The organism is Thauera terpenica 58Eu, assembly GCF_000443165.1.
In the GTDB taxonomy this organism is placed as follows: Bacteria; Pseudomonadota; Gammaproteobacteria; order Burkholderiales; family Rhodocyclaceae; genus Thauera; species Thauera terpenica.
The window spans coordinates 1-57318 of record NZ_ATJV01000047.1; the positions used below are offsets into that span (position 1 = coordinate 1).

A 57318-nucleotide genomic window follows, 5' to 3' on the forward strand; every position below is an offset into this window, starting at 1 on the left:
CCCCTACGAATTCATCTGCAAAGCATGGCAAAACACGCCGGACAGATTCAAAATCAATCCAGTCCAGCACACCGTGGGACTAAACACCTAAAGCACTCTTCCGCCGCGACGAGAATCTGCCGTCGTCGTGCCTCCGGGCCGCTATCCGGAAGCCCGCCCCGGGTAACGTCGCGCCGCACAGCATGCTGTTCCCGCTTCACGTTTCCAGCGCCTTCACATGGGTGATCACTTCGGCGATAGCCTGCTGCGCGCTGCCGTACAGCATGCGGCAGTTGTCCTTGTAGAACAGCGCGTTCTCGATGCCCGAGTAGCCCGCGCCCTTGCCGCGCTTCACGACGATGACGTTCTGCGCCATGTCCACGTTGAGGATGGGCATGCCGTAGATCGGGCTGCTCTTGTCGGTGCGCGCCACCGGGTTCACCACGTCGTTGGCGCCGATCACCAGCGCCACGTCGGCCTGGGCGAAGTCGGCGTTGATCTCCTCGAGGTCGAAGATCTTGTCGTAGGGCACCCCGGCCTCGGCGAGCAGCACGTTCATGTGCCCCGGCATGCGCCCGGCCACCGGATGGATGGCGAAGGCCACTTCCACCCCGCCCTCTTCCAGCAACTGCGCCATCTCCCACACCTTGTGCTGGGCACCGGCCACCGCCATGCCGTAGCCCGGCACGATGACGACCTTGCTCGCATAGCGCATCACCGAGGCGGCATCGAGCGCGGAGAATTCCTTCATCGTGCCCTCGATCTCCTGTCCCTCGCCACCGGCGGCGGCACCGGTGAGCGGCGTGAAGATGACGTTGGAGATCGGCCGGTTCATGGCCTTGGCCATCAGCTGGGTGAGCAGCGTACCCGAGGCACCGACCACGATGCCGGCGACGATCAGCGCCGGATTGCCCAGCACATAGCCTTCGAAGCCCACCGCCAGGCCGGTGAAGGCGTTCAAGAGCGAGATCACCACCGGCATGTCGGCGCCGCCGATCGGGCTGGTGAGGATCACCCCGAGCACCAGCGCGAGCACGAAGAACAGCACGATCAGCGTACCCGACGGGGTGTCGGAGGCGATGATCGCCAGGCCGAGCAGCGCGGTGACCGCGGCCAGGGCGATGTTCACCTTGTTCTGCTGCGGCAGACGGTAGGCCTTCTTCATGATGCCCTGCAGCTTGGCGAAAGCGACGCAGGAACCGGAAAACGCCACCGAGCCGATCAGCGCGCCCAGCACCGCGAGCGTGGCCACTACCGTGCCGTGCACCTCGCCGCGGGCGAACTCCAGGGCGGCGATCGCCGCCGCCCCACCTCCGCCCATGCCGTTGTAGATGGCGACCATCTGCGGCATGTCGGTCATCTTGACCGCCTTGCCCGACCACCAGGCCAGCGCCCCGCCGAGCACGATGGCGAGGATCATCAGGCCGTAGTTCTGCATGCCCGGGGTCTGCAGCGTGACCAGGGTGGCCGCGACCATCGCCCAGCCGGCCCAGACGATGCCCTTGCGGGCGGTCACCGGCGAGCTCATCGCCTTGAGGCCGAGGATGAACACCACCGCCACGACGAAGTACGAGAATTGAATGAATCCGTTCAACATTTAGGCGCCCTCCTTCTTCTTGTCACCCTTGTTGAACATCGCCAGCATGCGCTCGGTGACCACGTAGCCACCGGCCGCGTTGGCCGCCCCGAGGAAGACCGCGACGAAGCCGATCGCCAGCTGCAGCGGATCCTCGGGATCGGCGTGGCCGAGCACGACCATGGCGCCGACCAGCACGACGCCGTGCACGAAGTTGGAGCCGCTCATCAGCGGCGTGTGCAGGATCACCGGCACGCGCGAGATCACCTCGTAACCGGTGAACGCGGCCAGCATGAAAATATACAAAGCGGTAATGCCGTCCATGTGTGCCTCCCCGGTCAAAGTCCCAGAACCTGCTTCACGCCGGCATGGCGCAGCTCACCCGCATGGGTGAGGCAGCAGCCGGCCATCACCTCGTCCTCCCAGTCGAGCGCAAGCGCCCCGTCCTTGATGAAGGGTGAGATGAAGTTGAAGAGGTTCTTGGCGTACATCTCGGAGGCATGCACCGGCATGCGGCTGGCGATGTGGGTGGGGCCGATCACCAGCACGTCGTCGATCCAGGTCTTCTCGCCGGGCACGGTGCCCTCGACGTTGCCGCCAGTCTCGGCGGCCATATCCACCACCACCACGCCGGGCTTCATGCGACGGATCATGTCCGCGCTGATGATCTTGGGCGCGCGCTTGCCGGGGATCGCCGCGGTGGTGATCAGCGCGTCGCACTGCCCCACCGCCTTGGCGAGGCGCTCGGTCTGCTGGGCGCGCTCCTCGTCGGTGAGCTCACGCGCGTAGCCGCCGCTGCCCGCGGCCGACACGCCGGTGTCGACGAACTTGGCGCCGAGCGATTCGACCTGCTCGCGGGTTTCGGGGCGCACGTCGTAGGCTTCGACCATGGCGCCGATGCGGCGCGCGGTGGCGATGGCCTGTAGACCCGCGACGCCGGCGCCGATCACCAGCACCTTGGCGGGGCGGATGGTGCCGGCGGCGTAGGTCAGCATGGGGAAGAACTTGGGGCTGTGGTCGGCAGCGATCAGCGCGCACTCGTAGCCGGCCACCGCGGCCTGGCTGGACAGCGCGTCCATCGATTGCGAGCGCGTGATGCGCGGCAGCAGTTCCAGCGCGAAGGCGGTGATCTGCTTGTCCATCAGGAGCTTCGCGCGATCGGCGTCGCCCCACGGCTGCAGCATGCCGAGCAGCACGCTGCCCGGTTTCATGGCGCCGAGCTGTTCGGCGTTGGGCGGCTGCACACAGAGCAGCACGTCGGCCGCGGCGTACAGCGCCTGGGCGTCGGCCGCGAAGTCGATGCCGGCAAAGGCGTCGTCGCGGTAATGCGCCGGCACGCCGGCACCGGACTGCATCAGCACTTGTGCGCCGAGCCCCTGGTATTTCTTCACCACGTCCGGGACGACAGACAAGCGTCGTTCACCGGGCATGGTTTCACTGGGAATGCCAATTCTGATAGACATATTGGACAAGCAAAGCTACTTCGAAAGAGAAGCAGGGCGTCGCGCAACAGGGGGAAGAGGAGAGAAAAGCCCTGAAGACCGTCGTGGCGACAACCCGAAAACGGTCACATGGAACTCACATTCCCTGGTAGATCGGCCCTTCGCCGCCCTGCGGGACCACCCAGTTGATGTTCTGGGTGGGGTCCTTGATGTCGCAGGTCTTGCAGTGCACGCAGTTCTGCGCGTTGATCTGCAGGCGCGGGCCGGCCTCTTCCTGGACGATCTCGTACACCCCGGCCGGGCAGTAGCGCTGCTCGGGGGCGTCGTGCTGGGCGAGGTTAACGCTGATCGGCACGCCCGCGTCCTTCAGCTGGAGGTGACAGGGCTGCTCTTCTTCGTGGTTGGTGTTCGACAGGAACACCGAGGACAGGCGGTCGAAGGTCAGCACGCCGTCCGGCTTGGGGTAGGCGATCTTCTCGCACTCGGCCGCGGGCTTGAGCGCGGTGTGGTCGGCGCTGTTGTGCAGCGTCCACGGCACCTTGCCGCCGAAGAGATTCTGGTCGATGCCGAACAAGAGCGAACCCATCCATAGGCCCTTCTTCATGTAGGGCTTGAAGTTGCGCGTCTTGTGCAGCTCGGCGTGCAGCCAACTCGTGCGGAAGGCCTCCGGAAAGGCGGCCAGTTCATCGCGGCTGCGCTCGGCGCCGAGCGCGTCGAAAGCCGCCTCGGCCGCCAGCATGCCGCTCTTGATCGCCGCGTGGCTGCCCTTGATGCGCGCGGCGTTGAGGAAGCCGGCGTCGTCGCCGATCAGCGCGCCGCCCGGGAACACCAGCTTGGGCTGGCTCTGCAGGCCGCCGGCGGCGATTGCCCGTGCGCCGTAGGCCAGGCGCTTGCCGCCTTCGATGTACTTGCGGATTTCCGGGTGGGTCTTGTAGCGCTGCATCTCCTCGAAGGGGGAGAGATGCGGGTTGGTGTAGTTCAGCCCCACCACGAAGCCGATCGACACCAAATTGTCCTCGAGGTGATAGACGAAGCCGCCGCCGTAGGTGGCCGAATCCATCGGCCAGCCGGCGGTGTGCACCACCAGGCCGGGCACATGGCGCTCGGCGGGCACTTCCCACAGCTCCTTGATGCCGATGCCATAGGTCTGCGGGTCGACGCCTTCGCGCAGTTTGTACTTGGCTTCGAGCTGCTTGCCGAGGTGGCCACGACAGCCTTCGGCGAACAGCGTGTATTTGGCGTGCAACTCCATGCCCGGCTGGTAGTTGGGGCCGGGCTCGCCCTCGCGGGTGAGGCCCATGTCGCCGGTGGCCACGCCCTTGACCGCACCGGCCTCGTCGAACAGCACCTCGGCGCCGGCAAAGCCGGGATAGACCTCGACGCCCAGCGCCTCGGCCTGCTCGCCCAGCCACTTGGCGACATTGCCCAGGCGCACGATGTAGTTGCCGTCGTTGTGGAAGCTGTCGGGCAGCAGCGCGTTGGGGATCTGCCGGCCGCCGGTCTCGGACAGGAAAATCACCCGGTCCTCGGTGACCGCGGTCTTGATCGGTGCGCCCTGTTCCTGCCAGTCGGGGATCAGTTCGCTGAGCGCGCGCGGGTCCATGACGGCGCCCGAGAGGATGTGCGCGCCGATCTCCGCGCCTTTCTCGATCAGGCACACGGAGACGTCGGTGCCCTTGTCCTGCGCCAGCTGCTTGAGCCGGATCGCCGCGGCCAGGCCCGCCGGGCCGCCGCCCACGATCAGGACGTCGAATTCCATGGATTCGCGCATGAGTGCTGATTCTCTTCGTATTGAGCCACCACGGCGGCCCGTTGGCTGTTAGTCGATACGGGGCTTGTGGCCCCGCTCATAAGCGGCATTCGCTCAGGACAACGCGGCGGTGAGTTCCGGAACCGCGGCGAAGAGATCCGCGACCAGGCCGTAGTCGGCGACCTGGAAGATAGGTGCCTCGGGGTCCTTGTTGATCGCCACGATCACCTTGGAATCCTTCATGCCCGCCAGGTGCTGGATGGCGCCCGAGATGCCCACCGCCAGGTAGACCTGCGGGGCGACGATCTTGCCCGTCTGCCCGACTTGGTAGTCGTTGGGCACGAAACCCGCGTCAACCGCCGCTCGGCTCGCGCCAAGTGCGGCGCCAAGCTTGTCGGCGAGCGGTTCGAGCAGCGCGTGGTAGTTCTCGCCGCTGCCCAGGCCCCGGCCGCCGGAGACGATGATCTTGGCCGCACCGAGTTCGGGGCGTTCGCTCTTGGTCAGCTCACGCCCGACCAGCTTGGAGAGGCCCAGGTCGGCGCCCGCGGCCAAATTCTCGACCGCGGCCGAACCGCCTTCTGCCGCCGCCTCGAAGGCGGTGGTGCGCACGGTGATCGCCTTCACAGCGTCGGCACTCTTGACCGTGGCCATGGCGTTGCCGGCGTAGATCGGACGCACGAAGGTGTCCGCAGCTTCGACCGCGACGATGTCGGAGATCTGCGCCACGTCGAGGAGCGCCGCCACGCGCGGCATGACGTTCTTGCCGTAGGAAGTGGCCGGGGCGAGGATGTGGCTGTAGCCCGGCGCATTGGCCACCACCAACGCGGCGACGTTCTCGGCCAGTTGCGCTTCGTAGTGCGGGGCGGCCGCGCACAGCACCTTGGCCACGCCGGCGAGCTTGGCCGCGGCGTTGCAGGCGCCTTCGCACCCTTGGCCGGCCACCAGCACGTGGATGTCACCGCCGATCGCAGCGGCAGCCGTCACGGTGTTGAGCGTGGCGGCCTTGATCGATTGATTGTCGTGTTCAGCAATAACCAGAATCGCCATCTCAGATCACCTTCGCTTCGTTCTTGAGCTTGTCGACGAGTTGCGCGACATCCGCGACGCGCACGCCGGCGCTGCGCTTGGGCGGCTCGGCCACTTTCAGGGTCGCCAGACGCGGCGCGACATCCACGCCCAGTTCATCGGGCTTGACGGTGTCGAGCGGTTTCTTCTTGGCCTTCATGATGTTGGGCAGCGTGGCGTAGCGCGGCTCGTTGAGGCGCAGGTCGGTGGTGACCACCGCCGGCAGCTTGAGCTCGATGGTTTCCAGGCCGCCGTCGATCTCGCGGGTCACCGTGGTGCTCTCGCCCGCCAGCGTGACCTTGGAGGCGAAGGTGGCCTGCGGCCAGCCCATCAGCGCGGCGAGCATTTGCCCGGTCTGGTTGGCGTCGTCGTCGATCGCCTGCTTACCGCAGATCACCACCTGCGGGGCTTCCTTGTCGCACAGCGCCTTCAACAACTTGGCCACGGCCAGCGGCTGCAGTTCGACATCGGTCTCGACCAGGATGCCGCGGTCGGCACCGATGGCCATCGCCGCGCGCAAGGTTTCCTGGCAGGCGGCCACGCCGCAGCTCACCGCCACCACCTCGGTGGCCACGCCGGCTTCCTTGAGCCGCACCGCCTCTTCCACCGCGATTTCGTCGAAGGGATTCATGGCCATCTTGAGATTGGACAGGTCCACTCCTGTCCCATCCGCCTTGACTCGCACCTTGACGTTGTAGTCAAGCACGCGTTTGACAGGTACCAAAATCTTCATGGTTCTCCTCTGCATTGTTTGGGGAGCACCTCTCGAATGAGAGGTGATCTACGCCTTGCCCATTGGGGTACCTATGTTCCCCCTGCCTTGAGGGAGGCCGCCGCCTCCCTCCTCTCCAGTGCCGTACGCATCATCCGCCGGGCCCCGGGAGCAAGGAGCTTGTAGAGCACGCGGATGAACCAGTTCGGCAGGTAGCGGGCGCGCTCTTCGAAGGCGACGCGACCGCGCGGGTGATCCATCAGATCGGGATAGGGAAATGGAAAGCGGTATTTCCGCCGGTTCCGCCAAAACTCGATCGCCGCGACATGCTTGGCGTTCTTGTAGCCGTAGTGCGCAGGTGCGACGAGACGCAGCGGCGCACCGTGGGCAATATCGAGGGGTTTGCCGTCGAGCTCGTCGGCGAGCAAGACGTCGTCGGCCAGCAGATCCCGCAACTGCATGCTGACCGCGTAACCGTCCTGACCGCGGAAGACGACGAAATCCGCACCGTCAAGTGGCTGAACTGTGCGCAATACCACTTGCAGGTAGAAGTCCCTGAACCGCACCCCTCCCCAGCGCAGGCCGCGATACGACCAGGTGGTGACGCAGTGAAAATCGGACACCTGTTCAACCCGCTCCAGGGCGTTCAACTCGCTGGTGACAATGATTTCGCTACGCACATCGCCGCCAATCTTGAATGCCTTCTGCGTCGGCGAATGTGGAAAACGCTTGGCGAACAGGCCCAGGCCGAAGCGTTCGAAGCTGGGGTATTCAACCTGCCCGGGCGGCAGCGCTTTGGCGTTCTTGTCGGTCGTGGTCATGGTTTCTCCCGTCCCCGGCTCGCTACGCCTGGCTGCCGGCCGACGCGCGCGCCGGCCGCAACTCGAGCCCATCGAGGAAGCGCAGCACGTGCGCGTTGGTCTCGCCAGGCTGCTCAAGCTGTACCCAGTGCCCGGCACCGTCGATCAGTTCGACAAAACGCAAATCCTCAAAACACGGCACGAAGTGCTCGCGCCATAGTGGATCGAACAACAACACCGGATCCTCGGATCCGGCAAGGAAAGCCGCCGGCTGTGAAATCTTCATTCCATCGAGTTCGGGAGTGCTGGCCGAAAGGGTCGGGATGTTTCGGTACCAGTTGAGCGATCCTCGGAAACCTGAGTGCTGGTACTGAGCCACGTAGTAGTCCATATCCAGCTCACTCATGAAGCTCGATAGATCACCGGGCGGTGGTAAGGCGTCCAGCAGTCCGCTCGAACGCGGGCGCGCCATCTGACATAAGAAGGTCGTCTGACCTGCCTGGCCACACACCGAGTAGTAGATGCTCGCGAGACTCGCCCGGACGTCTCGCTCCAACTCTCGCTCAGCGATGCCGGGTTCCTGGAAATAGCGCATGTACCAAAACGCGTCGTCGTTACCTGTGGGATCGACCGTCTCCGGACCCATACGCCAGAAGGGCACCGATAGTCCCATTACCGCGCGACACTGGCGCGGATGCAGCAAGGCGGTGTACCAAGCCACTACGCAGCCCCAGTCGTGACCGACGACGACAAATCGCTCGTCGCCGAGTGCCTGCGCAATGCCCACGACGTCACCCGCCAGTTTGCGGATCGCGTAGTCCTCGACCGCCGGCGGCGCTTCGCTGCAGCCGAAGCCCCGCATATCGGGAGCTGCGACCCGGTAGCCGGCATCAATCAGCGGGTCGATCATGTGGCGCCACAGGTACCAGCATTGAGGCCAACCATGCACGAGGATCACCAACGGACCTTCCCCGGCGACCAGAGACCGCAGGCGAATACCGTTGACGTGCAGTTGCTCGAAACTCCGAACGTTCATCCGTGTCTTCCTTGTCGGATTGAGCGTCACAGTGACGCGCAGAGATCGTCCCAGCGCGCGGCAAGCGCGCCTCGGTGATCCGGGGCGGAAATGGCGATCAGGCGCTCCGCACGCTGAACAAGCGAAGCGCCCCGCAGATCGGCCACGCCGTGTTCGGTCACTACGAGATCAGCTACATGGCGCGGTGCTCCGACGAGGGCGCCCTCGCCCAGGCGCGGCACGATGCGCGACAGCGCCCCGCCTGAGGCACTCGACAGCAGCGCGAACACCGCCCGGCCGCCCGGCGACAGGCGCGCGCCTGCAGCAAAGGCCGGCATGCCACCGACGCCGGCGACAAGCTGCCCGTTGAGGGTGTCGCAGTTGACCTGACCGAAGAGGTCCACTTCGAGCGCCGCATTGATGGCGACGAAGTTGTCGATCGCACCGATTTTCCGCGGATCGTGGGTCTCGCACACCGGTGCGAAGCGAAAGGTCTCGTCCCGCGCGACGCGTTGGTAGTACTCCGCATCGCCCAGGGCGACGCCGACCGTCACAGCGTCGCGCCCGCGGATGGCGCCCTCGTCGATCAACGGCACGATCGAGGCCGTGGCCATGCCGGCATGGAGCCGGAGCCCGCGATGACCGCGCAGCGTAGCGAGCACCGCTGCCACCATCTTGCCGATGCCGACTTGCACAGTGTCGCCGTCGCGCACAACGGAGGCCACCTGGCGCGCTAGAAGGGCGAACTGCTCGTTGGTCGATTCCGCCGGATAGCTCAGCAGATCCGCCGCATGCTCGATCACCGCTTCACACTCACTGATGTGCAGTGACACGCTACCGCGCGTACGTGGCATGGAAGGGTTGATGTGCGCCACCTTGCGCTTCGCCCGACCCCAGGCGACTGGCGCGAAGTCGTGGCACACGCCCAAGCTCAACCAACCGCCCGCGTCCGGCTCACTCGTCTGCACGACTGCCACGTCGATGTCGAGTTGCGCCAGATCCTGCCAAGCACCAAGGTAGTCCGCCGGCAGCAGTTCCACCCGCCCGGACTGGAAGCCAGGCCGGAAAGCCGGCGACATGAAGTAAGCACGCTGACGCGCTTGCGGGTGCAAGCTCACGTAGGCGCCGTCGTTGATACCGGGAAAGAACACGCCCACGAAGCGCACCCCGGCTGCCTTCTCCGGCATCGCACGCAGGGCGTCGCGCACCGCCAGCGATTCACCCGACACCCCACCGAGGAAAACCGTCATCCCTGGTTCGAACGAGGCAACGAGTTCCTCCACCGACTGGCGCGGCGGGGCCGCCCTGCTCGCCATCATGGTCACGCGCCCAGACGGCCGATGATGGAGACAGCGCACACGTTCTGGTGCGGATGCCCGCCCAGATTCTGCGTGAGCCCGATGTCAGCCCGGGCTAGCTGTCGCTCACCAGCCCGCCCCAGAATCTGCAGGTAAACCTCATAGACCATGCGCAGACCCGAGGCTCCGATCGGATGACCAAAGCACTTCAGCCCACCGTCCACCTGGCACGGGATCGCGCCATCGCGGTCATAGCGGCCTTCCAAGATGTCATAGGGCGCACGACCTGGGTCGCTGAGACCCAAGTTCTCCATGAGCACCAGCTCGGTGATAGAGAAGCAGTCATGCACCTCGATCAGGTCCAGCGCCGCGCGTGGGTCGGTGATCCCGGCCTCGCTGTAGGCACGCTGCGCAGCCACCTCCGCGGTACGGATCGACGCGCCGTCCCAGCTGTGGAACTGCGCTTCCTCTCCGTTGGAGACCGCGAGCTGCAACGCTTTGACTGTGACGATGTCGCGCTTGCCAAGCTGTTCGGCGATCTCCGGCGTGGTGACGATTGCGCAGGCCGCGCCGTCGCTGACCCCGCAGCAATCGTACAGGCCCAGCGGTTCAGCCACCTTGGGCGCCTTGAGAACATCGTCGATGGTGATTCGATTGCGGAGGTGTGCTTTCGGATTAAGAACCGCGTTGTCGTGGCTCTTCACTGAGACATGGGCCATCGCCTTCTTCAGATCGTCACGCGAGATGCCGTAGCGCGCCTGATACGCCGAGGCCAACTGAGCAAAGGCGCCCGGCGCAGAGGCATTCGGCTGCCACAGGTCGGTGACCACGCCGCGCGTGCGCACCGGCAGGCCGCCATAGCCGGTGTCCTTGAGCTTCTCGACACCCAACGCCAGTGCGATGTCGCAAGCGCCGGACGCCACTGCATAGACCGCGCCACGCAGCGCCTCGGTGCCGGTCGCGCAGGCGTTCTCTACCCGCGTCGCGGCAATGAAGGGCAGGCGCAGCCCCTGGGCCAGGGGACCGGCGGTCTTGCCGACGTTGTTCTCTTCCAGACACACGCCGAGCCAAGCGGCCTCGATTTTTTCCTTCTCGATGCCCGCGTCGCCGAGCGCTTCGGAGAAAGCCTCGAGCATCAGATCTTCCGCGTTGTCAGACCAGCGCTCGCCAAAACGCGAGCACCCCATGCCCAGGATCGCCACGCGATCACGAATTCCAGCTGCCATGTTTATTCTCCAGCCTTGCGCTGCGGACGCGCTTTCCAGAAGTAGCGGCGGAAGCCACGCGCGCGGTCGAACTCCTTGACGCGGAACACCATCTCCAGCGGGACACCGACCGCCAAGTCACTCGGCTCGCAGTCCACGAACTCCATCAGTACCCGCGCCCTGCTGTCGAATTCAACGTGCCCGAACATGAACGGCGGGCAGGGTTTGTAGGACAACCAGTCGCTGGTGAAGCTGCGCACCCGCGCCGGTTCATCGGCGAGCCGATGGGGCGTCTGGGAGTCCACCGCACCGCACTCCGGATTCACGCAGATGCGCCCGGCGGGAAACTGCACCGTGCCGCAGTTCCCACAGCGCCCGCCCTCGAAGCCGGCGACCATGTCAGTTGCGCGCCATGCGGCCGAGAGCGCGGTCTTGTTGTCCATCTCCGCACGCATTCCCCACTCCAATCCGATCTGGCCGGTAAAGGAGAGGTACTTGAGATAGTTGCTCTCGGCCTGCCCGCCGGCGAGCCAGTCTGCGTCCTGCGCCGCAGCGGCGACCAGTTCGGTCGTCTCCAGCACCAGCGCATCGCAGCCGCTGCCGAACTGCACCAGCAGAATGCGCTGACCCGGCTGCGCTTGAGCCAGCACGTGCGCAAGCATCAGCAGGGGATGCGCCGCACCGGTATCCCCGCACTGCTCAAATAGGCTGTCGGCGACCGCCTCCGTGCGCACGCCGAGCTTCTTCGCCGTCGTGCCGGCCACCCGGCGCAGAAGCTCGGGCATGACAAAGTGGTCCACCTCGACCGCCTCGACGCCGGCCGTAGCAAGCGCCTGCTTCACCGCCTCGGGCACAATTTTCGCGAAGCCCTCGTCTCGCACCCAACGCTCTTCCCAGCCGTAGTCGCCGTCGCGCCCGGCCTCACGAAAGTGATCGACGAAGTCAGCCGTGACGCTCGCCATGCCGCGCAGCACCGCGAGCGGCGCGCCTTCTCCAACCAGCATCGCCGCCGCGCCGTCGCCGACGTTCAGTTCGGCGGTACTGGCCGGGGTGGGGATGCGGCGATCAGCCGCGATCACCAGTTCGCACCCTGTGTTCGCCCTCAGTGCTGCCATCAGGGCGGAACTCCCGGCGCGCAGGCTGCCGCACTTGTCCGCTGCAGCGAGCCCGGAACCCAAACCAAGGGCCGCGCCGACGATCGCCGAATTGAGCCGATCGGCAAACGGCAGGGTGGTCGATGCGAGGGACAGCGAATCGACGCGTGCGTCCCCCGCCCGGCGAATTGCCGCGCGGCCGGCTTCAACCGCCATGGTCACCGCATCCTCGTCCCAGTTCGCCATCGCACGCTCGCCCTTGGCGAGCGCCTTCAATCCCGGCGCCATCCAGCGATGGCCCGCTGCCACCGCCTGGCGGTCCAAGCGCAACCGTGGCACATAGACGCCCACTGCCAGGATGCCGCGTTGCCCGCCTGCTCTGCTGTCTTCGATCATCGATTCATCCATGCTTGTGGAAATGTCCGTGCCTACGGCAGACCACGGGTCACCGGTGACCCGGCGGAAAGATCAAACCCGGCAATGTGCCTCAGATAGTCAATGGGCCAACACATCTCGACATGCCCAACACCCGGCTGGCCGTCGATGGTGACCGCCATCGAGCCCTCGTTGAGCATGACCATTGGACTGACGACGAAGGGGTACAGCGCGAAAGTCCGCCCGAGCACCTCTGTGCTGCGACCGAGTTCGTCGCGCACCAGCGCACGAACCGCGGTGTGGGCCAGGCGTTCGTCATGATCGAAGCTCACATCCACCGTTTCGACCTCTGCCAGATGCCCGTCACGCTGTACATAGCCGCGTAGCACCGTGCGCCCGAGCGCCTCCACCTGCCAGAAATGCACCACCAGATCCTGCCCAGCCTGGGCCTCGAGCCATTTCCAATGCTGGGAGAAAAACCAGTCACGCGTACCCCAGGAGTGATCGCGGTGGCCCATGGTCTCAAACGGGATCTGCTTGCCGTCGAGCGTCAGCACACCGCTCACCTTTCCGCTCTGTTCGATGCGATCTTCCGCCACCCAGCCGGGGCAGCCGTCGCGATGGCCGCCATAGGCATAGGCCGGGTGCACCGCTTCGAAGCGATAGTCGAGCTCTGCCCTCCCCCCGGCAACCACTCGCACATGGGCATCTTGGAACGGTCGCCCGTGGCGCACACGGACACGACCGACCCCCCAGTCGTCGAAGCCGGCCGATGCGGGCACATCGATCCCATCGCACATATCGACTACCGGTTCGCCGACACCCGGTCCATAGACTACAAAGGCCGAGCCAGCCTTACCCAGACCGTTGACCCAGGTGTACACGAAGCAAGCAAGGTTCTGTTCGGGCAGCTGCAGCATGAATACCAGAGATTCGCGCGCCAGCGCATCTGCGCGAAGCTGGTGGCGGCTGTCGTGCACCGGATCGATCCGTCGTTCGGGCGATTCCAGTCTTGCGTGATCCTTCATATCTCCTCCTTGTATCGACCCATGCGCAAAAGTGGCTCGTGGGCAAAGTTGTTGACTATATCGTCCTGTACCATATCTTTCGTGTCAACACCTATCTGCAATACGATCAAGATCACCCCTCAAACCAACTCAAGAGCGCTATTAACCCGGCAATCAAATAGGCTTTGATATAATTCGGGCATGGAAAAGATCGATGCCCGAAAACTCCCGCCCGAAGCCCTGGAGCACATTCGTCGCCAAGCATTTGTACTGCGCAAGCAAGGCTACACATGGACGCACATCGCTGAAGTGTGTGGGGTTCATGTCGGTACCGTTCTGAAATGGGCGCGCCGCGCCCAGGCTGACGATCTCGACGCGGTCATCAAGGGCGGGCAACGTGGTCGGCGCCATGGCTCGGGACGAACTTTGACGCTGGTCCAAGAGGAGCAACTGCGTTTGAAGATCATCGGTTCGAATCCTGCCCAGCTTCAGCTTGAGTTCGCGCTGTGGAATCGTCGCGCAGTCATGCTCGCCATCAAGCAACTCTTCGGCATCGACATGCCCATTCGTACCGTTGGTGAGTACCTTCGGCGCTGGGGCTTCACGCCACAGCGGCCGGTCAAGCGCGCGCTCGAGCAGGATCCGGCCCGGCTCAAGGCATGGCTTGAGGATGAGTACCCGAAGATCGTTGCGCGCGCCAAGACGGAGGATGCCGAAATCTACTGGGGGGACGAGACCGCCATTCGTCAGGACTCGAACTGGGTGCGCGGTTACTCGATCGCAGGGCTGACGCCGGAGCTGCGCCTGCCGGCCGGTCGTCATGGATCGACGTCGATGATCTCGGCGATTACCAACCAGGGCTTGGTGCGCTTCTCGTTCTTCGAGGGCGCCATTGATGCCGAGCGTTTCATCGTCTTCCTGAAAGATCTGATTCAGGACGCGCAACGCAAGGTGTTCCTGATCGTCGACAATCTTCGCGTGCATCGTGCGAACCGTGTCCGCGACTGGGTTGCCGAAAACACCGAGAAGATCGAACTGTTCTACCTGCCGCCGTACGCGCCGGAACTCAACCCCGACGAGTACCTCAACCGGGATCTGAAAACGTCGATACGTTCCGGGCCGATTGCCAAGACCGCCACCGCACTGCTCGAGAAGGCGCGAGTGTGCATGATGCGCATCGCTGCGATGCCGGATCGAGTGCGGTCGTATTTCAGCCATGAGTACGTTCGCTACGCTCAGTAATTTGGCTATTTGATTGCCGGGTTAATAGTAGCAAGGTGAAATCGATGGATGTACGCAGCATCCCTTACAGGGCCTTTGCCAACAGAACAGTACTTACGCGTACAATATGTGCATTCATGCGCCTGTACGCAGATTCAGCAGGCAATCGTCCGCCCAGTTTCGGCGCGCCCGTCTGGCGCGCCACGACCACGAAGGAAATCGAATGGCCACCACCCGTACGACGCGGAAAAGCAGGGGCGTGGAAGCCGAATCGTCCGCACCTGCAAGAAGTGCGTTGCCCGATCAGACAGCGCTGCGCCGCGACATCCGCTTGGGCTACCTGATCCACGACGTGTCGCGCATGCGACGTACCGCGTTCGACCAGCTGATGAAGCCGCTGGGGATCACTCGCGCGCAATGGTGGGTGCTCGCACACCTGTCCCGCCACGACGGCATGGCGCAGACGCAGCTCGCCGCTATGCTCGATGTAGGCAAAGCCAGCCTTGGCTCCCTGCTCGACCGACTCGAAGCCACCGGCTTCATTGAGCGCCGCCCCGATGCGGTGGATCGCCGCGTCAAGCGTGTATTCCTGTCACGTAGTTCCCACCAGCTGCTTGAACGCCTAGTGACCATCGAAGCCGCATTCAACGAGCAGATTCTCGGCGGACTGAATGGCGAAGACCGCGACGCGCTGATCCGCATGCTTTCCACAATCAAGGAATCGCTACTCAAGCTGGAACTACCTGACACGACCGGACTCGACACGGGCGAGATCGATTGAAAACTGACACTTCCGCTAGCGGCCGCGCGATGCGGCAGCACCGTTTCCTGGGCGCGCCCAACTTTCGCGACCTAGGCGGGCTGCGTACGCAAGATGGGCGCAGCGTTCGGTGGGGTTGCCTGTTCCGCTCCGACTCACTGGCCGAACTGACGCCTGACGACCTTGAGCGCTTCTCCACACTAGGCTTGCGTTCGGTCATCGACTTGCGCGATGACGACGAACGCGAAAGGAAGCCCAACCGCCTGCCCGATCGCGCCGCAATCTCGCAGCACGCCATCGGCTTCCTGCCGCGCGGAGCACACCACCTGCTGACCTCGCTGGGTCCAACATCCACCGCCGAGGCAGTGCATCACGCACTGACCGAGTATTACGGACAATTTGCGATTGCCCACGCGCAAAACTACGCGCGCATGTTCGAGATCCTGCTCCAGTCCGATACCTTGCCCGCTCTGGTTCATTGCACCAGCGGTAAGGACCGCACCGGTTTCGGGATAGCACTGCTGCTGTCGGCGCTGGGTGTCGAGCGAGACGAAATCTTTGCAGACTATCTGCATTCGAATCGCGCACCGCGCGATCTCCGCTTCATGCTGCGCAAGGACGTCCCACACGAAACGGTCCGGGCTCTGATGGGTGTGCGTGCCGACTATCTCGAAGCCGCATTCGCCGCGATCGAAACACACTGGTCATGTTTCGACCACTTCCTTGCCGAGGCGCTGGGGATAAACGAAGCCCGTCGCCAACAATTACGGGAACAGCTTCTCGACTAAGGCATTTTCGCCGTATCCATTGCGTGGCAATCGTCGCATTGCATTGCACCATATGGTCCTGTACCATACTTGCTGTTATTCGAACAGTGGGGATGGACATGTCATCACGTGAAGTGCTCGTAGTTGGCGCCGCTCGCACCGCGATCGGCGGCTTTGGCGGATCACTCAAGGACGTACCGATGCGCGAACTAGCCACCACGGTCACCAGGGCGGCACTGGAGCGCGCAGGTGCGCCGGCCGAGGAAGTCGGTCATGTGGTGTTCGGCAACGTGATCCCTACCGAACCGGCCGACGCCTACCTGAGCCGCTTTGCCGCACTGGAAGCCGGGTTACCAAAGGAAGTTCCCGCCTTCAACGTCAATCGCCTGTGCGGCTCGGGCCTGCAGGCCATTGTCTGCGCGGCACAGACCATTAGCGCCGGCGACGCGGATGTCGCGGTCGGTGGCGGTGCGGAATCGATGAGCCGCGGCCCCTACATCATCCCGGCACATCGTTGGGGCGCACGGATGGGCGACTCCCAGGTCATCGACTATATGAATGGCATCCTGCATGACCCGTGGGACCGCGTGCACATGGGGATCACCGCCGAGAACGTCGCCGAGCGCTACGGCATCAGCCGGCAGTTGCAGGACGAGCTGGCGCTGGTGAGTCAGCATCGCGCCGCGCGCGCCATCGAGGAAGGTCGTTTCGCCAGTCAGATCGTACCGATCGAGATCCACAGCCGGAAAGGCGTGGTGAGATTCGCGCAGGACGAGCATGTGCGCGTAGGTGTCACCGCAGAACAACTCGCGGGCATGAAACCGGCCTTCAAAAAGGACGGCACGGTGACCGCTGGTAACGCTTCGGGAATCAACGATGGGGCTGCGGCGGTTGTGCTTGCCGAGGCCGCAGCGGCCAAGCGCCTGGGCATGACACCATTGGCCCGCTTGGTGAGTTACGCGCACGCTGGCGTCGACCGGATGTACATGGGCATCGGTCCGGTACCTGCTTCCCGGCTCGCGCTCGCACGGGCGGGGCTTACCGTAGCGGACATGGACGTCATTGAATCCAATGAGGCTTTCGCTGCACAAGCCTGCGCGGTGGCGAGCGAACTCGGCTTCGATCCCGAAAAGGTCAACCCAAATGGCTCAGGCATCTCGCTCGGTCACCCCGTGGGCGCCACTGGCGCCATTATCACCACCAAGGCGATCTACGAGTTGCAGCGTATCGGCGGGCGCTATGCGTTGGTGACGATGTGTATCGGCGGCGGCCAGGGCATCGCCGCGATCTTCGAGCGGGTGTAGTTTCCGCGCGCCGGACGGCGCGCCCATTCGACTGCAGGAGGCTCATATGAAACGTCAGGATCTGCTCGCCGCACTTCTACTCGCCATGGCCCTGCCGGGTCCGGTCTCGCCAGCCTACGCAGAAACGGCACCGGCAGCGGCTCCACTGCCCGGCGACACGGACGAGAGTCGCCGCGCGGAGGCCCTGCTTGGGCGCGCCGTCACACACCTGCGGTCGCACGGCGGCAAGGCACTGGCCGATTTCTCCGTAAGCGGCCACTTCGTCGATGGCGACCTGTATGTCTACGTGCTCGACACCCAGGGCGTCTTGCAGGCTAGCGGTGGCGCCTCCTTCCACATGATCGGGCGCAATGTCCTAGAGTACCGCGACCCGGACGGCAAATCTTTGTTCGCCGAGATTCTCGCCGGTGCTCGCAAGGACGGGCGCGGCCTGATTCACTACCGCTGGCTTAATCCCCAACGCGGCACGGTCGAACGAAAGGCGGCCTACTATCAGGCGGTCAATGACTACATCGCCGCCGTCGGCTACTACGCACCGCGCGCCACACCCGAACAGGCGCTGTCGGTCCTGTGGCGCGCGGTAGACGAACTCCAGCGCAGAGGGACAGCAGCGTTCGACGCCTTCAACGACTTGAACGGTGGTTTCGTACGCGACGATACCTATGTGTTCGTAGTTGGCATCAAGGACCAGCGCATGCACGCACACGGCGCAAACCCGCGCCTAGTGGGCCGCAAAGTTGCCGAACTGAAGGATGCCGCAGGCAAGCCGATTATCGAGGAGATGCTGCGGATCGTGGTCCAGGCAGATGAGGGAAGTCTGGAATACCAGTGGCGCAATCCAGCCACCGGCGCGATCGAGAACAAGCGCACCTTCCTACGCCGTATCGGCGACTACATGGTGGGCGTGGGCTACTACCAACCCTGAGCGGCGCGCCGGAACACCCGGCGACCGCAATCCGGATACGGGCTGAACGGGCGGCAACCGCCCCTTCAGCCCGTGTCGCTGACGTCAGCGGCCGACCAGCGTGTCGATGTCGGGCACGGCAGCCGGGTCTGGCTCCCAACGCTGCGGCTTCATCAGCGCCCGGTCGCGCAGCAACTGCTCCTTCGACATCGCCAGCAGGATGGATTCGATGCACTCGCGCGCGCCGATGTCCGCACTCGTCGCGGACGCATCAACCAAGGCGCAGAGCGCGCCGCGCAGTTGCAGGATGGCCGCGTAGAGTTCATCCGGCCCGGCCTTGCAGCGCTCGAGGACTTCGGTGGCACGCGCGCACGGCACAGCCACCTGCTCCAGCCCCGCAGCAGTGACCCGATCTTCTGTCCCCACCGCCTTGAGTTGCTGCGCTGCCTCGACCAGGCGCTGCAGCTCGTCGCGGTCGAATCGAAACTGCACCGGCAACTGGGTCTGCATCAGGTTCAACATGCCGACCACCAGGTTCGCCTGTTCGACCGCCAGCATGTTGCCTTGCGGCAGCGCCGGGATGATTACGTCGGACATTGCCTTGATCATCGCAGCAAGCTGTACTTCCGGACGCATCTGCATGTCAGTGCCCCTCCTCGATGAGCGTTCGCATTTCATCGACGATCATGCCGCCGATGCCGATCAGCCAGGCAACCAAGATGTCCTGGTGGGTCTTGCCGTTGCGCGCGATGCGATAGCCGGTGCCGAGGATCAGCGTGGCGATCGAATAGGCGTTGTAGACCTTGTACCAGTGCAGGGTGCGAGGGTTTACGCTGAAACCCGACGCCTTCTCGTACTGCTCATAGAACTCCTGCTCCGGCAAAAGGCCGCACACCAGCATCGTTGTACCGTCCTCGGCCAGCGAGGCGAAGGCGCGGCTGGTCGTCCACGCGATATCCTGATGGCGGTCGCCGATACGCCCCAGTTCCCAGTCGAGCAGCGCAGTGATCCGGTTGTCGTGCTCGGTATAGAGGAAATTGCCGGTGCGGTAGTCGGAATGCACCAGCGAGGCGTGATCCAGTACCGGCAGGTTCCGGCGCATCCAGGCCGTGGCCAGATGCATCATCGGCACGTCCTCCTCACAGTCCTCGGTCCATACCCGCTCCCACCAGTTCACGCCCCACTCGGCGCACTGCGTGGTGCCCACCGCCGGGGTCTCGAAGGCGTCGAGCGCATCGCGCGAGAAATCGTGGCGGTGAATGCGCGCGAGCAGGTCTACGAACTGGGGGGCCAAGTGCTCACGCAGCTCACGCGGAAGGACGGTGCCAAGCCCGCTGACCCCTGCGACCGCCTGGCTGGGCCGAGGCACCCCCGGCGCGAAACCGTAGATCAGCGCCGGATAGGGCAGGTATCGTCCTTCCGGATCACACCAGAACACCGGCGGCACCGGCACCACGCCCTCCATCGCCTTGATCAGCTGGAACTCGCGCAGCCGACTGGTCTCGACGATCGATTCCGCCGGCTCCATGCGCAGCACCATCGCAGTCCGCTCGTAGCCGACGCCCGGACGCTGCCATTCCAGTTCGAAGGCCATCTGCAGCTTCGACGCACCGCCGGACAGCCAGCGGGCGTTGTCGATCCGATAGTCGGCAACGTTCTCGGCGCGCAGCAGCGCATCCACCCCGTCAACCAGCTGTTCGAGGGTTACCGGGGCAAAGGGTGAACCGCCGCGCCGGGCGAGCTTGCGACTCAGAATGCGGTCGATCTCCCGTTCGCAGGGGAAGCGCGCCCGGAGGTTTTCGATCCACGCGCCATCCGGACGGTTCTTGTCCAAACCGATCATGATCCATGTCTCCATTTGTGGTGTGGGTATGCAGGGGGCAACGACCGCAATCGGTCGGCCAGAATATTCCCGTGCGTATCGTACTGTACCATACCGTTCGTGGTATAGATGAAATAATCCCGCAAGCCGACGAAGCATTCCACCGCCGCCATGATCTGTCACCTACCGGGCGCCGACGCCCCGCTCGCGGCCGACCTGGCCGCCACGACTCTGATCGACTCCACCCACCCCGTGATCGCAGCCTTTGCCAAGGACATCGCTGGCGATGCGGCAACAGCGCAGGAACGCGCTGCGCGCCTGTATCTCGCGGTGCGGGATCGCGTGCGCTACGACCCGTACCAAGTGCGGCTCACGACCGAAGGAATGTGTGCAAGCCGCACGCTTGAGCGGGGCTACGGTTGGTGCGTACCCAAGGCGGCGCTGCTCGCGGCGGTTTGCCGCCCCTGCGGCATTCCGGCGCGCGTGGGCTACGCCGATGTGCGCAACCACCTGTCCACCCGGCGCATGCGTGCCCTTCTCGACAGCGATGTCTATTACTGGCACAGCTACACGGCGATCCACCTCCACGACCGCTGGGTCACGATCTCGCCCTGTGCAGACGTGGGGGCCTGGCGCCGCTCGAGTTCGACGGTAGCTCCGATTCGATCCTTCATCGCTTCGACACCACCGGTCGCCAACACATGGAGTACATCGCCTACCGCGGCGAATACGACGACGTGCCGCTGCAGGAGATCCGCCGGACGTTTGCCGAACGCTACCCGAACATGATGCAACTCTTGGCCGCCGACTTCCCCGAGGATTGCGACGCCCCCCCGAATCGCCGCGCACGCTGTGAGCATGAGCACTCAGCTCAGCTACCCTCCATGCCACCCGACCGGCAAAGGAACATCGCGCGCCCTTCGTAGGACACGACCGTGTCGCCATGCTGATTCACTGCCTCCTGCAGTAGCGTGATCACCCCGCGGTCCGGCTTGCTCACCGAGCGGCGTGCGGCAAGGATCGTCGCCCGGGCGCGCAAGCGGTCGCCAGGACGCACCGGTAGCCGCCAGCGCAGCGCATCGATCCCGGGCGAGCCCATCGCCGAGACCTGCGGGATGAAGTGATCGCAATACAGGCGCATCACAATGGAGCAGGTCATCCATCCGCTGGCGACCAGGCCGCCAAAGTGCGACTGACGGCCCGCCTCCGCATCTAGGTGGAAGGGCTGAGGATCGTATGCGCGTGCAAAGGCGACGATCTCCTCCTCGGTCACTTGGTAATCGCCGAACTCGGCTACTTCGCCGACCGCATAGTCTTCGAAGTAGCGCTCCTTGTAAGGCACGAATTTCATGGGTGCCGCGCTCCAGCAGGTTGTGAGGGGAAAGGGATTCGACAGTACTTTCAATCCGTCTCTCTGAGCATCTCAGGTGCCGTCGCGCGGTGAAAACCCTCGAACGGCCGGTTTCGTGACGCCTCTCCGAGCGGCCAGGTCTGCCGCGCATTCGGTGTGCCGCCATCGACCCGGACGCACGTGCCGGTTATGTAGGCAGCCGCGGGTGAAAGTAGGAACACGATCGCCGCCGACACTTCCGCCTCGGTACCGAAACGCTTGAGCGGTACCTTGGCGGCGTACCTGCGCAACTCCCGCCGAGCCTCCGGCGTATAGCGGTCGAACCCGCTTGAGGCGATGCCGCCCGGCGCCACGGTATTCACGCGCACGCCATCGGCCGCCCATTCGCAGGCCGCCGTCTCGCTGAGCGTAAGCATGCCGCCGCGCGCTGCAGCGGAATGACCGAAGTTCGGCCAGCCGTGCCAGATGTCGGCAATGATGTTGACGATCGCGCCACCATGGGCCGCCAACCAGCGCGCGTGCGTCTCGCGCATGAAGATGAAGCCGCCGGTGAGGTTGTTGCGCACTACCGCCTCGAAGCCGTTCGTGCTGATGTTGCGCAGCGGTGTCATCCATTGCCCGCCTGCGTTGTTGACCAACCCATCGATCCGCCCGGTGAGCGCCAGCACCGCGTCGATCGTCTGCCCCACGGCGACCTCGTCGCGGATGTCGCAGACATGCATGCTGACCCGCCCGCCGTCCTCGACGATCTCATCGCGCACCTTTGCAAGCTTCTCTTCGCTGCGGCCGACGATTGCTGCATGCGCCCCCAATGCAGCCAGTTCGTGAGCCGTGCAGCGGCCGATACCACTGCCGCCGCCGGTAACTATCACGGTCTGCCCGGAAAAGAGTTGGGAATGGAATACCGAACCGTAGGACATGGTGTGATCCTCGCTACATGTGAGAAGGCGCGCAGGAAACCCGATCAGAACAGGTTGTCGAGCGCATCGACTACTGCCCGCCCACCGCACCAGCGGTCCGGGCTGGCCAAAGCGAACTGGCGCGCGAAGAGATCGTCGGCACCCAGCGCGTAAGCGGCCTTCATCGCCCAGCGCGGATCGAGCAACATCGCCCGCGCTATGGCCACGCAATCGGCATCTCCGCGCGCGACTGCCTGTTCGGCCATGCGCGGCTGATGCAGCATGCCCACCGCCCGCGTGACCAAACCGGTCGCCGCGCGCGTTCGCCTTGCAAACTCGAGCAGATAGCCGGGCGCCGCGGGAATGCGCACGCCCTTTGCAACCGCGCCGGCGGACACACATACAAAGTCCACACCTACGTCGCGCAGCGCTACGCAAACTTTGAGTGTCTCAGCAAAGCTCATGCCTCCTGAATCCCAGTCGTGGGCGTTGATCCGGACCCCCAGCGCCCGATCAGCCGGCCATGCGGCACGCACCGCAGCGACGGCGGCCAATGGGAAGCGCATCCGGTTGTTCAGTGTGCCCCCGAAATGGTCGCTGCGCCGATTTGCGAGTGGAGACAGGAAACTTCCAAGTAGGTAGCCGTGGGCGAGGTGCAGTTCCAGGTAATCCAATCCAACTGCTAGCGCCCGTCGCGCGCTGTCGGCGAAGGCCACCTCAACCGTGGTCATACCCGCCTCGTCCATCTGTTCCGGCACCGCCCGGCCTGCTCCGAAGGGAATGGCTGATGGTGCCTTGATGGGCCAACCGCCTTCCCGAAGTCCGTCCCCGCCATCCCATGGCGGCAGACAGGCGCCCTTTCGTCCGGCGTGATTCAACTGGATACCGAGGCGAATCGGCGACAGGCGCCGAATATAGCCGATCAGTTCCGCGAGCTCGGCCTGCTGCTCATCGGAATACAGGCCCAAGCACCCGGTCGTGACCCGGCCTTCCGGCAGCACCGCGGTCGCCTCAATCGTCAAGGCGCCCGCACCGCCGACCGCCAGCGCCCCGTAGTGCTGGAGATGCCAGTCACCCGGGCACCCTTCGCTCGCGCTGTACTGGCACATCGGCGATACGAAGACCCGGTTCGTAATACTCATCGGGCCGATCTTAAGGGGCGTGAATAGGGCTGACATGGATACCTCGACGACAAAACTCTTGCTTTGATTTCGTACGGTACTGTACCATACGATCTACATCGAGACGATGCCGCAGAAAACTGCTCATCGAAGATGGAAAGCAAGAGACGGAGGCACAATGAGCAAGGATCTGCTGGCAGGAAAGGTGGCCCTGGTAACCGGCGCCGGGCGCGGTGTCGGGCGTGGCATTGCGCTCGAACTGGCGGCTGCGGGTGCCAAAGTAGTGGTCAACGACATTGGCGCGACGACCAGCGGCGAAGGTCAGGACCTCAGCCCCGCACAGGAAGTCGTGGCCGAAATCGCCGCCGCCGGCGGCGAAGCGGTGGTCGACACCAACTCGGTGGCCGATTGGGACGAGGCCCACGCGATGGTACAAACTGCCATCGACAGCTTCGGCCGCATCGACATCGTGGTGAACAACGCCGGCATCCTGCGCGATACCATCTTCCACAAGATGAGCCGCGAAGAATTCGAGGCGGTCATCAATGTGAATCTCAATGGTGTGTTCTACGTAAGCCGCGCCGCCGCGCCGCACTTCAAGGAACAGAGCGGCGGCTCCTATATTCACATCACATCCAGCTCCGGGCTGATCGGCAATTTCGGACAGGCCAACTACGCGGCCGCCAAGCTGGGTGTGGCTGCGTTGTCCAAGAGCATCGCGATGGACATGCAGCGCTTCAACGTACGTTCCAATGCGGTGGCTCCATGGGCATGGACCCGCATGGTCGACACCATCCCCGCTGAAACCGAAGAGCAAAAGAAGCGCGTCGAGGGACTGAAGAAGCTGGTTCCGGAAAAGATTGCCCCCTTCGTCGCCGCACTGGCGAGTGACGCCGCGAGCGGCGTCACCGGGCAGATCTTCGGCGTGCGCAATAATGAGATCTACCTGTTTAGCCAGTCACGCCCGGTCCGGACTGCGCATACCTCGGACGGTTGGACACCGGCGAGCGTGATCGAACGCGTGTTCCCGATGTTCCAGAATGATTTCTACCCGTTGCACCGCTCGGGCGACGTGTTTACCTGGGAGCCCGTCTGACGGTCGCGCCCACAGCCACCCATCCGGTTCGACACGTTTTCTCCCTCTCCTCCTCGAATCGGAGTTTTTAAGCCCGCTGATGCGGGCTTTTTTTTGTTCTTCCAAAGGCGCTTCCTTCGCCATTCACGCAAGCTAGCGCTCGACCCGGCGCTTCGTGCTGCGAACATCTGCTCGGTGCGGCACCTATACTTCCGTTACTTGCCAATGGGCGAACCAGTATGAAGTCAAATGGTTCAGGCGCCGATCGCGGCCCTTCTCGTACCACCCGCAAAGGCAGTGAAAAATCGAGGCTCCATCGAGCGCTTCGAACCTTGAGCGCCGGCAACAGGACATTGCTGCGCGCGGTGCAGGAACACGATCTTCTGCACGGCATGTGCCAAGTCATTGTCAATGAAGGTGGGTATCGCTTGGCGCACGTCGCCTTCGCACAGCACGATGTCGACAGAACCTTGTCGATGCAGGCTTACGCACTCGGCCGTGACGAACCGGCGGAGCGGCAATTCTTCGATCAACTGCAGCTTACCTGGGCCGATACCTCCCTCGGGCAGCATGCTGGCGCAATCGCAGTGCGCAGTGGCGAGCCGTGCATCGGCCGCCACTTGCTCACCGATCCCGGCCACGCCCCCTGGCGTGCGGACGCGCTTCGCCTCGGGTACAGTTCGCTGTCGGCCTTTCCACTAGTGATCGACGCCAGCGTCGCCGGGGTGCTGATCATCGCCGATTCTGATCCTGAGGCCTTCGATGCCGACGAGGTCAGGCTGCTCGGCGAGCTGTCCGAAGACCTGGCCTACGGTATCGCCAATCAGCGCAATCGCATCCTGCGCCAGGAGGCCGAGGCGAGCCTCGCGCGTACCGCCTTCGTAGACGCACTGACCGGCCTGCCGAACCGCGCGCTGTTTCACACCCAGGTGCAGACGGCGATCGACACCGCAAGGCACGGGCATCGATCGCTCGCTGCAGTGCTGCTGAGCGCAACCCACCTGCACGAGGTCAGCGACATCCTCGGCTACCAGCAAGCCGAGCTACTGACCTGCTCGTGCGCTCGGCAGCTGGAAGCCGCCGTTCGTGAGGGCCAGTTTCTTGCCTGCGTCGGCGAAGGAGAGTTTGCCCTGCTATTGCCGGAGACCGATGTCGGCCAAGCGGTCCGAGAGGCGCGCGAGCTGGTTCGCTAGCTGAGCGCTCCGGTCGAGGTGGGCGGGTTGAGCATCAGCCCCGGATTGTGCGCCGGCGTTGCGGCCTTTCCCGGCCACGGTACGGACGCCGATGCGCTGGTCCGTCGGGCGCGCATGGCAATGTTCGACGCCCGTCGCCGCGGCAAGGACTGCACCGTGTTCGCGACCGAGTTGGAGGCGCAGCGCAGCGCCCGCCTGGCATTGATGCTCGACCTGCGTCGCGCCATCGAGCAGAAGGCATTGCTGCTCTACTGCCAGCCCAAGGTCGATCTGGCCTCCCGGCACGTCTGCGGCGCGGAAGGTCTGGTGCGCTGGCAACACCCCACACAGGGCATGATCCCCACGGAGGAGTTCGTGCGCATCGCGGAAACCTCGGGGCTGATCACCCCGCTGACCTACCGCGTGCTCGAGGCCGCGTTCCAGCAAAGCTACGCCTGGCACGAGAGCGGCCTCGACCAGCCGCTGTCGGTTAATCTGTCCGCGTGCGATCTGCACGACCCGGCACTGGTCGACACGTTGCAAGGTTTGTTCGCCACGTGGGGCACGAAACCCGAATGGATCCAGTTCGAACTGACCGAGAGCGCACTGATGTCAGGCGACACCGTAAATTGACCCCCTAGCGACACGAGGAACTGACCCCCTCGTTCGCAAGGAGGCCACTGTTGGAAACGAAGCACAGCGAGGTGAATCCTGTACGCCGTCTGGTTTGCGGAGTGCGGGAGATGTTGGAGCCGGAGGCGGTCACGACGATCGTTCGGTTGGGGCAGTCGGGGTGGGGCGCGAAGCGGATTGCCAGGACGTTGGGCATCGCGCGCAACACGGTGCGGCGCTATCTGAACGCGGGCGGGCCGGTGCCCTACCGGCAGCCGCAGCGCGACAGCGTGCTGGGCGGTCATGAGGCGTGGCTGCGGGAGCGTTTCCTGCAGCATCGGGGCAACTGCGACGTGGTGCGTCAGCAGTTGAGCAAGGAGCTCGGGATCGACACGAGCCTGCGCACGGTCGAGCGCGCGTGCCGTGGGTTCCGCCAGGAGCTTGAAGCCAGTCGCCGTGCGACGATCCGCTTCGAGACTGCTCCGGGCGAGCAGATGCAGATCGACTTCGGCCAGACGCGGGTGCTGATCGGTGGCGAGCCGGTGCGGGTGTTCCTGTTCGTGGCGACGCTGGGCTATTCGCGCCGGGGGTTTGCGTGCGCGTTCCGGCACGAGCGCCAGAGCGCGTGGTTCGCCGGGATCGAGGCGGCGTTTGCGCATTTCGGCGGACGGTCGCAGACGCTGCTCATCGACAACGCCAAGGCGCTGGTCGACAAGCACGACACACAGACGCGCCAGGTTCGGCTCAACAGCCGCTTCGAGGCGTTCTGCCGGCACTGGGACATCGTTGCCCGGGCGTGCGCACCGTTTCGCGCCCGCACCAAGGGCAAGACCGAGAACGGCGTGGGCTACGTGAAGAAGAACGCCATCGCCGGTCACGCCTTCGAGAGCTGGGCGGCGATGGAGGCGCACCTGGCGCGCTGGCAGCGCGAGGTGGCCGATGTGCGCATCCACGGCACGACGGGCGTCACGCCCGCTGAGCGCTTCGACCTGGAGCGCGATCACCTGCGTCCGGTCGACGGGATCGCTCCCTTCCTGCAGGTGCGCGAACTCGTGCGCCGGGTCAATTCCGAGGGCTGCATCGAGCTCGACACCAACGCCTACAGCGTGCCGTGGCGCTTGATCGGCGAGACGGTGACAGTCATCGTCAGCGCCGACACCGTCGTGGTCGAGTACGCCGGCGAGGAAGTAGCCCGCCACGCGGAGCTCTCCGGCAGTCGCGGTCGCAGCATCGAGCGCCGCCATCTGCTGGGTGGATCGCCACCACCGGCCGAGATCGAGACGCCGCCGCCCACCGATGCGCTGCTGCGTCCGTTGGCCGAGTACGAAGCCCTCGTCGGAGGAGGCTGGTGATGCTCGAACCCGAACGACTCGACGAATTGCTCACCCGGCTGCGGCTCACGGCGATCCGCGACCAGCTCGATAGCCTGCTCGATGAAGCCAGCCGGGCACAGATGACGCTGCGCGAAGCGCTGCTGTTCCTGGCCGAGCGCGAGGTCGCCCGACGCGCCATGCGGCGCATCCAGATGGGCATGAAGCTCGCCCGTTTCCCGTGTGTGCGCACGCTCGAAGGCTTCGACTTCGACGCACAGCCCTCGATCGATCCGGGGCAGATCCGGGATCTGTCCACCGGTCGCTGGATCGGCCACGGCCAGGCCTTGTTGCTGCTCGGCCCGCCGGGCGTGGGCAAGACGCACCTGGCGGTCGCACTGGGGCGCGAAGCGGTCGATCGCGGCTATACGGTGCTCTTCACCTCGGCGGCGGCGCTGATGGCCGGGCTGACGAAGGCGCACGCCGATGGCCGGCTCGAGGAGAAGCTGTTGCAGCTCTCGAAGCCCAAGCTGCTGATCATCGATTTATGTGCAGCAGCCAGTGATGTGGAGTCCGACGGCCAATCCCTGACGTGGCGCGGGCTTTTGCCTCGGCGACTCCACATTGCTTCGTCACAACCGTCTCAGCCATCCGACGAGGTCGACGTCAATGCGCGCGCCGGTCTCGGCGGGCGGAGCCAAGGCTTCCGGAAACACCTGGGCAAGCGCCTGGCGTTTCGAGTCCAAGTCGGCACGTGCGTACTTCATCGTCGTGTTCAGGGTGGAATGCCCAAGCCATTGGCTGATCGTCGCGAAGTCAACTCCGGCCTTGAGCAAGTAAATCGCCGTGGTATGTCTCAGCGAGTGGGGGTGTATCCGCTTCTCCTTCAAGGTGCTCGCCGTGGTTGTACTGGCCGCGACGTACTTGTTGAGCAGATACCGGACACCGAAGCGTGTGAGCTTGCCGCCGCGTTGGTTCGTGAATAGCGTTACGTCGGTCGTCGCGCCCCTCGATGTCTGCTGCGCCAGCGTTTGCAATCGAGCTGCGGTCGAAGCCCAGATGGGGCAGATCCGTACCTTGCCGCCTTTGCCGCGCAGTCGGACTTGGTATGGTGGCTCGGTCCGAACGTCGCTCAGCTTGAGATCGAGCACCTCCTGGACTCGGGCCCCGGTATTGAGCATCAGCGCGAACAGCGCGTAGTCGCGGCGCCCCGTCTCGGTAGTACGGTCAATTTGCCCAAGGATCGCTTCGGCCTCGGCCGACTCCAGATACTCGATCGGTGCGTTCCTTGCGCCGCGCTTGAACGGCAACCCCAGCACGCGTTGCAGCTCGGCAAGATGGGTGGGCGATTCAGTCGCGAGGAAGCGGGCAAATGTGTGCAGCGCGGCCAGCCGGACATTGCGCGTAGCAATGCTGTTGTGGCGCTCGATCTCGAGGAACATCAGGAACTGCCCCACGTGCTCAGCGGTAAAGGCGTCGAGATCGAGATCCTCAAGACGGCGGTCGCAGTGTGCGGATACGAATCGCAGGAACAGAACCAAGGCGTCGCGATAGCTGCGAAGGGTGTGCACACTCATACCGCGAAGCGTTGGCAGATAGTCGCGGAAGAACTTCTCGACGCACAGGCCGAGCTCGTTGGGGCGGATGCGCTTCATGATGTGCCTCCGTTGATCAGATGACCAAAGTGGGTTTCGAAGCGCTCGCTGGCGGCCGCGGCGATATCCGGTAGCCACTTCAGGTAGTAGGCCGTCGAGACGATCGACACATGCCCCATGTAGATCGCGAGCTTCGGCAAATTGGACTGCACATCGGCGCCCTGCCTGTACCAGCGCAGCAGCGCCCCTACGGCGAAGCTGTGGCGAAAGTCGTGAACCCGCGGCCGACGCCCATCCGGACTTCGGACATTGGCGGCCCGGATCAACAGGTGCAGGCCACGGCTCAGGCCGGTGCCGGTATAGGGGCGCAGACCACGCGTGCAGTTGCATAGCAGGGGCGAATCGGGCGCTGTACTCAATGGTGGCACCAGCCGCTTCCGCAGGTAGGCGCGAAGTTCGCGGCAGGCGTCGAGCGAAAGTGGCACGAAGCGGGACTTGTGGAACTTCGACTCACGAATCCGCAGCACGCCCGCGATCGGATCGGCATCGGCCAAGGTCAGGCGCAACAGCTCACCACGACGTAAGCCGGCGGTATAGAGAAGGACGACGGCCAGTCGCAAGACAGCGGGCAGCAGCGGAGAGCCCGACGTCGCACGTTGCTGCGCGGCAACGGTCAGCATACGGGCCACGGCATCGGGGCCGAAGATCACCGGCGCGCTGTACGGGCACGGCCGCGGGAAACGATTGGCGTCCGGCACGAAGCAGCTTGGTTCGGTGCGTTGCCGAAAGAGGCAGAAGTTGCGCACTTCGCGCTGCCGACTCCGCCGGACGTTGGCGGTCAGTTCGGCGAAGGACTTGCTCCACTCATCGAACAGGGTTTGATCGAGATCCGCGGCACCGCGCACGTGCATGAACTGGAGCAGCGAAACGAGGACTCGTTCCACCTCGCCGTAGCCGCGCCCGAGCGCGCGCTTCCACCGCAAATACCGGTCGACGAGAGGTTCGAGTGCAACATCGGGACGGAGAGCGTTCATGACAGTCTCCTCGTCCCGTCGGCCGCCAGTGACGGAAGCGGCAGCCCCACCTCCCGCAGTGCCTCGGTTTGCAATCTCAGGTAGACGCAGGTGCTCTCGAGTGTATGGTGGCCCAGCAGGTCGCCAATCGCCTTGATGCCGACGCCACGTTCGAGCAAATGCATCGCAAATGCGTGGCGCAGGCTGTAGGACGAACTGCCCTGCAGCGGCAATCCGCTCAGCCTCGCGCGTTTCTCATAGACGTCGCACAACGCCGTGTGCTTGATCGGGCCGGCGGGCGTGCGCCCACGCAGGAAGAGCTGCGGGAGCGCGCTTCCCGGTCGCCCACTTCGGAGATAGCGCTTGAGGAGGCGAAGCGCCTGATCGGATAGTGGCAGCACGAGCAACGAGTGGGTCTTGCGCTGCTCGACGTGTAGCGTCTTGTTCGCCCAGTCGATCGAGGCCAGCGTCAAGGTCACGATCTCGGATGGGCGTAGGCCGTAATACGCCATCAGATACAGCATCGCGTGGTCGCGGCAGCCGAGTGAGTCGGAGCGGTAGATCGAGCGCAGCAACTTCAGTACGAGATTCCAGGCCAACGCGCGCGGCGGCAACTCGTCCCGATAGGTGCGTGGCGTATCGATGATGTCGAGGCGCTCGCGCAGTTCCCCCCGGTCATGGCAGAACCGGAGGAAGGCACGCAACTGGGCAATTGTGTGCTGGAGAGACTGACGCTTGAGTCGCTGCCCGGCGGCGATAACAAACTGTTGGACCGCGTGTACGGACAGGTCCTGAAACGAAGCGTCGGCCGGCACAGCGTGGGCAAGAAAGGCCGTAGCGCTTGTAAGGTGCTGGCTGATCGTACTGGCAGCCAGTCCCCGCGTCTCGCGAAGATAACGCCGGTACGCATCGAGAACGGGCGAAAACCGGTTGCAATCAGGCTCGACGACAAGGCGGCCGTTGGCAGCGAGGAAGCGCTCGAATGCACGCCGCGTTCCGCAAAACTGGGGCTGCTGGTGGGGCGACGCAAACATCGTGGCGAGTTCGGCGACCGAGAACACCGCATCCGGCGTGACTGATCCGCGGGCTTCGAGGACCTGCTTCAGCCTGCGGACGTGATCATGTGCCGGATCGTGCGCATAGCCTGCAAACACCAGCCAATCGGCGAAGTCCGCGAGCCAATCGGCGACAGGGGATTCGAGGTAGCGCCGGTGATACTTGGGGAAGAGAGCTGTAAGCATCGTGGTCTCCACGTTCATTGAGGTGGAAAACCACGGTACGCCGCGGGGGCCGTATTAACGTTGAGTGCGGATGCGTCGATGCAATGCTCGTCGCAGCGTCAATCCCGCTACTCCACATCACTGGCTGCTGCACATAAATCGATTAATGTTCGGCGCAACATTAATCGACGAACTGGGCTACCTGCCGCTCGAACCGGCGGCCGCGCACCTGTTCTTCCAGCTCGTGTCGCGGCGCTACGAACGGGCCAGCATGCTGATCACCAGCAACCGGCCGGTCGGCGAGTGGGGACACGTGTTCGGCGACGCCGTTGCCGCCACCGCCATCCTCGATCGGCTGCTGCACCACAGCCAGGTCATCACGATCCGGGGTGACAGTTACCGGCTGCGCGACAAGCGCCGCAGCGGCCTTCTGCAGAAGGCCGCTGCCCCCACCCCGATCACGTCGGAGAGTTGATTAACCCAGGGGGTCAATTCCAGATGTCGTCAGGGGGTCAAATCTTCGTGTCGCTTGACACACTGATGAAGGATCCCATTGCCGCGCTAGAGGCGATCAAGCGCATCAAGGACCTGGGAGTGGAGTTGTTCATCGACGACTTCGGCATCGGTCACTCCAGCCTGAGCTACCTGCACCGGCTACCGGTCAATGCGCTGAAGATCGATCAGTCCTTCGTCCGCTCGCTGTCCGCCGACGCCGTATCGGTCTCGATCGTCCAGTCGATCATCGAACTCGGGCACCGGCTCACCCTGGAGGTCGTGGCCGAAGGCGTGGAAACCGAAGAAACCTGCGATCAGCTCGCGGGACTCGGCTGCGACACCATCCAGGGCTACTATGTGGCCCGTCCCATGCCCGCTGAGCGCTTCGGTGACTGGCAACTACAGTACGAGGCCGGCCGCGGTGCGGCCCCGCACTGAGTCAAGAGCACCCCGCTACACTTTGAAGCGCTGCACCGTCAGGCGCAGTTGCGCCGCTGCGTCATCCAGCGCTTGAGACACGGTGGCGCTCAGCGTGCCGGCAGCGCAGTTTTCTTCGCTCACCCGGGCCAGCGTCTCGACCTTGGACGACATCGACGTCGCCGCGCGGTCCTGGTCGATCATCGCCGCCGACACGCCTTCGATCACTACCGTCGCTTCGGCAGTATGGGCGCGAATCTGCTCCATCTGCCGCTCGCCTTCCTCCGACATTCGCCGCCCTTCGCTCGCCGCATTCACCACCGAATCCATGTTGGACACCGCGTGGCGAATCGACGATTGCATCGCGGACACTTTGACACCGATCTCCTGTGCGGAACTGGTGGTGCTCTCGGCTAGCTTGCGCACCTCGTCGGCGACCACGGCGAAGCCTCGGCCCTGCTCACCCGCACGTGCCGCCTCGATGGCGGCATTGAGCGCGAGCAGATTGGTCTGATCTGCCAACTGCTTGATCACGTCGACGATGCCCGAGATACGTTGCGATTCAGCCTCCAGAGCGTTGACCGTGTCGCTGGCCTGAATGATCTCGCTGGCAAGCGACTCGATCGCTCGGCTGGAGCGGCGGATAACGTCTGCACCGCTGGTCGCCGCTGCGTTGGCCTCCTGAGAGTGCGCCAACGCCTCGCCGGCGTGATTGGCAATGCTGGAGATGTTCTGCAGCATCTCCGCCACCGCCGCAGTCATCGTCATCGCCGCCTCGCTCTGGCGACCTGCCGCATCGGCCACGCTGGACGACACATCCGAGGCACGCTGCGAGGATTCGCCGATGCTACCGGCCGAATGCAGCACATCGCGCAGCGACATCTGCACTCGCTCGACCAGCGCATTGAGCGATTCGGCAGTCTGCGCAAGCTCGTCGCGCCCTTCGACCTTGGCACGGACGTTGAAGTCACTGCTCTCGGCGATATGCACCAGGGTGCTGCGCATGGTATCCAGCGAGCCAACTACGCTGCGGACGATGGCAACCCCGAGCACGGCCAGCAGGACGCCGGCCACCACCGCGGCACCGAGCAAGAGGCGCGTCACTGTGGCCACCGTACGGTCACCCTCGGCCCGGGACACCGCAGCATCCTCGATACTCGTTGCCGCGAGCTTGCTGAGTGGGACATCCAGGGTGGCATAAGAAATCGCCCAGCGCGCGGCATAGCCTTCAAACTCCAGAAAGCGGGCGCGGAACGTCATCCAGTCCCGCGCCGCGACCAGCTGACGGGTCAGTTCGGCCTGCCGCTCGTCGTTGCGGGCAAAGTCCTCCCACAAGGGCTGCAGTTCCTCCCACTGCTCGGCCTGCCCGGCGCTCTTAGGCAGCACCCGGTACGCCTCATAGGCGTCGTTGGCACGCTTGCTCGCTTCGTCGTAGCGCTCGCGGATGCTCGCGAACAGGGCCCGCCCCTCGTCCAGCAACTCGGCTTCGTCCGGCATCAGGGTTTCGTACTTCTCCAGCTTCCAGGCCGCTCCTTCCTGCACTGCGACGATCGCCTCCAGCCGGCTCGCGCGCAGCACGCCCAGCCAGCGCACGGCGGCCAGGCTCTGTTCGCTCACATCGTGCATCACCGCCGCGACACGCTGAAGACCGATCCACCCCGCGCCACCGACGAACAGCAGCGCCACGACTGAGAACACGACCAAGAGCATCAGCTTGATCCGTACCGGTATGCGGTTCACCTGCACCTCCCTGAATTGTCGATGTCGATCGCCTTGGCCCACCCCACCGCCGGACGCCATCCGGTGGGCGTTCCGGTGAGCCGTGCTAAATGCTTATCGGCAGGCGATAGTTAGTCTTTAACAATATCGTCTTCTTTCGAACTATCATGTACGGACGCTTGCTCAGACGGCGAGGCGGATCGTTGCCCGGCCGCTCGCAATGCGGCGCCCGTCCAACGTGCACATCAATATCTCAATCTCGGCAGCGGCGTCGGTGCGCGCAACCAGTTGCATGGTGAGTACGCTCGGCTGTCCGACCAGCAGGACACCCTCGAAGCGCGTAGTGAAGCTACTCAGCTGCGCCGACTCGTAGCGGCTGGTCAGCAGACGGCCCATGCGGGCCATGTTGAGCATGCCATGTACGATCAAGTCGTCGAAGCCGGCGGCATGAGCGAAATCGCGGTCGAGATGAAGCGGGTTAAGATCACCCGACGCCTCGGCGTAGCGGCGCAAGTCCTCGGGCCGGCAAGGATCGCCTGTCTCGCGGGCCAGTTCGCTGCCGATCTCTGCGGTCAGAAGGTCCGCACTCATGCTTCGTCGCTCCGCGGTGGATTGCGCACCAGCACCAACTGGCGCGAGCGGCCGAGCACGCCGGCCTCCTCGTCGGCGAAGGTCGTCTCGATCAGCGCAAACTCGAGTTGCCCCTCGCGCCGATCGTAGATGTCCGCGACGCACCGCGCGACGCTGACCTTCATGCCTGCGCGGATCGGCGCAACATACTCGAACTGCTGCTCGGCATGCAGGATGCGCTTGAGGTCCGCGCCAAGCGCTTCCATGATGCGGCGCGAACTGTTGTCCTGCCCTTCCAACACCTTCATGAAGGTCGGCGGGGCGATCTCGCGGCACGCCGGGTCAGGGTCACCAATTGCCTCCGCAAAAGCGGCCAGCGCCGCCGGCTCCACCGTTACCGTGAATGCGGGCAGGCAATAACCGATGCGGCTCCGGTCAAGCGCCATGCCGCACCGCCAGAAAAAACTCGCCGAGCCGATCGCCCGCGCCGAAGAGTTCGGGCGCGCAGGCACGCGCCCGCTCGAGCCTCGCAGCGGCCTCGGATTCACCCAGTTGGCGCAGGAAGGCGATGGGACCGCCGCAGTACGCAGGCACCAATCCGGCCACAACGGCCGCGCTGTCGAGCACCGCCTCGTCGGAAACCCGGCCTTCGGCCAGGGCCTCGAGCGCCCCTTCGAGCACCACAAGAATCTGTCCGTCCTCGTCCAGGCCACGTGCGCAAGCTTCGTGAGCACGCACGGCCAACTGCGGAATCAAGGGTTCTCGGCCGAACGAGACAAGCACGCCGTCGGGCCGCAGACTGCGCGCAATAAGCAAGGCTGCCGCATGTGCCAGCGCGTCGCCGTTCGACACGACCTCTACGACCCGCCCGTGCGGACTGCGCTCCGCCACCCACACACTTGCTCCGCATCCGGATGCGGCTCCGTCCGTCAACCCTTGGCTGCCCTTCAGGTAAGCGACGCGAGTTGCAGCCTGCGTTTCACCGCGCCCACCGACCAGTACCGCGATGTCGCGACGCCCGGATACGTTAGCGTCGGCCAGTTCGACTCCCGACGCCGCGAGCGCCTTGCCCAGTTCGGGACAGTCGTCGCCCACGAGGGCTACGCGCACCGCACCGGCGTCAGGCGCCCCGTCGAGGACCTTGAGCGAACGCTGGCGGTCGAGGAAAAGCGAGCGGACCATATTGCCCGCGACCGGATCCTGGATCAGACCTACGAAGATGTCCATTTCATTGGCAAGCGCAGCATCCATCGGCATGGTCCAGCCCTGGACGACACAATCCATGATCGCTCGATAGGCCGGGTAGTGCGCAAGCAACGCCGGCGACAGGTCGAGGATCTGAGCGATTCGCGCGTGCGCTCCGTCCTGATCGAGGGCGAGCGCGCCGCTGTCGAACGTCACCCCCTCGGTGTCCCATACCTTGCGCGCATCGCACAGTGCCAGGGCACGAGCCTTGGCACGCTCGAGCAACCGCTCGACCGGCGCAATCTCGTCCACCACGCCACACTCCAACGCAGCCGCGGCCTTTAGCGGCTCGCCACGCAGCAGCATCTCGAGGCCCAGCCGGGCACCCACCATCCGCGGCAGCCGCTGCGTACCGCCGGCGCCGGGCAGCAGCCCCAGCTTGATCTCGGGCAACCCAAGCAGAACACCGCGGCGATCGGACACCACACGCCCGTGACAGGCAAGACACAACTCCAGGCCACCGCCAAGGGCGAGGCCATCCACCGCGGCGACAAAGGGTTTCGGGGAGCGCTCCAGCCTGCGGAAGATGCGACCGAGCCGCCCGCACAGCTCAACGAGTTGCGCGTGGCTGTCGGTCATCGCCCGCTCGGTGAACATGCGGATCATCGCCAAGTCGGCCCCGGCGAGGAACGCCCCCTTGCCCGAAGCGAGGACGACCGCGACCACCCGCTCGTCGCCCAGGACCCGGTCGACAAGGCGCTCGAGCGAATCCATCATGTCGAGCGAGAAGACGTTCATCGTGCGGCCCGGCATGTCGATGCGGGCCATCAGCACTCCGTCCTTGCCGAGGCTGGTTTCGATGTTCTGGTCAGTCACGGTCGCCCGCCCCTCACGCGTATTTCTTGAAGTCGGGCTTGCGCTTCTCGTTGAAGGCGCGCACCCCTTCGCGCGACTCCTCGCTCTGGTAATAGCCCTTCACCGCGGCCACGCCCATGAAGCTGATTCCGCGGATGTTTTCGCTGTCGGCGTTGAAGGAGCGCTTGGCGATGGCGATCGCGGTGGGGCTCAGCGCGTTGATTTCGGCTGCCCAAGCCTCGCACTCGGCGTCCAGCTGCTCGTGCGCCACAACCTTGTTCACCAGCCCCATCGCCAGCGCTTCCTGCGCGGAGTAGCGGCGGCACAGGAACCAGATTTCGCGCGCCTTCTTCTCGCCGACAATGCGCGCGAGGTAGGCGGTGCCGAAGCCGGGATCCACCGAACCGACCTTCGGGCCGACCTGGCCGAACTTGGCGTTTTCGGAGGCGATGGTCAGGTCGCAGATGGTGGCGAACACATTGCCGCCGCCGATTGCGAAGCCCTGCACGCGGGCGATCACGACCTTGCGGCAGTCGCGGATGGCCGACTGCAGCTCTTCGATAGGCAGGCCGACCATGCCACGCGGACCGTACAGGCCGTCCTCGGACAGATGCACCTTCTGGTCGCCGCCGGTGCAGAACGCCTTGTCGCCGGCCCCGCCGAAGATGACGGTGTTCACCGACTTCTCCTCGTCGGCCATGCGGAAGGCCTGGATCAGCTCCTCCACGGTCTGCGTGCGGAAGGCGTTAAACACGTCCGGGCGGTTGATGGTGATGCGCACCGCGTTCTCGCCGACCTCGTAGAGGATATCCTTGAACTCTTGAGCCATTTTTCTATTTCCTGAATGATTGGTGGGAAAGCGGCGGCGCTCAGCCGTGCATGGTCAGACCGCCGGAGATGCTGACGGTCTGGCCGGTCATGAAGGAGGCGTCGTCGGAGGCGAGGAAGGCGACCATGCCCGGATAGTCATCGGGCTCGCCGATACGGCCGAGCGGCACGCCGCGCACCATCGCGTTGCGAATCTTCTCGCCCTGCTCGCCGGTGCCGACGAAGGCGTCCATTGCCGGGGTGTTGGTGGGGCCAGGGCACACGCAGTTGAGCAGCACGTTGTTGCGCGCCACTTCGCGCGCGAGGGCCTTGGCGAAGGCGATGGTCGCCCCCTTGCAGCCCGAATACACCACCTCGCCCGAGGAGCCCACGCGACCGGCATCAGAGGCAATAAAGATCACCCGCCCGCCACCACGCTGCGCCATGCCGGTCACCACGGCATGCGTCATGTGGATCGGCCCCAGATAGTTGATGTTGACGATCTTCTGCCAGAAATCCGGCGTGGTCTTGAGGAACGCGGTCGGCGTATCCCATCCGGCATTGTTCACCAACGTCCAGACGGGGCCGAGCTTCGCCTCGATCGAGGCCACGGCAGCCTTGACCGCCTCGTAGTCGGTGATGTCCACCACCTCGAAATCGGCCTTGCCACCGGCGAGTTTGATCTGCTCGACGGCAGCCGCTGCCGCCTCCTTGTTGAGGTCCAGCACGCCGACCGCCATGCCTTCCTCGGCCAGGCGCTTCGAGATCGCCAAGCCGATGCCGCTTGCACCGCCCGTCACGAGGGCGACTTTATCCTTGAGTCCTTTCACAGCGCTTCCTCCTTGAATGCACAGAATTGATCGTCGAATCGGTCACATCCGGCTCAGACGCTGCGCTGAGCCTTGCTCTTCTCGCTGGCGGCCTTCGCGGCGGCCTTGGCCTGCGCCCATTGCTCGTCGCTCATCGAATTGAGGCCGGCAAAGGTCGACGGCGCGGCCAGATGGTGACCGCCGTCGATGGTGATGGTCTCCCCGGTGATGTAGTCGGCCCCGTCCGAGAGCAGCAGTAACACCAGGTTGCCCAGCTCGGACATTTCACCAAATCGTCCCATCGGAACCTGGTCGGCCTGGGTTGCGCCGACGGAACTGTCCGCGGTGGGATTGAGCATCTGCCACGCGTAATCGGTCGGGAACGGCCCTGGCGCCACCGCGTTCAGACGAATGCCGTAGCGCGCCCACTCCACCGCCAAGGACATGGTCATGGCGTTCACCGCGGCCTTTGCCATCGCGGACGGGACCACGTAGGGCGAGCCGGTCCAGATCCAGGTCACCAGCGTCGACACCACCGAACCCTTCAGCCCCTGCTCGATCCAGCGCCGCCCCGCGCACTGCGTCGTGAAGAAGGCGCCATCCATCACCGTCGAGGCAATGGCCTCGTAGCCACGCGGACTCAAGTCCTTGGTCGGCGCAATGAAGTTCGCCGCGGCGTTGTTCACCAGCCCGGTGAGCGGCCCGTAGTTGTCCCAGATTTCACCGACCGCCGCATCGACAGCTTCGTAGTTGCGGATATCAACCGCCTGCCAGAACACTCGCTCGCCGACTTCGCGATTGATCTCGGCGGCAGCCTCCTCGAGCACCTGGGCACGCCGGCCCCAGATGTGGACCTGGGCACCATGCGCCGCCATGTGGCGGGCAAGCCCCTTACCGATACCGGTACCACCGCCGGTGATGAGGATGCGCTTGCCCTCAAGGCAGTTCCTGTCGTAAAGCATTTCGTCTCCTGTTCGCGCGCATTGCAGGTGGCGCGCTCTTCATACTTTGTTCGGCCCGCTCGCTCAGCGGGCAGTGGCGGCCACCGCCTCGCGACGACGCGCAATCAGGTCGCGGCCGATGAGATACTTCATGATCTCGATCGAACCGCCCGCGATCTTCACGATGCGCGCATCCGCGTAGGCGCGGGCGATCGGGTACTCCCACATGTAGCCCCAGCCGCCGAACAGCTGCAGGCACTCGTCGACCACCTTGCAATGCAGGTTCGACAGCCACATCTTTGCCATCGCCGCGTCGATCGCGTCGAGTTCGTTGTTCATGAACAGCTCGATGCACTTGTCGGTGAATACCCGGCCGATGGTGGCCTCGGTCTGAAGTTCGGCAAGCTTGAACTGCGTGTTCTGAAAGTCGGCGATGGTCTTGCCGAATGCCTCGCGTTGAGACACGTAGTCCGCGGTGTATTCGATAACTGTTTCCGCCACGGTAGCCGAGCGAATCGCCTGGGCTAGGCGTTCCTGCGCGAGCTTGGTCATCATCAGCGCGAAGCCCTGCCCTTCACCGCCCAGCATCGCCGCGGCGGGCACCCGCAGATCCTCAAAGAAGAGCTCCGAAGTGTCCTGCGCCTTGAGACCCAGCTTCTCGAGGTTCTTGCCGCGCTTAAATCCGGGCAGTGAGGTATCGATAAGGAACAGCGTGACGCCCTTGGCGCCCGCGTCCTTGTCGGTCTTGGTCGCAAGCACCAGCACGTCGCACATCTGGCCGTTTGAAATGAACACCTTCTGGCCGTTGATCACGTAATCGTCGCCGTCGCGCACCGCGCGGGTGCGGACGTTCTTGAGATCCGAGCCGGCATGGGGCTCCGTCATGCCGAGCGCACCGATCGCCTCGCCACTGACCATCCGGGGCAGCCACTGCTTCTTCTGCTCCTCGGTACCAAAAGACTTGATGTAGGTCGCCACCAGGTCGCAGTGGATCAGGAAGCCCGGACCGGTGAAGCCGCTGCGCGCCATCTCCTCGAACACCACCACGTCGAAGAGATAGTCGAGACCGAGGCCGCCGTATTCCTCCGGCACGGTGCAGCACAGCAGGCCGGCCTCGCCGGCCTTGAGCCAGACCTCGCGCGGCACGATGCCGTCCTTTTCCCACTGCTCGTGATACGGCCGGATCTCACGATCGATGAACCGCAGCACCGTGTCGCGAAACATCTCGTGCTCTTCATTGAAGAGGCTGCGCTTGATCATTGCGTGCTCCATGCATCGATTTCGATGTCTGTATGGTGCCATACGATTTAACACGCATCAAGACCGTATTGTTTAATACTTTCTAGGCTCCCTCGCAGCTGCCTCAATCGCCGGCAGGACCAACAAAGTCGACGATCCGCGCGCCCACCGTCTCGGCCTGCTCCAGATGAAGGAAGTGGCCGCTTCGGGGAATCATCCCGGCCACCGTTCCGGGCCCTCCGCCGACCATGGCAGCAGCCACGTCCTCGTCGGTCAGCCCGATGCAGCCGTCGATCTCGCCGTGCAAATAAAGGAGCGGCTGAGGGATGGCACCGACTGCGGCACCATAGTTGAAGCTGAAGCTGACGGGCTCGAAGAAGGCCCGGTAGTAGCCCAGTGCGGCACGCAAGTTATCCGGCGCGGTGAGGCTGCGGCGCAAGTGCGCAAGATCCTCGGTGGCATCGTAGCCCGGCGACCAGTCGGCCCACAGCGCACGGATGAAGGCAAAGTCGTTAGCCCGGACGACATCGTCGGCTACCGCCATCTGGAAAAACCACATGTAGAAGGAGCGCTTGAGTTGCTCGTAGCGCGAATGGCGCACCGCGAGCAGTTGCAATGGCGGGACCGCCAGCGCCACGCAGCGGCGCCATAGCCGCGGCCCCTGTAGCGCGGCCGAGTAGGTCGCAAGCGCACCCCAGTCGTGCCCGATCAGTACCGCGCGCTCATCGCCGCCCAGCGCCTGGTGCAACCCGTTTGCGTCCGCCCCGAGTGCGAGGAACAGCTCGGCGCCGTCCAGGCGGCCCATGTCGGGCGCTCCGCTCGGCGCATAGCCACGCATGTAGGGGGCAACCGCGCGGTAGCCCTGCGCGGCGAGCATCGGCATCAGGTGGCGCCAAGTCATCGCAGTGTCGGGAAAGCCATGCAGCAACAACGCGAGCGGCCCCTCGCCGTGGGCAAGATACTGGAAGCTCAGGCCGTTGGCCTCGACCGTGCCTGTTTCGAAGGAGGTGTTCATTGTTGTGCGGGTCTCTTCTAGTGAGAAAGGTTTCCGAAGCTCCGTTTTCGCCGCGCGAACCGATCCGCCTTTCTAGGCGGCGCGACCAGGCGCAGTACGCCGGGTGGTGGCCGCCAGCGCGTGCTCCATGACCCCTCGAAGTCGTATCAACAGGTCTGTCGTATTGGCGACCGACATGTAGTTCGCCGATCCGTAGGCGGCGGCCAGGCGCTCACTTTCGGCGTCGCTACCGACACTCAGGCATACACAGGCAACGCCGCGCGCGGCCGCCTCATCGAGCGCCTTTCGGGTGTCGGCGGCGGCGTAGTCGCCCTCGTACTGGTCGTCGTGCGGGTAACCGTCGGATACCAGCACCAGCAGCTTGAAGGGCGTGCCCGCACGCTTATCGATCATCTCGACGCCATGGCGGATGGCGGCACCGCAACGCGTGTAGCCGGCCACCGAGAGCTGCGCCATGGGTTCCCGCGATCCGCCGCCGAGACGCTCATCGAAGGCCTTGACGTGCTGGAAGCGCACCAGCCGGCGCCCCCAGGAATGGAAGCCGTAGAGCGCCACCCGGTCTCCGAGCAGTTCGAAACTGCGCACCAGTTGCCATGCGAGGCGCGCCTGGCGGTCGAATACGCGGTCAGCGCCGAGACACTCGAGAGTGGAACTGGAGGTGTCGAGCAGGACCATGACGCCCAAATCACGCCGGGTACGCAGGCTCGCCGAATAGATACGCTCGTCGCCGGAGTGGCCGGTACGCAGGTCGACCGCAAGGCGGATCATCGGATCGAGGACCAGCCCGTCGCCTTGGGGCTGACCGGAATGTCGGCGGAAACCGAGGCACAGCGTCGCCAACGCGCGCTGGAAGCCGATCTCGGCGGGACCATCGAGGATGGCGGTATCGAAGGCCGGCTCCTCGCTGCCCGGCGCGACCTCCTCCACGTTTGTCCAGTTCGACCGGTAGCGCCGCTGGCTGGCGTCCCACTCTGGATAGCAGTGCGCACCCTCCTCATTGGCGAGCATCGCGCTCGGAATCGCCAATGCCAGGCTGGTGCGCAGTGCCTGGCGGATGTCGCCGATGCGGCTGCTCGCACGCCCGCTGACCATCTCGGACGAACCCTCGACCCCCGACTTGGCCGACTCACCGTCGGGCGAGGACTGCATATCGAAGATTTCGCGCATGAAGCGCGAGAAGAACCCGTCCTTGCCAAGCGGCGAGGACAGCAGCTTCCAGAACGGATTACGCGTCAGCGCATCCTCGTCTTGTTCGATGTTCTCAGGCTCGACCGTGCTCAATTGCGACTCGAGTTGGTCGAGCTTGCCGGCGTCCATCGCCCGGCCGCCGCCGCGCGCGTTCCTGCGCAGCACCGACCAGGGTTTGAGCGTGCCGTACCACGCCGGAGGCCGCGGCAGACGGGTCATGCCGCGCGCGATTCGTAGGGATTCCTCCGCACTCGCGGGACATTGGCCGGTGCGGTAGGCATCGAGCTCCCCGAGGAACGGAGCCGGTAGCCGATCCGCTATCAGCCTCGCGCAGCGCTCGACTTCCAGTAACAGGTAGCGCTGGCGCTGCTCGATGCTGCCGACCAGGGCAGGCAGCCCCATTCCGTGCAACGCCTGGCCGGCGAGTAGCGCGCATTGCACCAGGAGCTCGCGTGCATCCTCCCCCCCCCGGCGCTCGAGACTCAGGAAAACGCGCTCGCCGTCGGTCCATGCCGGCGCGGCTGGGTCGACCAGATAGCTGATCGCCACCGGACGCCCGACCACCGCCGCAGCCAGCAGGCGCAGTGGGTGCGTATCGCGCTGTGCGGGCTCCACGCCCTACTCCGACAGGTAGGTGTGTACCACTTCGCACAGGCCGTGCAGGATCTCGGCGTCGTCGCACAGCGGCTGCAGCATCGCCACCCGCGCCGCAGCCCTTGCCGACAGGCCCTCGCTCATCATCCGCGCGGTGCTGACCAGGGTGCGGGTCGAGCACACCTCCGGCAGCGTACCCTTGTCCAGGCGCCGGATGGCATGGGCAAGCTTGACGAGATCGCGCGCACGGGGCTCGTCGATGCCGCTCTCCGTCATCACGATGCTCGCCTCGATCGCGCCCGCCGGGTAGTCGAACTCAATACCGATCATGCGCTGGCGGGTCGATTGCTTGAGATCCTTCAGCACGCTCTGGTAGCCCGGGTTGTAGGACACCACCAGCATGAAGCTGTCTGGGGCGACCAGCCGTTCGCCCAGGCGTTCGAGGTTGAGTTCACGGCGGTGATCGGCCAGCGGGTGAATCACCACCGTGCTGTCGGCACGCGCCTCGACGACTTCGTCGAGGTAGCAGATTGCCCCGCTGCGCACCGCGCGCGTCACAGGCCCGTCGACCCATACGGTATCGCCGCCCTGTAGCAAGTAACGCCCAACGAGGTCGGCGGCCGTGATGTCCTCGTGGCAGGGCACAGTGATCAGCGGCAGCCCGAGACGTGAGGCCATGTGCTCGACGAAGCGGGTTTTGCCGCAGCCGGTCGGCCCCTTGAGCATCACAGGCAGGCGTTGTCGGTGTGCCGCCAGGAAGACCTCAACCTCGTTGTCGCACGGCAGGTAGTAAGGATGCTCAGACGTCTGTCCAGCCCCCTCTCGACTACTGCATTCATAGTTGTCTCCCAGGTTGCCCGATCGGCCAGCACTCAGGACGGCAGCAGATCCATGGTCGCCGCGCTGCGCTTCTTCGGCGCCGTGCCGTTCAGCGCGCCGTCGAGCTTCAGGGCCGCCCGCTCACCGCTGAACACGGCGGCTTCGACGCCGGCCTGCGAAAAGTAGTCGCCGGCGAGGCAGACTCGCGGCGGCATCTTGTCGTAGATGGCCTCCAGCCGTTCGTAATGCCCGGGCCCGGCGATGGTCAGGCCCTTCTCATAGCGGAAGAGATGCACGAAGCTCGGCTCCGGCGCCGGCCCGAAGGCGCGCATCGCACCTTCCACGGCTTCGCGCCGGATGTCGTCGTCGCTCAGGTGCGCCAATGGCGGAGTATTGAAATACACCCCCACCGCCTCGCCGCCGGGCGGCACCGAGCCGGGGTGGCGGCGGCTTTGCAGCACCATCGCGCCGATGTTGCGGGTCTCGCCGTAGCCCACCGGCATCACGATGTCCACCGGGTAGTTTGGCCAGGGATTCTTCGCGTAGCCGATCTGCACGTGGGCATACTCGGTGTACGGCGTCTCCATCAGGGTCGTGTACACCCGCTGGTCGATGAAACCGGCCATGAGCCGCGCGGCGACGAAGGATTCGGTCGCCAGCACCAGCCCGTCGGCCTCGTGCCATTCGCCCCCCGCGAAGACGGCATAGCGCTCGCCGCGCCGTTCGACCTCGTCCACCGCGGTCGCGAGGCGGACCGTGGTGTTGCGGGCCCCGGCGACGAGCCATTCGCTGACCTGCCCGATGCCCTCCGGCGGCACCGACAGCGCCATCTTGTTGGCCTGCTTGATGATCGACAACGGAAACGGCAGCGACAACCAGCTGGCGGGCACGGCATAGAGGAAATCCATGATCGGGCGCACGATGTACTCGTGGGCGCGGTCGCCGAGGTTGCGGCGCGACCACGATTCCAGGTCTTCCTTGGTGTCGTAGCGGGCCAGATCCGCGCTGTCGAAGGGATTGGCGGCCTGCCGGCTGAGCAGCAGCCTGAGCCCGGCGGAGGCGATCTTGAGGCGGTCACCGAAGGTCAGCGTCGGAATCTTCAGGTAGCTGAGCAGATTCACGAAGCTGACCCGGTAACGCGCGTCGTCGTTGTCCTGCAGTTCGGCAGCCCCCGCCCAGGGGACGACCTTGTCGGCCACGCCCAGCTCCCTGAGCAAGGCAAAAGTGCGCGGGTAGATGCCCCCCATCAGAAAAAGCGCGCCGGTACCCAGGTTGAAGCCGTCCCGATGCAACTGCTTGGTGCGGCCACCGACCTTGTCGGCCGCCTCGAACAGCATCACTTCGTGTCCCTGCTTGCCCAGCGTGTAAGCCGCGGCGCAGCCGGCCGGCCCGCCGCCGATCACGATTACCTTCATGAATCGTCTCCAGTGTCCTTGTGTGTCGATGGCATGCGGCAGCACCGCATGCCGTCCCGTCATGCTTGGGCGAGGCGCTCGATTTCGCGGTCGACGAAATCCGATGCCGTCTCCACCAGCTCGATGCAGCGCGGATCCGCACTCTTCAGCGCGCCCCTGACGCCATGCACCGCGCGGCGCAGGTGGCGTTGCAGGAAATCGCGCTGCGCGCGGGCGAGCGAGCCCAGCGCCTCTGCGTCGCCGGCCGAGCGGCTCTCCAGGTGCGCCAGGAAGTGCATGAACTGGAACTCCACGCTGAGGTGGTCGGGCATTTCGGCGCGCTCTTCGCGCCCCAGCCCGAAGAAGCCGTAGAAGCGCATCAGCTCCTCGAACAGCGCGCTCTGGTCGACGTCGGCGTAGGAGCCCTCGCGCAGCGAGCAGGCGGTCCTGCACACCGAGGGATCGAAGGCTTCATTGAAGACCGCACCGGGAATCGCGAGCGCGCTGCGCGCCGCACCGTCGTAGGTGAAGGCGCTCGCCAGCGCGCCGTAGAGCCCGCTGCGCCCGGCGGCATCGCCGGCCAGCGTGGCCATCTCGTCGCGCGCGTTCATGTCCGGCCCCCGTCGGCGATGCGCTCGACTTCGACGCGCGTATCGCGGTCGAAGACCGAGTTCTGCCCCTGCAGCAGGCCCGCGGTGAGATGCGGATGCCCGCCGGCCAGCTCGACGGGGTTCAACGGCGAGGGCGACACGGTGTTCATGTCGCCCGGCCCCTCGAACTGATACTGCTCCCAAGCGTGATGCATCAGCGTCTGCCCGGGCCGCAGGCTGGGCGACACCTTGGCCCTGCACTTGAAGCTGCCGATGTCGTTGCGCACGCGGATCCAGTCATCGTCGGCGATGCCGCGCTGCACCGCGTCGGCCACGGACATCAGCATGTAGGGCTCAGGGCGGGCCTCCAGGCGCAGCATCAGGCTGCTGTCGCGCCAGGTGGAGTGGATGCTCCAGCGCGTCTTGCCGCCGGTCATCATCAGCGGATAGTTGCCGCCGATCATCGGCGGCGCCTTGAAGCGCGGCAGCAGTTCGTCGAGTTCGTCGTAGAACGGGTGGTCGACGAAGAACTGGATGCGCCGGCTCGCCGTCGGATACGGCACCTTGTCGCGCACGTGGAAGGTCAGCGGCACGATGCTGTCGTCGGCGGGGAACTCGCACATGCTGCCGATGGAGACCGGATCCTCCGGCAGGCCGTCGAAGCGCGCGAAGCCCTTCTGCTTGACCTCGTCCCAGGTCTTGTTCTTGTGCGTGGAGGAGAGGTCGAAGATCGCGCGCGCCACCTTGTCGTCGTCGCCCTCGCGGAATTCGCCCTGCATGGTGAGGTCGTCGTACAGGGTGTCGAGCTTGACTTCCAGCCCCTGCGGGCTCTTCACCGCGCTGATTCCGCGCTCCCGCGCGCGCTTCTGGATGTGCTTGGCCAGCAGCACGATGATGCTCCAGTCGGTCTTCGCCTCGCCGAGCGGCGCGGTCGCCTGATCGCAGGTGGTCAGGTAGGGCGACAGCGGCGTGACCCACTTGAGGTTGGTGCGCTCGTACCACGGCGCGGCGGGCAGCACGTAGTCCGCGTGGCGGGCGGTGGAGTTGATGCGCCAGTCCATCACCACGACCTTCTTCAGCTTGGGCCACAGCACCTCGAGCAGCTTCTCGCTGCCGCGCAGCCGGCGCAGCGGATTGCTGACGAGCGAGATCATGATGCGCGGCGGCCGATCCGGCGCCGGCTGCAGCGGCTGCCACTGCTTGCTCAGCGACTCGTCCAGGTAGGCCTGCAGCGGCCGCTTGTTGCCCAGCCCCCATTCTTCGGCGCGCGCCGACAGCTCGCCGATGCCGCCATGGACCGACCAGAACAGCGTGCCGGACGTCCAGATCGGCAGCCGGATCAGCGGATTGCCCGGCACGAACATCAGGCGCCCGAGCCCCTGCACCACCATCTCGTGCGAATCGCCGGCGTCCAGCCGCTGCTGGATGAAGGGTTCGAGGCGGCCGAAAGTCTCGGCGACCTCGCGCATGTTCGGCGTCAGCGCGAACTTGTCGCCGCCGTCGACGTTGAGCACCGGGAAGCCCGAGAAACCCGCTCCGCGCCGGCCGATGTTGCCGGTCAGCGCGAAGATCAGCGCCATGGCGCGCTCGGCGAGGTTGCCGTGGTAGTACTTGCACATGCTCGTCTGGGCGATGTTGGCGACCTTGTCCACGCTGACGATCTCGTGCGCGAGGCGCCGGATCATCTTCGGGCTGACGCCGCACATCTGCGATGCCGCCTCGGGCGTGTAGTCGGCCAGGCGGTCCCTGAGCAGTGAATAGACGCTGCGCACTTCGACGCGCTGGCCGTCCTTGAGCGTCACGCTGCGGCTCACGTCCAGCATCGGGTCGAGCGCTTCGAGCGCCAGCGAGCGGAAAGGCGCCGTCTGCAGGCTGTCGCTGTGGGCGTCCCACAGCATGTGGTGGTCTTCCCTGCCCTCGGCCTGCATGTCGGCCTGCTTGAGGAAGCGGCTGGTGTCGGTGCGCACCAGCAGCGGCAGGTCGGTCTGCTCCTTGACGAAGGCCTCCTTGACGTGGCCGCCAGCGACGATCAGGTGACACACCGCCATCGCCAGCGCCGCGTCGGTGCCGGGCTTGATCGGGATCCACAGGTCGGACTTGATCGCCGACGGGTTGTAGTCCGGCGCGACCGAGATGATCTTCGCCCCGCGGTAGCGCGCCTCGGTGAAGAAGTGCGCCTGCGGGATCTGCGTATAGATCGGGTTGCCGCCCCAGAACAGGATCAGGTCGGAATAGAAGTAGTCGTCGGCGGAGCGCTCGAAGGCGATCTTGCCGAAGGTCTCCAGCGTGCCGCGGCGCGAGTCGCCGATCTCGCCGTCCATGTCCAGGCTGATCGACTGGGTCAGCATGCTGAAGCGGCCCTGCGCCGCCATCGACACGCCGAGGTCGATGCCCGGCCCCAGGTCCCAGATCGTGCGGTCGGTGCCTTCCTCGACGGTGACGTCGAGATAGGCGTCGGCGATGTCGTCGAGCGCCTCGTCCCAGCTCACGCGCTCCCACTTGCCGCTGCCGCGCGGCCCCACGCGGCGCATCGGGTGCGTGATGCGGGTGTCGTCGTACATGCGCTCGGAAAAGCAGCCGCCCTTCTGGCAGCCGCGCGGGTTGTAGTCGGGCAGCTCGGGGTTGATCTGCTCGTACTCGGCGGCCTGCTCCTCGCGATAGACGATGCCGTCCTTGACGTACACGTCCCAGGAGCAGTGCGCCTGGTACCAGCAGTTGAGGTGGTGGGTGCTGCGCACCACCTTGTCCCAGGTCCACTGGCTGCGATAGACGTCCTTCCACGAGGTGTACAGCGGCACGGCCGGTGCGTTGCCGCCGGCGACGCCCGCTGCCGCGTTGACGACGAAGCCGGGCAGGGAAAGGCTGCCCATCAGCGCCGCCGCGCTCTTCAGGAAGCCACGACGATTCATCACGGCGCTCATGCCCGACCTCCATTCTTGTATTCCGCCTTGCTGAAGAAGCGGATCGTCGACGCCTTGGGTTCGCTCGATTCCGCCATCGACGCCATGACTTCGTCCGACGACAGCGGGTCCTTCTCGCCCAGCGGATTCTTGAAGCCCTGGCGGTTGGCCGGGATCGGGCGCATGCGTGCGGCATCGCGCGGGTGCTTCTGGAAGGGGCCGAACATGTCGAGCCACTTGCGCGCGATCAGCAGGTCCATCAGTTCGGAGGGTTCGCCGCGCCGGCTCTTGTCCTGCTCGCGCCTGACGGTTTCGAGGGCGTGATGCACGCCGTCGCCGAACAGCGAGACCAGGTATTCGGTGGGAATGCGCGGCTCGTCGGTGGCGTTGCCGTCCTCGTCGAGCTTCGGCGGCGACAGCGGCGGCACGTAGAACACGTTGGGCTCGGTGCCGTACTCGGCATGCAGCGGCAGCGCCACCTTCCACTTCGTCACCAGCTTCCAGATCGGCCCTTCGGGGTCATCGAGGTAGCCGACGAAGCGCACGCGCCCCGGGCACTGGCGCGAGCAGGCGGTGGTGACGCCCTCGTCGATGCGCGGGAAGCAGAAGATGCACTTCTGCGACACGCCTTCCATCTCGTTGTAATAGATCTTCTTGTAGGGGCAGGCTTCCTGGCAGAAGCGGTAGCCCTTGCAGCGGTCCTCGTCGATCAGCACGATGCCGTCCTCTTCGCGCTTGGTGATCGCCTTGCGCGGACAGGCTTCGAGACAGGCCGGGTGGGTGCAGTGGTTGCAGATCCGCGGCATGTAGAAGTAGTGGCTGTTGGGGAACTCGCCGCCGCCCTGGTCCTCGTCCCAGTTCGGCCCCTTGCCGTGCCTGCCGCCGTCGGCCGCCAGCGAGATGTCCGACTTGCCGCCGAAGAACACGTCCTTGTGGTTGAACTCCCAGGCCTTGCCGAAATCCTCCACCGTCGGGCGGATGCCCGGCTGCGCCACGCCGTCCTTGAAGCCGCCGCCCATCTTTTCGAAGTTGTGCGGCGTGCCGGCTCCGGGCTGGGTGTTCACCGTGTTCCACAGCATGTGTTCCATGCCTTCACGGCGGGTCCACAGGGTCTTGCAGGCCACGGTGCAGGTCTGGCAGCCGATGCACTTGTTGAGGTCCATGACCATGGCCACTTGTCGCTTGCTCATGCGAAAGCTCCTTTACGCGTCGAGGACCAGTTCGGCCCAGTCGATCGAAAACGCCTTGATCCCGCCGCGCTCGTCGTTGCCGCCGCGCCACACCGCGAAACCGATGCCGGTCTTCCCGCCTGCCTCGAGCGGGGCGACGTCGCCGCGGCTGCCGAGCACACGGGTGATCACCACATGCCAGCGCCCATCGCGCGCCAGCGCGCGCGCGCTACAGTCGAGCTCGGGCCCGGAGTTGGTCGACTGGCCGATGCCGGTGGCGAGCTGCGACTTCACCCCCGGCTTGTTCGCCTGCCAGCGCAGGAAATGGATCGGCGCGTCCTCGGCGCCCATCAGCATGAGCACCGGGTTGCCGCGCACCGGCAGGGCGAGGGCCAGCGCATCGGGAAAATCCGTGCCGCCGGGGCTGACCCCGGTCCAGCTCACGCGCACGGCCCAGCGCAGGCCGTCGTGCACGGCGGCGACCTCCAGCCCGGGATCCGCGCCGTACTCGCGCCCCTGCCAGGAATTGCGGATGTATTCGGTCGGCTGCATCACCAGCGGCGCCGCAATCATGTCGATCCGCACCGGCTCGAACCTGGCCCAGCCTGCATCACCGGGCTCGGCGAAGGCCGCCACATCCTTTATTCGGCGTGTCACTAGCACTCTCTGTCTCCTTGGTCCGCACAATTGGCCGGCATGATTCGACTCACACCACTCGGACCCGGACTTTCCGGCCGGCCGGCCAAGCCTGCACCTACCCTGAGTTAGGGTCGGGCGCCCGAACCCGGGCCTGGATGCGCGCCGCGCCAGCGCGGAAGCGGCGCGCAGGCTTCCTGGCGGGAAAGCGAGCGCGTAGAATCGCCGTCAGGACGGAGGCAGCGAAGAAGCCCGGCGGCGCACGGGCCACACCACGGAGGAAGCAGGCAGTGAGCAACCTGGCAGCGACGAGGACAACGACCGACGCCGGCACCGGTGTCGCGAACGACCAGCAGGATGCGCCTGCGCTCCATCTCAAGCCGGTATGCACCCGTACGATCCGGCGCTTCTCGCGCCTCGACGCCCTGCCGCCGCTGCTGCTCGTCGTCGCCCCCACCGGCTACGGCAAGACCGTCTTCCTCTCGACGATTGCCGAGCACCTGCGCCGCTGCGGCTGCCGGACGCTGGTGCATACGCTGGACGAAGGAGAACCGGATTTCAGCACCGCCCTGCTGAGCATCGAACAGCTGCTCGGTTGCGTCAGCATGGACATCGGGATGATGTTCTGCGGCGGCCCGATGATCGAGTCCGACTCGCGCATCGACAACATCCTCCAGGCGGCGGGAAGGCTCGAGGAAGACGTGGTGGTGCTGCTCGACGGTTTCGACGCGTCGCGCGACACCGAACTCGGCAACCTGGTCGAGCACCTGGCCCTCAGCCGCCTGACCCGCCTGCGCATCGTCCTGACCACCACCGAGCTGCCGGCGGAGATCCTGCACCGGGTGCGCCTGCAAGGCGGCACGAAAGAGCTGGGGCCGGCCGAACTCAGCATGGGCAGCGAGGAAATCCGCGAGCTGTTCGCGACCGCGCAGGTCAACCCGGTCCAGCTGACGGCCGACCAGGTGGCTGCGATCGAGGCCCAGACCGAAGGCTGGCCCGCGGCCGTGCGCCTGATGCACGTCGCCATGTCCTCGAACGTCGATCCGGGCGCGCTGCGCATCGGCGACGGCTTCGAGACCAGCCTGACCGATACCCTGTCGCGCAAGGTGCTCGCGGCGCTCGACCCGGCGATCACGCGCTTCCTGTTCGAGATCGCCGATCTCGAAACCTTCAACGCCGAGCTTTGCGCCCACATGACGGGCAACAGCCGCGCCGGCGAAATCCTCGCCGAGCTGATCCGGCTGAACCTGATGATCTTCCCCGCGACCGGCCGTCCCGGCTGGTACCGCCTGCACAACCTCTTCCGCGACTTCCTGCGCCGCGAGTCGCACGCCGCGCGCGACGAGCGGGAGCGCAACGCGCTGCTGGCGCGGGCGCTGGACTGGTGCCGGCGGAACGGCCATCTGCACGACGCCTTCGAACTGGCCCTGGGCATCCGCGACGGCCGCCAGGCGAGCGAACTGCTGGCGGCGCGCGCCCAGCGCCTGGTGCGGGACCAGGGGCAGATCTACTACTACATCACCGCCTACGAGCGCCTGCTCGAGATCGAGGCGTTCCCGGCGGACGAGGCGCAATACTGGTACGTCTGGGCGATGGTCTTCGCCCGGCAATACGAAAAGGCCTACCGCGTCCTCGCCGCGATGCGGCACGGCAACGCCACGGACGCTCCGGACGACCGCATGCTCCGGCACAAGCAGGCGCTGCTGTCGACCATCCTGTTCTCCCTCGACCGCGTCGCCGAGGCACGCACGCGCGGCGAGCGCTGGCTCGAATCGGACGACGGCCTCGAGCCCTTCGAGACTTCCGGCGTGGCCTGCGTGGTCGGCACCTCGGGCGTGGCCGAACTGGACTTCCAGGCCGCGCGGCGGGGCATCCAGCTCGCACGCAACGCCATGAGCCGGGCGGGGAGCGAATACGGCCTGGCCTGGATCAGCTGCCTGGAGGCTCTGGTCGACGTCGAGGAAGGCGACACGCCGTTCGACGTCTCCCCCCTGAAGGAGGCGATCGAGCGCGCGCGGCGGACCCTCGGCCCGCTGGCGCCGATCATCTCGACCATGGACATCATGGCCGCACGGATCGCGCTGGAACGCGGCGAGCTGGACGAAGCGCGCGAACGCGTGCTGCACGGCCTCAGCCAGGCCAAGCAGCACGGCTTCGTCGACACGACCAAGGTCGCCCTCGACGTCGCGATCCGGCTGTGGGACGGCTGCCAGGACTCGGTCTTCGCCCCGCGCCACCTGGACGCGGTGGCCACCAGCTTTCCCCCCCGCCTGCAGTTGATCCTGAACTGCGCGGTGCTGGTCAGGCTCGTCCGCCTGGGCCTGACGCAGCAGGCGCTCGACTGGGCGCGCCGCCAGGATCTCGAAGGCCTGCTCGGCACGCGCCCACCGGCCTTCCCCGCCGGTCAGCTCGGCAGCGCCCGCCGCGCCCGGCTCGACGCCCGCCTCGCCTGGCTCGTCGCGCAGCGGGACTTCGGCGCCGCGCTGGCGCTCGTGGAAACCGAGCTGCAGCCCGCGCTGAAATCGACCTGCGCCACCTGGAAGGTCCACCTGCTGCTGAACCGCGTCCAGATTCTGTCCTGCATCGGGCAGGCGGCCCAGGCAGGCAAGTCCCTGCTGCGTGCGATCGGCATCGCGGCGCCGCGCCACCTGCGCCAGCCCTTCATCGAGTTCGCCGACGTGATCCGCCCGCTGATCGTGACCGACGACAGGAAGCAGTGGCCCCTGGTCACCGAAGTGGAACTGAGCTTCTTCGCCGAGTTGAAGCAGCGCCTCAGCACCACCCGCGAGCTCGACCGCAGCGCGGGCGCGAACGAACCCGCGCGCGAGAACGTCGATCTCGAAACGCCGACTGCGCGCGAACTCGAACTGCTGGGCTATCTCGACGGCGGCCTATCGAACCAGGACATCGCCGACCGGCTCGGCCTCACCGTGGGCACGGTGAAATGGCACCTGCACAACCTCTTCACGAAGCTGGGCGTGCGCAACCGTTCGGCAGCGCTGTTCAAGGCCAAGCGGGTCGGGTTGCTCGGCCGTTGACGGCTTCGCCCTGCCAGCCTGCACCGGGAAGGCTCGCACTGGTCGGACAAAGCTCGACCTGCGCCAGTCGTACTGCCGAGTGACGATCGGAAACGCCCAGCTTGCGGTATATGGTCTTCAGATGCCATTTCACCGTTTCCGGCGCAATCGACAGCGCCCTGGCGATCTGCTTGTTGGAGTTGTTCTGCATCAGCAGTTCCAGCACCAGCGTTTCGCGACGGGAAAGCGTCTCGACGGCATGCGGGGCGGCGCCGGTTCTGTCAAACGGCGTCTCGACTCCAAGTGCGGTAAAAAGCCGTTTCCACCAGTCGGCCCGGGGCGATGATTCACCTTCTGCGGTGGCGCAGCTCAACAGCAAGGGAACGATCGCTTCGCCCTCATCGGCCAGGAAACGCACCATGCCGTTGCGCGCGCTCAACGCAAGCACTTCGGCAAGGCATCCCTGCGCCTCCGCGGTATTGCCAAGCGCGTGGAGGGCGACGGCCAACAGGATGCGGAGCTGCGCGATCTCGTAACGAGTTACTGCCGGGCACCGCTCCCCGGTCGCCAACGCGTCACCGAGCAAGCCTCGCACCTCGGAGAAGCGCCGCAAGTGCAGCAGCCAGCGCGCCCTTGCCGCCAGGGCCAGCATCTCGATATCCGCCCTGTCCGGCTCGTTCCGCGCAAGCAGGTTGCGGATGGCGTCGAGCTTGTCGAGGGATCGCTGCGCCGCCGCAATCTGGTTCTCCCTCAACTGAATGCGCAGCCGCTCCACGGCACAGGCCGCCGCCAGAGCCGGCCAGCCACGGCACTCCCGAGTTCGACAGTTCACCCCCCAAAAAGCCGTTTTTTGAGAAATCGCCCCAGTGTTCATGCGGGTTGTAGGCTGATTTTACAAAAAGTCGTGTAGTGGCACGCTTTCTATGCCGCTTGCCATGTTTGACAAGCTATCCAGTGCTGTTAAAGTCGAGGCATGTTCCTCAAGATCACGCGCTCCGGTACCCGCCAATATCTCCAGCTTGTCGAGGCCTTTCGTGACGAGGCGGGCAAGGCCAGGCATCGCACCCTGGTCACGCTCGGGCGTCTGGATCAACTGACGGACAGTCTCGATTCCGTCATTTCTGGCCTGCTCAAGGTGACGGGTCGGCCAAACTTCCTGGATGCAGCGTTGCCTGCGGTCGAGTTCGAATCGGCCCGAGCACTGGGCAACGTGTGGGCTCTGAACGAACTGTGGGAGTCCCTGGGCTTTGGCGAACTGCGCCGCGTGTTCCGCAAGACCCGGCACAGCATCGATGTCGAAGCGCTCATTCGGGTGATGGTGTTCAATCGCCTGTGCGATCCGGAATCCAAGCTCGGTGTCTTGCGTTGGCTCGATACGGTGGCCATGCCGGGCGTTGAGGTGGAGACGATCACCCATCAGCATTTGCTGCGTAGCATGGATGCCCTGGTCGATCATCAAGCGGATGTGGATGCAGTGGTCGCAAACTTGCTGCGCCCCTTGATCGATCAGGAACTGTCCGTGGTGTTTTACGACATGACCACGATCCGCACCGAGGGGCTGGCTACGGTCGATGGTGACGTCCGCCAGTACGGGATGGCCAAGGAGGGGCTCATTGCCCGTCAGGTCATGCTTGGCGTGGTGCAAACGGGCGATGGGCTGCCGATCTACCATGAGGTCTTTGCCGGCAATACGGCAGAATCGCCGACGCTGTTGCCGACCTTGAAGACGGTGCTGGAACGCTTCCCGTCGATTAGCCGGGTGGTCCTGGTCGCAGACCGGGGTTTGCTGTCGCTGGACAATCTGGAAGCGCTCTCCGAGATCCGACTGGAAAGCGGCAAGCCGCTGGAATTCGTACTGGCGGTTCCGGGACGGCGTTACAGCGAATTCGCCGATCTGCTGCGTGACTTTCAGAGGCAGTGTGAGGCGGCCGAGCAGGAAATCGTGGACGAATTGCCCTGGCGTGGATTGCGTCTGATCGTCGCGCATCATCCCGAACTTGCGCGGCAAGCCCAGACACTGCGCCGCGAGCGCATCGAAACGCTGGAAACGCAGGCGAACACCTGGGTCGGCAAGCTTGATGCACAGGATGCGGGCGTGAAGGCTCGGGGTAAAAAACTCTCCGACAGCGGCGCCAAGGCGCGCCTCTATCACGCCGTCAAGGACGCTCGCTTGGCAAACATCATCCGCGTTGATCTGAAGAACGAGCGCTTCGCCTACGAGATCGACCACGACGCCTTGGCGCTTGCTGAACTGATGGATGGCAAGTTGCTGCTGGTGACCAACACACCGGATCTGTCGCCCCAAGGGGTCGTCGACCGCTACAAGTCGCTCGCCGATATCGAGCGCGGCTTCAGGGTACTCAAGTCCGAGATCGAGATCGGCCCGGTGTTTCATCGGCTTCCGGAACGGATCAAGGCCCATGCAGCCATTTGCTTCATCGCCTTGATCCTCTATCGCGTCATGCGCCAGCGCCTGAGCAGCGCCGATGCGCCTCTGTCACCCGAGCGAGCGCTGGAAGAACTGCAGAAGCTTCAGCGCCATCAGATTCGTATCAATCAGGCCGACAGGCCAGTCACTGGCATCTCTCGCCTATCCGAAACACAGGACCGCGTCTTTGCCGCCCTGAGGCTGAAAAAACCCACACAACCACAGCAACTTTCTCTCTTGTAGTACACGTTTTTGAACCACGGTTCATATAAAACAGTAACTTACGCGTTTAACTGTCGAACTCGGGGGCACTCAGCAAGGATTTCGGCACGGTCGAGCAAACCTAGTGCCGTTTCCGCCCGCCCTTGCAGCACATGTATCCGGGCCAGCGAAACGTAACCCGTCTGGGTCGGTTCGATGAAGCAGGCTTCGTCGACGACGTCCAGCCGGTTGGCCAGCAGGCTTTCCACCGCCTCGAGGCGATCCCATTCGTAATAGATGCCGGCGAGGGAGGCGGCACAAAGGGCGGCCGTGGCCGAGCGGCGTCCCACTTGGCGCTCGCAGGCCTCCAGTTGCCGTTCCAGCCGCAGCGAAGCGGTGTACATTTGCCCCTCCTGGATTTCCAGGGTGGCAAACAGGCTGGCGTAATAGGCCAGCAGCAGCAGGTTGTGGGCCACATCGGCCTTCGGCCGATAAAACTCGCCGACCCGCCTGGCAGCCTCGAGGTCTCCGGCCTTGCGGTACAGGTGCAGCATGGCGTTGAGAAAAGCCTCGTCGATCCAGTCGAAGCCTTGCTCGGGCCTGCGTCCGTCGGGAAAGCGTTCCTGCCAGACCGCCTTGCCGAGCGCCAGCGCGTCGCCAATCCGGTCCTGCATGCTGAGGATGGAGACGCGCTGCGCGCGCAAGGTGCGGCGCAATGCTTCACCGTCGGGCGGCGGGTTTGCGCGCAGTTGCGTGTCCACCTCGTCCGCGAGGGTACGGGCCTCTTTCGGCTGGGCCGTCAAGAGCAAGGCCCAGATCAGTGCGATGCGCAGGTTGATGCGCGACTTCAGCGCTTCCTGCGGCAG

The 57318-nt window shown here is 65.0% G+C and carries 52 protein-coding genes and 1 pseudogene (1 of these 53 only partly in view); 15 read left to right on the forward strand and 38 right to left on the reverse strand.

The window, feature by feature from the left end; all coding sequences use genetic code 11:
- Positions 1–196: 196 nt before the first annotated feature.
- The 12 genes from M622_RS26650 to M622_RS26705 all read right to left on the reverse strand — a co-directional run bounded on the left by M622_RS26650 (position 197) and on the right by M622_RS26705 (position 13339).
- Positions 197–1576, reverse strand: coding sequence for an NAD(P)(+) transhydrogenase (Re/Si-specific) subunit beta (locus M622_RS26650; protein WP_021248653.1), 1380 nt, complete (start codon positions 1574–1576; stop codon positions 197–199).
- Positions 1577–1879, reverse strand: a complete 303-nt coding sequence (locus M622_RS26655; protein ID WP_021248654.1) for an NAD(P) transhydrogenase subunit alpha part 2 — start codon at positions 1877–1879, stop codon at positions 1577–1579.
- A gap of 14 nt (positions 1880–1893) precedes the next feature.
- A complete protein-coding gene (locus M622_RS26660; protein ID WP_031346522.1) occupies positions 1894–3018 on the reverse strand; it encodes an NAD(P) transhydrogenase subunit alpha in 1125 nt (374 codons plus the stop codon).
- A gap of 115 nt (positions 3019–3133) precedes the next feature.
- Positions 3134–4756 (reverse strand): electron transfer flavoprotein-ubiquinone oxidoreductase, encoded by a 1623-nt coding sequence (locus M622_RS26665; protein ID WP_031346524.1) that lies wholly within the window; start codon positions 4754–4756, stop codon positions 3134–3136.
- 105 nt (positions 4757–4861) lie between these two features.
- The gene (locus tag M622_RS26670; protein WP_021248657.1) at positions 4862–5794 is read right to left on the reverse strand and encodes an electron transfer flavoprotein subunit alpha/FixB family protein; all 933 of its coding nucleotides are present in this window, start codon (positions 5792–5794) and stop codon (positions 4862–4864) included.
- Position 5795: 1 nt separating this feature from the next.
- Positions 5796–6545, reverse strand: a complete 750-nt coding sequence (locus M622_RS26675; RefSeq protein ID WP_021248658.1) for an electron transfer flavoprotein subunit beta/FixA family protein — start codon at positions 6543–6545, stop codon at positions 5796–5798.
- Positions 6546–6616: 71 nt separating this feature from the next.
- Positions 6617–7345, reverse strand: a complete 729-nt coding sequence (locus M622_RS26680; RefSeq protein ID WP_021248659.1) for a molybdopterin-dependent oxidoreductase — start codon at positions 7343–7345, stop codon at positions 6617–6619.
- A 22-nt stretch (positions 7346–7367) separates the two neighbouring features.
- The gene (locus tag M622_RS26685; RefSeq protein ID WP_021248660.1) at positions 7368–8360 is read right to left on the reverse strand and encodes an alpha/beta fold hydrolase; all 993 of its coding nucleotides are present in this window, start codon (positions 8358–8360) and stop codon (positions 7368–7370) included.
- 26 nt (positions 8361–8386) lie between these two features.
- Positions 8387–9589, reverse strand: a complete 1203-nt coding sequence (locus M622_RS26690; protein WP_245543043.1) for an acetyl-CoA hydrolase/transferase family protein — start codon at positions 9587–9589, stop codon at positions 8387–8389.
- A 71-nt stretch (positions 9590–9660) separates the two neighbouring features.
- Positions 9661–10863 (reverse strand): acetyl-CoA acetyltransferase, encoded by a 1203-nt coding sequence (locus M622_RS26695; RefSeq protein WP_021248662.1) that lies wholly within the window; start codon positions 10861–10863, stop codon positions 9661–9663.
- A 2-nt stretch (positions 10864–10865) separates the two neighbouring features.
- A complete protein-coding gene (locus M622_RS26700; protein ID WP_021248663.1) occupies positions 10866–12332 on the reverse strand; it encodes a 3-oxoacyl-[acyl-carrier-protein] synthase III C-terminal domain-containing protein in 1467 nt (488 codons plus the stop codon).
- Between the two features lie 32 nt (positions 12333–12364).
- The gene (locus M622_RS26705) at positions 12365–13339 is read right to left on the reverse strand and encodes a DUF7064 domain-containing protein (RefSeq protein WP_021248664.1); all 975 of its coding nucleotides are present in this window, start codon (positions 13337–13339) and stop codon (positions 12365–12367) included.
- Between the two features lie 180 nt (positions 13340–13519).
- Here M622_RS26705 and M622_RS26710 point away from each other — a divergent pair, with 180 nt between their 5' ends.
- The 5 genes from M622_RS26710 (at position 13520) to M622_RS26730 (ending at position 18295) form a co-directional block, all read left to right on the forward strand.
- Positions 13520–14560 (forward strand): IS630 family transposase, encoded by a 1041-nt coding sequence (locus M622_RS26710; RefSeq protein WP_021248666.1) that lies wholly within the window; start codon positions 13520–13522, stop codon positions 14558–14560.
- A 202-nt stretch (positions 14561–14762) separates the two neighbouring features.
- On the forward strand, positions 14763–15320 hold the full coding sequence (locus tag M622_RS26715; RefSeq protein ID WP_084520686.1) for a MarR family winged helix-turn-helix transcriptional regulator: 558 nt from the start codon (positions 14763–14765) through the stop codon (positions 15318–15320).
- Positions 15321–15349: 29 nt separating this feature from the next.
- On the forward strand, positions 15350–16087 hold the full coding sequence (locus M622_RS26720) for a tyrosine-protein phosphatase (RefSeq protein ID WP_021248668.1): 738 nt from the start codon (positions 15350–15352) through the stop codon (positions 16085–16087).
- Positions 16088–16185: 98 nt separating this feature from the next.
- Positions 16186–17370: an acetyl-CoA C-acyltransferase family protein gene (locus tag M622_RS26725; protein WP_031346529.1), complete on the forward strand. Its 1185-nt coding sequence runs from the start codon at positions 16186–16188 to the stop codon at positions 17368–17370.
- A 46-nt stretch (positions 17371–17416) separates the two neighbouring features.
- Positions 17417–18295 (forward strand): cache domain-containing protein, encoded by an 879-nt coding sequence (locus tag M622_RS26730; RefSeq protein WP_021248670.1) that lies wholly within the window; start codon positions 17417–17419, stop codon positions 18293–18295.
- A gap of 84 nt (positions 18296–18379) precedes the next feature.
- Here M622_RS26730 and M622_RS26735 read toward each other — a convergent pair whose 3' ends face one another.
- Both M622_RS26735 and M622_RS26740 read right to left on the reverse strand, forming a co-directional pair.
- Entirely contained in the window at positions 18380–18916 is a 537-nt protein-coding gene (locus tag M622_RS26735; protein ID WP_021248671.1) for a hypothetical protein, read from the reverse strand.
- Position 18917: 1 nt separating this feature from the next.
- The gene (locus M622_RS26740; protein WP_031346530.1) at positions 18918–20132 is read right to left on the reverse strand and encodes a phosphotransferase family protein; all 1215 of its coding nucleotides are present in this window, start codon (positions 20130–20132) and stop codon (positions 18918–18920) included.
- 135 nt (positions 20133–20267) lie between these two features.
- Here M622_RS26740 and M622_RS39620 point away from each other — a divergent pair, with 135 nt between their 5' ends.
- A complete protein-coding gene (locus tag M622_RS39620) occupies positions 20268–20885 on the forward strand; it encodes a transglutaminase-like domain-containing protein (protein WP_088178576.1) in 618 nt (205 codons plus the stop codon).
- 82 nt (positions 20886–20967) lie between these two features.
- On the opposite strand, the gene M622_RS26750 is transcribed toward M622_RS39620, so the two are convergent.
- The 3 genes from M622_RS26750 to M622_RS26760 are packed head-to-tail and all read right to left on the reverse strand — an operon-like array spanning position 20968 to position 23524.
- Positions 20968–21447, reverse strand: coding sequence for a MaoC family dehydratase (locus tag M622_RS26750; protein ID WP_021248674.1), 480 nt, complete (start codon positions 21445–21447; stop codon positions 20968–20970).
- Between the two features lie 50 nt (positions 21448–21497).
- Positions 21498–22367, reverse strand: a complete 870-nt coding sequence (locus tag M622_RS26755) for an SDR family oxidoreductase (RefSeq protein WP_021248675.1) — start codon at positions 22365–22367, stop codon at positions 21498–21500.
- A gap of 44 nt (positions 22368–22411) precedes the next feature.
- Positions 22412–23524 (reverse strand): oxidoreductase, encoded by a 1113-nt coding sequence (locus tag M622_RS26760; RefSeq protein WP_021248676.1) that lies wholly within the window; start codon positions 23522–23524, stop codon positions 22412–22414.
- A gap of 121 nt (positions 23525–23645) precedes the next feature.
- Between M622_RS26760 and M622_RS26765 the strand changes: the two genes are divergently transcribed.
- From M622_RS26765 to M622_RS40795, 5 genes and pseudogenes are all read left to right on the forward strand, one after another.
- Positions 23646–24563 carry an SDR family NAD(P)-dependent oxidoreductase gene (locus tag M622_RS26765; protein WP_021248677.1) on the forward strand — a complete coding sequence of 306 codons (918 nt, stop codon included), beginning with the start codon at positions 23646–23648 and terminating at the stop codon, positions 24561–24563.
- 332 nt (positions 24564–24895) lie between these two features.
- Positions 24896–25735, forward strand: a complete 840-nt coding sequence (locus M622_RS40490) for a sensor domain-containing diguanylate cyclase (RefSeq protein WP_021248678.1) — start codon at positions 24896–24898, stop codon at positions 25733–25735.
- Between the two features lie 27 nt (positions 25736–25762).
- Entirely contained in the window at positions 25763–26347 is a 585-nt protein-coding gene (locus M622_RS40495) for a GGDEF domain-containing phosphodiesterase (RefSeq protein WP_245543044.1), read from the forward strand.
- A gap of 110 nt (positions 26348–26457) precedes the next feature.
- On the forward strand, positions 26458–27678 hold the full coding sequence (gene istA / locus M622_RS26775) for an IS21 family transposase (protein ID WP_031346532.1): 1221 nt from the start codon (positions 26458–26460) through the stop codon (positions 27676–27678).
- Positions 27678–28169 (forward strand): annotated as a pseudogene (locus M622_RS40795) (ATP-binding protein); the annotation flags it as partial. The gene istA and the pseudogene M622_RS40795, both read left to right, overlap by 1 nt.
- Positions 28170–28268: 99 nt before the next feature.
- Here M622_RS40795 and M622_RS40800 read toward each other — a convergent pair.
- Genes M622_RS40800 through M622_RS26790 form a run of 3 tightly spaced genes read right to left on the reverse strand, consistent with a single transcriptional unit; the run spans position 28269 to position 31485 of the window.
- A complete protein-coding gene (locus tag M622_RS40800; RefSeq protein ID WP_084520687.1) occupies positions 28269–29291 on the reverse strand; it encodes a tyrosine-type recombinase/integrase in 1023 nt (340 codons plus the stop codon).
- Positions 29288–30265, reverse strand: coding sequence for a tyrosine-type recombinase/integrase (locus M622_RS26785; RefSeq protein ID WP_021248683.1), 978 nt, complete (start codon positions 30263–30265; stop codon positions 29288–29290). Before M622_RS26785 ends, M622_RS40800 begins: the two co-directional genes overlap by 4 nt.
- Positions 30262–31485 carry a tyrosine-type recombinase/integrase gene (locus M622_RS26790; protein ID WP_021248684.1) on the reverse strand — a complete coding sequence of 408 codons (1224 nt, stop codon included), beginning with the start codon at positions 31483–31485 and terminating at the stop codon, positions 30262–30264. The genes M622_RS26785 and M622_RS26790 overlap by 4 nt, the downstream gene beginning before the upstream one ends.
- Positions 31486–31630: 145 nt before the next feature.
- Here M622_RS26790 and M622_RS26795 point away from each other — a divergent pair, with 145 nt between their 5' ends.
- Complete coding sequence (locus M622_RS26795) at positions 31631–31939, forward strand: ATP-binding protein (RefSeq protein WP_021248685.1); 309 nt, start codon at positions 31631–31633, stop codon at positions 31937–31939.
- A 65-nt stretch (positions 31940–32004) separates the two neighbouring features.
- A complete protein-coding gene (locus M622_RS26800) occupies positions 32005–32397 on the forward strand; it encodes an EAL domain-containing protein (protein WP_021248686.1) in 393 nt (130 codons plus the stop codon).
- A gap of 15 nt (positions 32398–32412) precedes the next feature.
- Here the strand turns inward: M622_RS26800 and M622_RS39305 are convergent, their stop codons facing one another.
- The 16 genes from M622_RS39305 to M622_RS26875 form a co-directional block, all read right to left on the reverse strand.
- The gene (locus M622_RS39305) at positions 32413–34116 is read right to left on the reverse strand and encodes a methyl-accepting chemotaxis protein (RefSeq protein ID WP_169375121.1); all 1704 of its coding nucleotides are present in this window, start codon (positions 34114–34116) and stop codon (positions 32413–32415) included.
- 162 nt (positions 34117–34278) lie between these two features.
- A complete protein-coding gene (locus M622_RS26805; protein WP_021248688.1) occupies positions 34279–34686 on the reverse strand; it encodes a MaoC/PaaZ C-terminal domain-containing protein in 408 nt (135 codons plus the stop codon).
- Positions 34683–35111, reverse strand: coding sequence for an FAS1-like dehydratase domain-containing protein (locus tag M622_RS26810; RefSeq protein WP_021248689.1), 429 nt, complete (start codon positions 35109–35111; stop codon positions 34683–34685). The genes M622_RS26805 and M622_RS26810 overlap by 4 nt, the downstream gene beginning before the upstream one ends.
- Positions 35101–36726 carry an enoyl-CoA hydratase-related protein gene (locus M622_RS26815; protein ID WP_021248690.1) on the reverse strand — a complete coding sequence of 542 codons (1626 nt, stop codon included), beginning with the start codon at positions 36724–36726 and terminating at the stop codon, positions 35101–35103. The genes M622_RS26810 and M622_RS26815 overlap by 11 nt, the downstream gene beginning before the upstream one ends.
- 13 nt (positions 36727–36739) lie before the next feature.
- Positions 36740–37534, reverse strand: a complete 795-nt coding sequence (locus M622_RS26820; RefSeq protein ID WP_021248691.1) for an enoyl-CoA hydratase-related protein — start codon at positions 37532–37534, stop codon at positions 36740–36742.
- A 40-nt stretch (positions 37535–37574) separates the two neighbouring features.
- Positions 37575–38342, reverse strand: a complete 768-nt coding sequence (locus tag M622_RS26825; RefSeq protein ID WP_021248692.1) for an SDR family NAD(P)-dependent oxidoreductase — start codon at positions 38340–38342, stop codon at positions 37575–37577.
- 53 nt (positions 38343–38395) lie between these two features.
- Positions 38396–39283 (reverse strand): SDR family oxidoreductase, encoded by an 888-nt coding sequence (locus M622_RS26830; protein ID WP_021248693.1) that lies wholly within the window; start codon positions 39281–39283, stop codon positions 38396–38398.
- A gap of 63 nt (positions 39284–39346) precedes the next feature.
- Positions 39347–40522: an acyl-CoA dehydrogenase family protein gene (locus M622_RS26835; protein ID WP_021248694.1), complete on the reverse strand. Its 1176-nt coding sequence runs from the start codon at positions 40520–40522 to the stop codon at positions 39347–39349.
- Positions 40523–40625: 103 nt separating this feature from the next.
- On the reverse strand, positions 40626–41516 hold the full coding sequence (locus M622_RS26840) for an alpha/beta fold hydrolase (RefSeq protein WP_021248695.1): 891 nt from the start codon (positions 41514–41516) through the stop codon (positions 40626–40628).
- A 72-nt stretch (positions 41517–41588) separates the two neighbouring features.
- Complete coding sequence (locus M622_RS26845; RefSeq protein WP_021248696.1) at positions 41589–43319, reverse strand: nitric oxide reductase activation protein NorD; 1731 nt, start codon at positions 43317–43319, stop codon at positions 41589–41591.
- Between the two features lie 3 nt (positions 43320–43322).
- Positions 43323–44024 (reverse strand): CbbQ/NirQ/NorQ/GpvN family protein, encoded by a 702-nt coding sequence (locus M622_RS26850; protein WP_021248697.1) that lies wholly within the window; start codon positions 44022–44024, stop codon positions 43323–43325.
- 146 nt (positions 44025–44170) lie between these two features.
- A complete protein-coding gene (locus M622_RS26855) occupies positions 44171–45532 on the reverse strand; it encodes a protoporphyrinogen/coproporphyrinogen oxidase (protein ID WP_021248698.1) in 1362 nt (453 codons plus the stop codon).
- Positions 45533–45591: 59 nt separating this feature from the next.
- Positions 45592–46122 (reverse strand): molecular chaperone TorD family protein, encoded by a 531-nt coding sequence (locus M622_RS26860; protein WP_021248699.1) that lies wholly within the window; start codon positions 46120–46122, stop codon positions 45592–45594.
- Positions 46119–49022, reverse strand: coding sequence for a molybdopterin-dependent oxidoreductase (locus M622_RS26865; RefSeq protein WP_021248700.1), 2904 nt, complete (start codon positions 49020–49022; stop codon positions 46119–46121). The genes M622_RS26860 and M622_RS26865 overlap by 4 nt, the downstream gene beginning before the upstream one ends.
- On the reverse strand, positions 49019–50191 hold the full coding sequence (locus M622_RS26870) for a 4Fe-4S dicluster domain-containing protein (protein ID WP_021248701.1): 1173 nt from the start codon (positions 50189–50191) through the stop codon (positions 49019–49021). The genes M622_RS26865 and M622_RS26870 overlap by 4 nt, the downstream gene beginning before the upstream one ends.
- A 12-nt stretch (positions 50192–50203) precedes the next feature.
- On the reverse strand, positions 50204–50833 hold the full coding sequence (locus M622_RS26875; RefSeq protein ID WP_157281971.1) for a DOMON domain-containing protein: 630 nt from the start codon (positions 50831–50833) through the stop codon (positions 50204–50206).
- Between the two features lie 263 nt (positions 50834–51096).
- Here M622_RS26875 and M622_RS40505 point away from each other — a divergent pair, with 263 nt between their 5' ends.
- Entirely contained in the window at positions 51097–53844 is a 2748-nt protein-coding gene (locus tag M622_RS40505; protein ID WP_021248703.1) for a winged helix-turn-helix domain-containing protein, read from the forward strand.
- Here the strand turns inward: M622_RS40505 and M622_RS26885 are convergent.
- Positions 53810–54598 (reverse strand): helix-turn-helix domain-containing protein, encoded by a 789-nt coding sequence (locus M622_RS26885; RefSeq protein WP_021248704.1) that lies wholly within the window; start codon positions 54596–54598, stop codon positions 53810–53812. The two genes, M622_RS40505 and M622_RS26885, sit on opposite strands and share 35 nt — an antisense overlap.
- Positions 54599–54796: 198 nt before the next feature.
- On the opposite strand from M622_RS26885, the gene M622_RS26890 reads away from it, so the two are divergent.
- Complete coding sequence (locus M622_RS26890; protein ID WP_021248705.1) at positions 54797–56494, forward strand: IS1634 family transposase; 1698 nt, start codon at positions 54797–54799, stop codon at positions 56492–56494.
- A gap of 38 nt (positions 56495–56532) precedes the next feature.
- Here M622_RS26890 and M622_RS26895 read toward each other — a convergent pair whose 3' ends face one another.
- Positions 56533–57318, reverse strand: the final stretch of a protein-coding gene (locus tag M622_RS26895) for a winged helix-turn-helix domain-containing protein (RefSeq protein ID WP_021248706.1). The gene runs 1233 nt beyond the window's last position; the window shows 786 of its 2019 coding nt (coding positions 1234–2019); its start codon lies off the right edge, out of view; its stop codon occupies positions 56533–56535.

Excerpts from the sequence above, each read along its gene's own strand:
- M622_RS39620 (WP_088178576.1), top strand. The coding sequence starts at position 20,268 with ATGATCTGTCACCTACCGGGCGCCGACGCCCCGCTCGCGGCCGACCTG.
- M622_RS26655 (WP_021248654.1), bottom strand. The coding sequence starts at position 1,879 with ATGGACGGCATTACCGCTTTGTATATTTTCATGCTGGCCGCGTTCACC.
- M622_RS26690 (WP_245543043.1), bottom strand. The coding sequence starts at position 9,589 with ATGACGGTTTTCCTCGGTGGGGTGTCGGGTGAATCGCTGGCGGTGCGC.
- M622_RS26820 (WP_021248691.1), bottom strand. The coding sequence starts at position 37,534 with ATGGCTCAAGAGTTCAAGGATATCCTCTACGAGGTCGGCGAGAACGCG.
- M622_RS26650 (WP_021248653.1), bottom strand. The coding sequence starts at position 1,576 with ATGTTGAACGGATTCATTCAATTCTCGTACTTCGTCGTGGCGGTGGTG.
- M622_RS26805 (WP_021248688.1), bottom strand. The coding sequence starts at position 34,686 with ATGAGTGCGGACCTTCTGACCGCAGAGATCGGCAGCGAACTGGCCCGC.
- M622_RS26740 (WP_031346530.1), bottom strand. The coding sequence starts at position 20,132 with ATGGAGACATGGATCATGATCGGTTTGGACAAGAACCGTCCGGATGGC.
- M622_RS26870 (WP_021248701.1), bottom strand. The coding sequence starts at position 50,191 with ATGAGCAAGCGACAAGTGGCCATGGTCATGGACCTCAACAAGTGCATC.
- M622_RS26720 (WP_021248668.1), top strand. The coding sequence starts at position 15,350 with ATGCGGCAGCACCGTTTCCTGGGCGCGCCCAACTTTCGCGACCTAGGC.
- M622_RS26755 (WP_021248675.1), bottom strand. The coding sequence starts at position 22,367 with ATGTCCTACGGTTCGGTATTCCATTCCCAACTCTTTTCCGGGCAGACC.
- M622_RS26685 (WP_021248660.1), bottom strand. The coding sequence starts at position 8,360 with ATGAACGTTCGGAGTTTCGAGCAACTGCACGTCAACGGTATTCGCCTG.
- M622_RS26665 (WP_031346524.1), bottom strand. The coding sequence starts at position 4,756 with ATGGAATTCGACGTCCTGATCGTGGGCGGCGGCCCGGCGGGCCTGGCC.
- M622_RS26860 (WP_021248699.1), bottom strand. The coding sequence starts at position 46,122 with ATGAACGCGCGCGACGAGATGGCCACGCTGGCCGGCGATGCCGCCGGG.
- M622_RS26735 (WP_021248671.1), bottom strand. The coding sequence starts at position 18,916 with ATGCAGATGCGTCCGGAAGTACAGCTTGCTGCGATGATCAAGGCAATG.
- M622_RS26865 (WP_021248700.1), bottom strand. The coding sequence starts at position 49,022 with ATGAGCGCCGTGATGAATCGTCGTGGCTTCCTGAAGAGCGCGGCGGCG.
- M622_RS26760 (WP_021248676.1), bottom strand. The coding sequence starts at position 23,524 with ATGTCAGCCCTATTCACGCCCCTTAAGATCGGCCCGATGAGTATTACG.
- M622_RS26765 (WP_021248677.1), top strand. The coding sequence starts at position 23,646 with ATGAGCAAGGATCTGCTGGCAGGAAAGGTGGCCCTGGTAACCGGCGCC.
- M622_RS26715 (WP_084520686.1), top strand. The coding sequence starts at position 14,763 with ATGGCCACCACCCGTACGACGCGGAAAAGCAGGGGCGTGGAAGCCGAA.
- M622_RS26785 (WP_021248683.1), bottom strand. The coding sequence starts at position 30,265 with ATGAACGCTCTCCGTCCCGATGTTGCACTCGAACCTCTCGTCGACCGG.
- M622_RS40800 (WP_084520687.1), bottom strand. The coding sequence starts at position 29,291 with ATGAAGCGCATCCGCCCCAACGAGCTCGGCCTGTGCGTCGAGAAGTTC.
- M622_RS26840 (WP_021248695.1), bottom strand. The coding sequence starts at position 41,516 with ATGAACACCTCCTTCGAAACAGGCACGGTCGAGGCCAACGGCCTGAGC.
- M622_RS26890 (WP_021248705.1), top strand. The coding sequence starts at position 54,797 with ATGTTCCTCAAGATCACGCGCTCCGGTACCCGCCAATATCTCCAGCTT.
- M622_RS26850 (WP_021248697.1), bottom strand. The coding sequence starts at position 44,024 with ATGCTCAAGGGGCCGACCGGCTGCGGCAAAACCCGCTTCGTCGAGCAC.
- M622_RS26810 (WP_021248689.1), bottom strand. The coding sequence starts at position 35,111 with ATGGCGCTTGACCGGAGCCGCATCGGTTATTGCCTGCCCGCATTCACG.
- M622_RS26730 (WP_021248670.1), top strand. The coding sequence starts at position 17,417 with ATGAAACGTCAGGATCTGCTCGCCGCACTTCTACTCGCCATGGCCCTG.
- M622_RS26835 (WP_021248694.1), bottom strand. The coding sequence starts at position 40,522 with ATGATCAAGCGCAGCCTCTTCAATGAAGAGCACGAGATGTTTCGCGAC.
- M622_RS26790 (WP_021248684.1), bottom strand. The coding sequence starts at position 31,485 with ATGCTTACAGCTCTCTTCCCCAAGTATCACCGGCGCTACCTCGAATCC.
- M622_RS26660 (WP_031346522.1), bottom strand. The coding sequence starts at position 3,018 with ATGTCTATCAGAATTGGCATTCCCAGTGAAACCATGCCCGGTGAACGA.
- M622_RS26855 (WP_021248698.1), bottom strand. The coding sequence starts at position 45,532 with ATGAAGGTAATCGTGATCGGCGGCGGGCCGGCCGGCTGCGCCGCGGCT.
- M622_RS26750 (WP_021248674.1), bottom strand. The coding sequence starts at position 21,447 with ATGAAATTCGTGCCTTACAAGGAGCGCTACTTCGAAGACTATGCGGTC.
- M622_RS26710 (WP_021248666.1), top strand. The coding sequence starts at position 13,520 with ATGGAAAAGATCGATGCCCGAAAACTCCCGCCCGAAGCCCTGGAGCAC.
- M622_RS26795 (WP_021248685.1), top strand. The coding sequence starts at position 31,631 with ATGTTCGGCGCAACATTAATCGACGAACTGGGCTACCTGCCGCTCGAA.
- M622_RS26830 (WP_021248693.1), bottom strand. The coding sequence starts at position 39,283 with ATGCTTTACGACAGGAACTGCCTTGAGGGCAAGCGCATCCTCATCACC.
- M622_RS26680 (WP_021248659.1), bottom strand. The coding sequence starts at position 7,345 with ATGACCACGACCGACAAGAACGCCAAAGCGCTGCCGCCCGGGCAGGTT.
- M622_RS26725 (WP_031346529.1), top strand. The coding sequence starts at position 16,186 with ATGTCATCACGTGAAGTGCTCGTAGTTGGCGCCGCTCGCACCGCGATC.
- M622_RS26675 (WP_021248658.1), bottom strand. The coding sequence starts at position 6,545 with ATGAAGATTTTGGTACCTGTCAAACGCGTGCTTGACTACAACGTCAAG.
- M622_RS26800 (WP_021248686.1), top strand. The coding sequence starts at position 32,005 with ATGAAGGATCCCATTGCCGCGCTAGAGGCGATCAAGCGCATCAAGGAC.
- M622_RS26695 (WP_021248662.1), bottom strand. The coding sequence starts at position 10,863 with ATGGCAGCTGGAATTCGTGATCGCGTGGCGATCCTGGGCATGGGGTGC.
- istA (WP_031346532.1), top strand. The coding sequence starts at position 26,458 with ATGTTGGAGCCGGAGGCGGTCACGACGATCGTTCGGTTGGGGCAGTCG.
- M622_RS26700 (WP_021248663.1), bottom strand. The coding sequence starts at position 12,332 with ATGATCGAAGACAGCAGAGCAGGCGGGCAACGCGGCATCCTGGCAGTG.
- M622_RS26670 (WP_021248657.1), bottom strand. The coding sequence starts at position 5,794 with ATGGCGATTCTGGTTATTGCTGAACACGACAATCAATCGATCAAGGCC.
- M622_RS26705 (WP_021248664.1), bottom strand. The coding sequence starts at position 13,339 with ATGAAGGATCACGCAAGACTGGAATCGCCCGAACGACGGATCGATCCG.